This window comes from Streptomyces sp. Ru73 (genome assembly GCF_002920575.1).
Lineage (GTDB): Bacteria > Actinomycetota > Actinomycetes > Streptomycetales > Streptomycetaceae > Streptomyces.
In genome coordinates, this window is record NZ_PQSQ01000017.1 from 1 (window position 1) to 57,671 (window position 57,671).

Genomic DNA, 57,671 nt, shown 5'->3' on the forward strand with positions numbered 1-57,671 from the left:
GCCCCGCAGGACGCCGGCGGCGCCCCCGAGCCACCCGCCGAGGACGGGGCCGAGCTGATCGGCCGCGTCGCCAACTCCGTACGCTGCACCGCCGCCATCCTCGCCGGCCGGCGCGCCCGGCCCGCCACCCCGCACGCCGACCGCTTCCTGGAGGGCGAGCAGTCCCTGGTCCTGGGGCACCCGCTGCACCCCACTCCGAAGAGCCGCGAGGGCCTGTCGGAGGGGGAGCTGCACGCGTACTCCCCGGAGCTGCGCGGCTCCTTCCCGCTGCACTGGCTGGCCGTGCACCGCTCCGTACTGGCCATGGAATCCGCATGGACCGTCAGCGGCCGCTCGGTACCGGCGGACCGGCTGACCGCGCGGCTCGCGGGTGACGGCCTCACCCGCCCCGACGACACCGCGCTGCTGCCGCTGCACCCCTGGCAGGCCCGCGAGGTACGGCACCGCCCCGAGGTCGCTGTGCTCCTGGAGGCCGGGCTGCTGCACGACCTCGGCCCGCACGGCGCGCACTGGCACCCGACCTCCTCCGTACGCACCGTGCACTGCCCCGGCGCGGACGCCATGCTCAAGCTTTCCCTCGGGCTCCGGATCACCAACTCCCGCCGCGAGAACCTCCGCAAGGAGCTGCAGCGCGGCGTCGAGGTCCACCGCCTCCTCCGCAGCGGCCTCGCCGAGCAGTGGCGCGCCGCGCACCCGGGCTTCGACGTCGTACGCGACCCGGCCTGGCTCGCCGTCACCGGCACCGACGGCGAGCCCGTACGCGGCCTCGACGTCGTCCTCCGGCACAACCCCTTCGGCCCGGCCGACGACGCCGTGTGCGTCGCCGGACTGACCTCACCGCGGCCCTGGCCGGGCCAGGACGGCCTGCGCTCCCGCCTCGCCGACCTCATCGGCACGCTGACCGCGCGCACCGGGCGGCCCGCCGGGGCCGTCGCCGCCGAGTGGTTCCTGCGCTACCTGCACACCGTCGTACGCCCCGTCCTCTGGCTCGACGGCACGGCGGGCGTCGCCCTGGAGGCGCACCAGCAGAACACCCTCGTGCTGCTCGACACGGACGGCTGGCCGGTGGGCGGCCGGTACCGCGACAACCAGGGCTACTACTTCCGCGAGTCCCGGCGCGCCGAGCTGGACCGGCGGCTGCCCGGCCTCGGCGTCGAGAGCGACACGTTCGTCCCCGACGACGTCACCGACGAGCGTTTCGCCTACTACCTGGGCATCAACAACGTCCTGGGGCTGATCGGCGCGTTCGGCAGCCAGGGACTCGCGGACGAGGGCGTCCTCCTCGCGGCGTTCCGCCGGTTCCTCACCGGGGCCGCTGCCGAGCCGGCGGCACACCGCTCGCCCCTGGCCGCACACCTCCTCACCGCGCCGACCCTGCGGTGCAAGGCCAACCTCCTCACCCGGCTGCACGGCCTGGACGAACTCATCGGCCCGGTCGACACCCAGTCCGTCTACGTCACCCTCCCCAACCCCCTCGCCCCGTGATCCCCGAGGCCACCGAACCGCGCCCCCTTGAGGACACGAGAGGAGCACCCGCCGTGCGCCCCGACGAACCCCCCTCCGCCACCGCCACCGTCCCCCCGGCCGCCCCCGCCGCCGAGGAGCCCGGCCCCGACGGGACCGCCCCCGGGCCGGTCCCGGACGACGCGCTCGGCGACACCCTCGACCTGAAGCTGCCGCCCGAGGCGGCGGCACTCGGTGCCGAGGACACCGCGCCGCGGCTGCGGCCCGGCGACCCCGCGGCCGGCCCGCTCCTGGACGCACTCGCCGGCTGGGGCCCCGCCGCCACCCCGGCCGGGCCCTTCCAGCTCGTACCGGTCCGGCTGGAACGCGACCTCGCGCTCATCTCCGGCTGGATGAACGACCCGGCCGTGGCCGCCTTCTGGGAGCTCGCGGGCCCGCCCGGCACCACCGCGGCCCACCTGCGCGCCCAGCTCGACGGCGACGGCCGCAGCGTGCCCTGCCTCGGCGTACTCGCCGGCGTCCCCATGAGCTACTGGGAGATCTACCGGGCCGACCTCGACCCGCTCGCCCGCTACTACCCGGCCCGCCCGCACGACACCGGCATCCACCTCCTCATCGGCGGCGTCACCGACCGCGGCCGCGGCCTGGGCACGGCCCTCCTGCGCGCCACCGCCGACCTCGTCCTGGACCACCGCCCCCGGTGCGACCGGGTCGTCGCCGAACCCGACCTGCGCAACACCCCCTCCGTAGCCGCCTTCCTCGGCGCCGGCTTCCGCTTCGCCGCGGAGACCGACCTGCCCGACAAGCGCGCAGCCCTGATGATCCGCGACCGCGCCCTGCGCACCGTCCTGTGACCCGCCTCCGGCCCCGGACCCCGGCCGGCCCGGACCACGCCCGTCCCGTGTCCGCACCCTCCGTCAACGACCCGCTGCGAATCCCCTTATGCCGCTCACTCCGAGCACCGAGGAGCCAGCCTTGTCACCCTCCGTTCAGCCCGCCCATACGACCGGCCCCACCGACCCGGCGGGCGCCGCGGGCCCGGCGGGGAGCACCGCCCCGCCCGGCCCCGCCCGCCCGTCCGCGCCGGCCGGACCGGCCGCCCCCGCCTGGGAGCACGCCGCCCGCCGCCTCCTCGCCAAGACCCTCGCGGAACTGGCCTACGAGGAGGTCATCACCCCCGAACCGGACGGCACGGCGCCCTGCGGCACCCCGCGCTACCGCCTCCCCCTGACCCCCGACGTCACCTACCGCTTCCACGCCCGCCGCGGCGCGTACGGACACTGGCGCGTCGACCCGGACTCCGTCACGCCCACCGGCGACCCCCTGCATTTCCTCTTCCACGCCCACGACACCGTCCTGGGCCTGAGCGGTGACACCACCGGTCACCTCATCCGTGAACTGACCGCCACCCTTGCCGCCGACGTCCGTCTGGACGCCACCGCGCTGACCGCCGCCGAGCTGGCCGACCTCGACTACGCGGCCCTCGAGGGCCACCAGACGGGACACCCCTGGCTGATCGCCAACAAGGGCCGGCTCGGCTTCTCCGCCACCGACGCCGCACGCTGGGCCCCCGAGGCCCGCACCCCCTGCCGGCTGCCCTGGATCGCCGCCCACCGCGATCTCGCCCGCTACCGCGGCACCGGCCCGCCGGCCGACCCCGTCCGCCTGTACTCCGAAGAACTCACCCCCGAACTCCGCGACGCCTTCGCCCGCACCCTCACCGACCAGGGCCTCGACCCCGCCGACTACCTCTACCTCCCGGTCCACCCCTGGCAGTGGGACGAGACCATCGCCCCGCTCTACGCCCCTCAGATCGCCGGCAAATTCATCGTCCCACTCACCACTGACAACGACCTCCGGCTGCCGCAGCAGTCCATCCGGACCTTCCTCAACACCAGCCGCCCGGACGCCCGCACGGTCAAGCTCCCGCTGTCCGTCCTCAACACCTTGGTCTGGCGCGGCCTGCCCACCGAACGCACCCTCGCGGCCCCCGCCGTCACCGCCTGGGTCCAGGGCCTGCGCGACGCCGACCCGTTCCTCCGCGACGAGACCCGCGTGATCCTCCTCGGCGAGGTCGCGTCCGTCACCGTCGAGCACCCCCTGTACGACCGCATCCCCGGCGTGCCGTACCAGTACAAGGAGCTGCTCGGCTGCATCTGGCGCGAGCCGCTCAGCCCGCTGCTCGACCCCGGCGAGCGCGCCCGCACGCTCGCCTCGCTCCTGCAGACCGACCCGCAGGGCCGCGCCCTCACCGCCGAGCTGGTCCGGCGCTCCGGGCTCGCGCCGCGCACCTGGCTGCGCCACCTCTTCGCCGCGCTGCTGCCGCCGCTGCTGCACTTCCTCTACCAGTACGGCACCGTCTTCTCCCCGCACGGCGAGAACGCCATCGTCTGTTTCGACGCGCACGACGTCCCCACCCGCCTCGCGGTCAAGGACTTCGTGGACGACGTCAACACGACCGACGGCCCGCTGCCTGAGCTGGCCGCCATGCCCGCCGACGTACGCGAGACGCTGCTCACCGAACCGCCCGCCTTCCTCACCCAGTTCATCCACTCCGGGCTGTTCGTCGGCGTGTTCCGCTACCTGGCGCCGCTGTGCGAGGAACAACTGGGCGTGCCCGAGGGCGACTTCTGGTCACTCGTACGGGCCGAGATCCTCCGCCACCAGGAGCGGTTCCCGCACCTGAAGGAGCGGTACGCGATGTTCGACCTGCTCACCCCGGAGATCGAACGGCTCTGCCTGAACCGCAACCGTCTCCACCTGGACGGATACCGGGACCGCCCGAACCGCCCGCACGCCGCCGTGCACGGCATGATCCCCAATCCGCTGCACGCCCCCTGACACGACCGTGCGACCGGCCGCCGACCGGCCTGGGCCGGGCGGAGTGTCAGTGGGCCCGCGTAGGGTGGCAACGCTATGACGAAGCCCTCCCTCCCCGAACTGCTCCATGCCGCCGTCACCGCCGTCGGCGGCACCGAGCGCCCCGGCCAGGTCGCCATGGCCGAGGCGGTCGCCGCGGCCGTCGACGACGGCACCCACCTGCTCGCCCAGGCCGGCACCGGCACCGGAAAGTCGCTCGGCTACCTGGTCCCGGCGCTGGCCCACGGCGAGCGGGTGGTGATCGCCACGGCCACCCTGGCGCTCCAGCGCCAGCTGGTCGAGCGCGACCTGCCGCGCACGGTCGAGGCGCTGCATCCGCAGCTGCGCCGCCGGCCGCAGTTCGCCATGCTCAAGGGCCGGTCGAACTACCTCTGTCTCCACCGGCTCCACGAGGGCGTGCCGCAGGACGAGGAGGAGGGCCTGTTCGACCCCTTCGAGCAGGCCACGGCGACCAGCAAGCTCGGCAAGGACCTGCTGCGGCTGCGGGACTGGGCGGACGAGACGGAGACCGGCGACCGGGACGCGCTCACCCCGGGCGTCTCCGACCGGGCCTGGGGCCAGGTCTCGGTGTCGTCCCGGGAGTGCCTGGGCGCATCGAAGTGCGCGTATGGCGCGGAGTGCTTCGCGGAAGCCGCCCGCGAGCGCGCCAAGCTCGCCGACGTGGTGGTCACGAACCACGCGCTGCTCGCGATCGACGCCATCGAGGGCGCGCCGGTCCTGCCGCAGCACGAGGTGCTGATCATCGACGAGGCCCATGAGCTGGTCTCCCGGGTCACCGGCGTCGCCACGGGGGAGCTCACGCCCGGCCAGGTGAACCGCGCGGTGCGGCGGGCCGCCAAGCTCGTCAACGAAAAGGCCGCCGACCAGCTGCAGACCGCCGCCGAGACGTTCGAGCGGCTGATGGAGCTGGCGCTGCCGGGCCGCCTGGAGGAGATCCCGGAGGACCTGGGGTACTGCCTGATGGCGCTGCGGGACGCCGCCCGCACGGTGATCTCCGCGCTGGGCTCGACCCGCGACAAGTCCGTCCAGGACGAGGACGCCGTGCGCAAGCAGGCGCTGGCCTCCGTGGAGAACGTGCACGCGGTCGCCGAGCGGATCGCGAACGGCTCCGAGTACGACGTGGTCTGGTACGAGCGGCACGACCGCTTCGGCGCCTCGCTGCGCGTTGCCCCGCTGTCGGTGTCCGGGCTGCTGCGCGAGAAGCTCTTCGAGGACCGCTCGGTGATCCTGACCTCCGCGACCCTCAAGCTGGGCGGCGACTTCAATGGCGTGGCGGCCTCGCTGGGGCTGGCCCCGGAGGGCACCCAGGGCGAGGACGCGCCGCCCTGGAAGGGCCTGGACGTCGGCTCCCCGTTCAATTACGCGAAGCAGGGCATCCTGTACGTCGCGAAGCATCTGAACCAGCCGGGGCGCGAGGGCACCCGTACGGACATGCTGGACGAGCTGGCGGAGCTGGTGGAGGCGGCCGGCGGGCGGACGCTCGGGCTGTTCTCCTCGATGCGCGCCGCGCAGGCCGCCGCGGAGGAGCTGCGCGGGCGCCTGGACGTGCCGATCCTGCTGCAGGGGGAGGAGACGCTCGGCGAGCTGATCAGGGCGTTCGCCGCTGATCCCCGTACGTGCCTGTTCGGGACGCTGTCGCTCTGGCAGGGCGTGGACGTGCCGGGGCCGAGCTGCCAGCTGGTGGTCATGGACCGGGTGCCGTTCCCGCGGCCCGACGATCCGCTGATGAGCGCGCGCCAGAAGGCGGTGGAGGAGGCCGGCGGCAATGGCTTCATGGCGGTCGCCGCGACGCACGCGGCGCTGCTGATGGCCCAGGGCGCTGGCCGCCTGATCCGCGCCTCGGGGGACCGCGGGGTGGTCGCCTGTCTGGACCCGCGGGTGGAGCGCGCGCGGTACGGCTCGTTCCTGCGCGCCTCCATGCCCGGCTTCTGGTACACCACCGACCGCAACCAGGTCCGCCGCTCCCTGGCCGCCATCGACGCGGCGGCCAAGGCGGCGGAGGAGACCGGCACGGCCACCGAGAAGGCGACCGAGAAGGCCGCTGGAACGGACGCGGAGGAGCCGGAGACGGCGGCGGCGCAGTAGGGGCTGCCCCGGGGCCCTGGAGCCTGCCCGGGCCCGTGCGGGGCCCTCCGAGGGCGCTCGGACGACGACGCTCGCGATCCGCACATGCTCAGCCGGCTGCCCGGCTGCCCGGCTGCCCGGCTGCCCGGCTGCCCGGTGCCCGGCATGCCCGCCGGGCCTCTGCCCGCAGAACAGCCGGCCGGTGCCGCCGGGACTGGCGCCCGGCCGGGTAGCCGGTGGCCCGGCCGGGCAGCCGGTGCCTCCGGGAAGAAACGCGGCCCCGTACACGAACGCGGGCCCCGCACACCGATCGGTATACGGGGCCCGTAGCGTTCACCGCGGTCGGGTCCGGGCGGAGCGGTCGGCTCCGAGGGGGCCCGCCGCGGGGGAGGCGCGGGGGTCAGACCCGGCGGAGTACCGCCACGACCTTGCCGAGGATCGTGGCCTCGTCGCCCGGAATGGGCTGGTACGCGGAGTTGTGCGGGAGCAGCCACACATGGCCGTCCTCGCGCTTGAAGCGCTTGACCGTGGCCTCGCCGTCGAGCATCGCGGCGACGATGTCGCCGTTCTCCGCGACCGGCTGGCGGCGCACCGTGACCCAGTCGCCGTCGCAGATCGCGGCCTCGACCATGGAGTCACCGACGACCTTCAGCACGAAGAGCTCACCGTCGCCCACCAGCTGCCGGGGGAGGGGGAAGACGTCCTCGACGGACTCCTCGGCGAGGATGGGGCCACCGGCGGCGATCCGGCCCACCAGCGGGACGTACGAAGCGGCGGGCTTGCCCGTGGTGTCGGCGGGGGCCGCTGCGGGCTGGTCGGAGCCGCGGACCTCGTACGCACGCGGCCGGTGCGGGTCGCGGCGCAGGAAGCCCTTGCGCTCCAGGGCCATCAGCTGGTGCGCCACCGACGACGTGCTCGACAGGCCCACCGCCTGGCCGATCTCGCGCATGGACGGCGGGTAGCCCCGGCGCTGGACGGAGTCGCGGATGACCTCGATCACCCGCCGCTGCCGGTCGGTGAGGCCCGAACTGTCCGCCCGGATTCCTGGAGGGCGCCCGGGCAGCGAGCGCGCCGGCTTCTGGCCCTCGGGGTGCACCGTGTCCTCGTCCATCGGTGATTTCTGGGTCGGCTCGAAACGGCCCTGGGAGTGGCTTTGTGCGGCGATGATGGCGCTGTCTGCGGTGGTGGTCACGTCGGCCCCTCTCGGAATGTTCTCCCTAGTTAGCCAACGGTAGTTGCTTTCGAAAGGTTGCGCCAAACACACGTTCGAGTGAAAATTCGCGGATTAGCTGACCTGATCAGGGGATCGGGTGTATAGCCGACAGGCCACCGAAAGGCGATAACGGGCATTACGGTACCGTTCCGGCCGGGAATTCCCGGCGGCGGGTCCCGTCCCGGCGGTGGCTCGCGGCGATCATCGGCGGCGACTCCGTTGTGGTCCCGGCGCGCGCCCGCCGTGACCTGCCCAAGTCTGTCATTGCCGCCCCTCCGCGGCGGTCACCGGGGTGCCTCACGTACGCTCGTGGCTGCCGCGCCGCCGCGACACGCGGTGTGTGCATTTTCTCGCCCGGCACCACATGTAGTGCTTGGATGGGCGGCAGCCACCAGACGTTGTGGTCCATGGTCTTCTTCGGCCTGCGGATCGCCTATGCTTGTGGTCGCTCCGGAGGCCCCCGTTCGGGCCCTGTCCGGGCTATCAGCCGTACGTCGGATTCAGTGGCGTACGTCCGTTTTCGAGGGTGAGGAGGGTGAAGCGATGCACTGCCCCTTCTGCAGGCACCCCGACAGCCGGGTCGTGGACAGCCGCACCACCGACGACGGCACCTCGATCCGGCGCCGCCGGCAGTGCCCCGACTGCTCCCGGCGGTTCACCACGATCGAGACGGCGTCACTGACGGTGATCAAGCGGAGCGGGGTCACCGAGCCCTTCAGCCGCGACAAGGTCATCGCCGGTGTGCGCAAGGCGTGCCAGGGCCGGCCGGTCACCGAGGACGCGCTCGCCAAGCTCGGCCAGCGGGTCGAGGAGGCGGTCCGCGCGACCGGCAGCGCCGAGCTGTCCACCCATGACGTCGGGCTCGCCATACTGGGCCCGCTCCAGGAGCTGGACCTCGTGGCGTACCTGCGCTTCGCGAGCGTGTACCGGGCGTTCGATTCGCTCGACGATTTCGAGGCGGCCATCGCGGAGCTGCGTGAGCAGCGGCCGCCCACGCATCAGTGCGGGAACTGCGGGGAGGCCGAGAATTCGGCGGTCCCCGCGCCCGCCCCTGCCGCCGACTGAGCTCGGCGCGCATCCGGACCACGCCGGGGTTGAGCAGGAGCCCCGGCGCAGCAAGACATACACCGTGCCACGGGAAGAAGTGTGCACATCAGGGCGTTTACGCCCGTACAGGGAGGCGGCATGACAGAGACGACGAGCGGCCCGGCGCGAGGCTCCCGCTCCAAGGGAAGCAAGGCGAGCAAGGGTCTGCGTATCGAGCGCATCCACACCACCCCGGGCGTGCACCCGTACGACGAGGTGGCGTGGGAGAGCCGAGACGTCGTCATGACCAACTGGCGCGACGGCTCGGTCAACTTCGAGCAGCGTGGCGTCGAGTTCCCCGACTTCTGGTCGGTGAACGCGGTCAACATCGTCACCAGCAAGTACTTCCGTGGCGCTGTCGGCTCCCCGGACCGGGAGAAGAGCCTCAAGCAGCTCATCGACCGGGTGGTGAAGACGTACCGGAAGTCCGGCGAGGAGAACGGTTACTTCGCCTCCCCGGCCGACGCCGAGATCTTTGAGCACGAGCTGGCCTACGCCCTGCTCCACCAGGTCTTCAGCTTCAACTCGCCGGTCTGGTTCAACGTCGGCACGAAGCAGCCGCAGCAGGTCAGCGCCTGCTTCATCCTCTCCGTCGACGACTCCATGGAGTCGATCCTCGACTGGTACAAGGAAGAGGGGATGATCTTCAAGGGCGGCTCGGGCGCCGGCCTGAACCTCTCCCGCATCCGCTCCTCCAAGGAGCTGCTCTCCTCCGGCGGCAACGCCTCCGGCCCGGTCTCCTTCATGCGCGGCGCCGACGCGTCCGCCGGAACGATCAAGTCGGGCGGCGCCACCCGCCGCGCCGCCAAGATGGTCGTCCTGGACGTGGACCACCCGGACGTCGAGGCCTTCATCGAGACCAAGGTGAAGGAGGAGGAGAAGATCCGCGCGCTGCGCGACGCGGGCTTCGACATGGACCTGGGCGGCGACGACATCACGTCCGTCCAGTACCAGAACGCCAACAACTCCGTCCGCGTGAACGACGAGTTCATGAAGGCCGTGGAGTCCGGCTCGAAGTTCGGCCTGCGCGGCCGGCTGAACGGCGAGGTCATCGAGGAGGTCGACGCCAAGGGCCTGTTCCGCAAGATGGCCGAGGCCGCCTGGGCCTGCGCCGACCCCGGCATCCAGTACGACGACACCATCAACCACTGGCACACCTCGCCGGAGTCGGGCCGGATCACCGCCTCGAACCCGTGCAGCGAGTACATGCACCTGGACAACTCCTCGTGCAACCTCGCCTCGCTCAACCTCATGAAGTTCCTCCGCGACGACGACAAGGGCAACCAGTCGTTCGACGCGGACCGCTTCGCCAAGGTCGTCGAGCTGGTCATCACCGCGATGGACATCTCCATCTGCTTCGCGGACTTCCCGACCGAGAAGATCGGTGAGACCACCCGCGCCTTCCGCCAGCTGGGCATCGGCTACGCCAACCTCGGCGCCCTGCTGATGGCCACCGGCCACGCGTACGACTCCGACGGCGGCCGCGCGCTCGCCGGTGCCATCACCTCCCTGATGACCGGTACCTCGTACAAGCGCTCCGCCGAGCTGGCCGCGGTCGTCGGCCCGTACGACGGTTACGCCCGCAACGCCGACGCCCACAAGCGCGTCATGAAGCAGCACGCGGACGCCAACGGTGCCGCCAAGCGCATGGACGACCTGGACACCCCGGTGTGGGCCGCGGCCACCGAGGCATGGCAGGACGTCATCCGCCTCGGCGAGAAGAACGGCTTCCGCAACGCGCAGGCCTCCGTGCTGGCCCCCACCGGCACCATCGGCCTGATGATGGACTGCGACACCACCGGCGTCGAGCCCGACCTGGCCCTGGTCAAGTTCAAGAAGCTCGTCGGCGGCGGCTCGATGCAGATCGTGAACAACACGGTCCCGAAGGCCCTGAAGCGCCTGGGCTACCAGCCCGAGCAGGTCGAGGCGATCGTCGCCCACATCGCCGAGCACGGCAACGTGATCGACGCGCCGGGCCTGAAGCCCGAGCACTACGAGGTCTTCGACTGCGCCATGGGCGAGCGCTCCATCTCCCCGATGGGCCACGTCCGCATGATGGCCGCCGCGCAGCCCTTCCTCTCCGGCGCGATCTCCAAGACGGTCAACGTCCCGGAGTCGGCCACCGTCGAGGAGATCGAGGACGTCTACTTCCAGGGCTGGAAGCTCGGCCTGAAGGCGCTCGCGATCTACCGCGACAACTGCAAGGTCGGCCAGCCGCTCTCCGCCAAGAAGAAGGAGGAGGAGAAGAAGGCCGAGGCCGAGCCCGCCGAGAAGAAGGTCGTGGAGTACCGCCCGGTCCGCAAGCGCCTCCCGAAGGGCCGCCCCGGCATCACCACCTCCTTCACCGTCGGCGGCGCCGAGGGTTACATGACGGCCAACTCCTACCCGGACGACGGCCTGGGCGAGGTCTTCCTGAAGATGTCCAAGCAGGGCTCGACCCTCGCGGGCATGATGGACGCCTTCTCCATCGCGGTCTCGGTGGGCCTCCAGTACGGCGTGCCGCTGGAAACCTACGTCTCGAAGTTCACCAACATGCGCTTCGAGCCGGCCGGCATGACCGACGACCCGGACGTGCGGATGGCGCAGTCGATCGTCGACTACATCTTCCGCCGCCTGGCGCTGGACTTCCTGCCCTTCGAGACCCGGTCGGCGCTCGGCATCCACTCCGTCGAGGAGCGGCAGCGCCACCTGGAGACCGGTTCGTACGAGCCGGCCGAGGACGAGGTCGACGTCGAGGCACTGGCGCAGTCCGCGCCGCTGACCCCGGCGACCCAGCAGTCCGCGCCGACGTCCACCCAGGAGGTCGTCGAGGAGACCGCTGCGCCCGCCCCGAAGCAGGCGCACACCAACGCGGAGCTGGTCGAGATGCAGCTGGGCATCAACGCCGACGCCCCGCTGTGCTTCTCCTGCGGCACGAAGATGCAGCGCGCCGGCAGCTGCTACCTCTGCGAGGGCTGCGGCTCCACCAGCGGGTGCAGCTGACGATGAGCCCCTCCGGGGCTTGAGGTGACCGCTCGGGGCGGTGGTGGCGAGGTCTCGCCGCCACCGCCCCGGCGTTTCTCCGCTGCGCCGGGCAGCGCCCCCGTCAGCCGGCGGCGGGGCGGCGCCCCATCCACGTGGCGAACTCGGCGGGATCGCCGTCGAACCCGCGGACCCCGGGCTCGAACCGCCACTCGCCGTCCTCGTCCCGCGCGAACTCCGCTACCACGGCGGCGGTGGAGCCGGCGAGCGCGCCGAAGTTCTCCTCCGCCAGCACGTCATAGCCCTCCAGGATGCGCACCAGGGTGTTCGGTATGTCGCCGAACGTCCGGCGCCCTTCCCGCTGCTGGATGGCGACGCCCACCACCACCCGGCCGTACCGCTCCGCCAGCCGCGAGAACTCCAGCGTCATCGCCTCGTCCACGCCGAGGCCCTGACCGGTCCTGCTGTCCCGGTTCAGGGTGATGGTCCCGTCGGGGGAGCGGCTGTCGAAGTGCACGAGGTAGTCGGGCTCGCCGCACACGGAGTCCTTGAGGTACGTCGCGGCGATGATGTCGAGGTCGTTGGCGGGCTGGCCCTGGGGACTGGGGTCCCATTTCAGCGTGACCTCGGCCTTGTCGATCCCCTTGTTGAGACTGCTCACCGGACTTCCCTTCCTCGGTCCCGGGGTGCCGTGGCCGGCGCTGCCCGCCTGCCGCCGGTGTCGCGGTGGAGATCCCTCCCGCGGCCAACCGCCCCCTGCTTCCCAGGACTTACCCAACCTGTTGCCTCACATGAATTCCCCATGCTGTCACGGCGGTACGACAGGCAGTGGGGTCATTTGCTCGGAGCGTAACGGCCACCACTGACAATCGCCGGACGCCCGGCGGAAATCCCGTGCGCCCGGAGTGAATTGCGCGCACATCGCAAGGGATGTGTGTTCTGTGACGCGCAGTAACGCGAGGGATACAAGGGGCCTTACGATGGCGCGGTGCTGGTCAAGTGGATTCGCTGCACCGTGGTCGACCGTCGGGCGTTCGAGCGGGGGCAGCGCAAATGGGCGGGGCTGCTCGGGGAGCCGGGCTTCCGGGGGGCAGGGCGGCGGCTGGAGCCGTACCCGGCCCGGCGTCGCGCATCTCGTGGCCTTCTGGGAGAGCCGCGCGTTCTACGACTCCTTCATGGCCAGATCGCACGACCGCCTGGCGGCTGCCCAGGTCGGTACGTTCAAGAACGGCCAGGTCCGGCTGTTCGAGCACGAGCTGGACGTGAAGGTCGGCTTCCGTCCCGTCTTCTCGGACGCCGACGTGCTGCGCCTCGCGTACTGCCAGGTCAGACCCGACCGGGTCGATCACTACAAGCTGATGCAGGAGAAGGTCTGGAACCCCGCGATGGCGGGCTCTCCCGGGATGCTGCGCGGCCTGCTCGGGCGCGCGCCGGGGGAGGAGTTCCTGGTCCTGTCGCTGTGGCAGTCGGCCGCCGAGCGCGGCAAGTACCGCCCCGAGCGCCTGGAGCGGCTGGCCCTGCGGGCCCAGATGGCGGCGGACATCGCGGGCGTCACGGGGGACGTGGTCGACCTGGAGCCGTCCTGGACGGTGTGAGGGGCGGTGGCGTACGCAGCCGGCGGGTGTCGTGCAACGCGCGCCCCGGTGGCCTTCAGTTGCTCCTCGTGAACGCCCCGGTGGCGTTCAGTTGCCTCTCGTGAACACCCCGGTGGACTTCCGCCGCTCCTCGTGAACACCCCAGTGGCCCTCAGCCGTCCCTCATGAACACCCCGGCACGCGCCGCTGCCAGGGTGACCGCCACGGCCTGTTCGACGGCCGTCGCGTCCAGGCCCTCGCGGGTGATGAACAGCCGGAAGAAGAGCGGCGCCGAGGCCGCGCGCACCAGTGCGCCGCCGTCCACGGCCTCCCGGGGGCCGGGCAGCTCACCCCGTACGACGGCCCGGTCCACGATCGCCTCGCAGCGGGCGAACCGTTCCGTGTAGTACGCGCGGAGCGCCTGCGCGGCCCGCTCGGACTGGAAGGCGGCGGCGATCACCGCCGAGCTGGGCGCGGCGGTCGCGGCGTCGTCGAAGGCGCGCAGCACCTCCATGGCCAGCGCGCGCAGGTCCCCTTCGAGGGAGCCGGTGTCGGGCGCCGCCCAGCTGTCCTCGCCGGCCAGGTCGAGCGTGTCGGCCACCAGCCCGTCGACCCCGCCCCAGCGCCGGTAGAGCGTCGTCTTGTGCACGCCCGAGTGCTCGGCGACGTACTCGACGGTCAGGCCGGGGTAGCCGTGCTCGGCGAGTCCGGCCAGTACGGCGTCGCGGACGGCCGCCCGGGTGCGTGCGGTGCGCCCGCCGGGCCGCCGGGTGCCGGGGAGGCCGGTACCGGCGTCGCCGCCGGCGCCGGCGCGCTCGTTGTCCACAGGCAAGTGCAACTCCAGTTGCGTTAGTCGTCGGGATGCGTCATCGTCATCAGCGTAACGCGACGGTGGTTGCGTTACGGTGTCGCCGTCGTACGGCTCCCTTCGACGTACGGCTCGTACGGGTTGCTCCGCCGTGCGGGTCCGCTCGCCGCACCCCTACCCGCGCGGGGGCGGGTCCTGGCCGGGAGCGGGGGGTGTGCAGCCGTCAGCGGCCGGGCGGCGGGCGGCGCTCCGGGCGTGTGCCGGCACCGCGTTTTAGGCTGGCGGCATGGCACGCCCCCGACGCATCGTCCTCATCAGGCACGGAGAGTCCGAGGGAAATATCGACGACACGGTGTACGAGCGGGAGCCTGATCATGCCCTGAGTCTGACCGAGCGCGGGTTCAAGCAGGCCGAAGAGGCCGGCGAGCGGCTGCGCGCCATGTTCGGGAACGAGCGAATATCCGCCTACGTCTCCCCCTACCGCCGCACGCACCAGACGTTCCAGGCGCTCGGCCTGGACAAGGACCTGGTCCGGGTGCGCGAGGAGCCGCGGCTGCGCGAGCAGGACTGGGGCAACTGGCAGGACCGGGACGACGTACGCCTCCAGAAGGCGTACCGCGACGCCTACGGCCACTTCTTCTACCGCTTCGCCCAGGGCGAGTCGGGAGCGGACGTCTACGACCGCGTCGGCGCGTTCCTGGAGAGCCTGTGGCGCAGCTTCGAGGCGCCCGACCACCCGCCGAACGTCCTGATCGTCACCCACGGACTGACCATGCGGCTGTTCTGCATGAGGTGGTTCCACTGGACCGTCGCCGAATTCGAGTCGCTGTCCAATCCGCACAACGCCGACCACCGCACCCTGCTGCTGGGCCCGGACGGGCGGTACCGCCTCGACCGGCCCTTCGAGAGCTGGTGTACGCCGCAGTCCTACGGCGTCACCGGTTAAAGTGCACTCGATGACCGCCGATCACCGTGACGCACAGCGCTTCGCGCGGGCCCTGCAGTGCCTGCGGGGTCTCGCCGTGGGCGACGCCCTGGGATCCCAGTTCTTCGTCCCCGCCAATTACCCCGCGCTCAAGCGCCGCGCGCTGCCGCCGGCCCCCTGGCGGTGGACCGACGACACCGAAATGGCGGCCTCCGTGCTGACCGTGCTGAGCGAGCACGGCCGCATCGACCAGGACGCGCTCGCCGTCTCCTTCGCCGAGCACCACGACGTGGACCGAGCCTATGGCCCCGCCGTGGACCGGCTGCTCCGGCAGGTCCGCGAGGGCAGGGACTGGCGCGAGCTGGCCTCGGCCCTCTTCAAGGGCCAGGGCTCCTGGGGCAACGGCGCCGCCATGCGCATCGCCCCGCTGGGCGCCTGGTACGCCGACGACCCCGAGCAGGCCACCCACCAGGCGGAGATCTCCGCGTACGTCACCCACCAGCACCGCGAGGCGGTCGTCGGGGCGATGGCGGTCGCGGCCGCCGCCGCGGTCGTCGCCGACCCGGACCGCTCCACCGGCCCCGAAGCGCTGCTGGACGCCGTCATGGAGCTCATCCCGCGCAGCGCCGTACAGGCGGGGCTGCGGCGCGCCCGCGACATGCTCGACTACGGCGACGCGAGCACCGTCGCCGCGGTCCTCGGCTGCGGCCGGCGGACGACGGCCCACGACACCGTGCCGTTCACCCTGTGGGCCGCCGCCCGGCACCTGAACAGCTACGAGCAGGCGTTCTGGACCACCGCGCAGGCGGGCGGCGACGTGGACACCACCTGCGCGATCGTCGGCGGAATCGTGGCAGCCGGCCCCGCGGGCGCCCCGCCGCAGGAATGGCTGGACCGGACGGAGGACCTGCCGTCCTGGATGGCGGCCTGCCCTTCCTGAGCTCTTCTGCGGCGTACCTTCCTTCTTGAGGTGCTCTGCGGCGTACCCTTGAAGTCCCGGGCCTGCCGGGACACCCCGGGTACCAGCCGATTCCCGGACGTTCCACTCGGTTCCGGGCGCGCCACCCGGCGTACCCGTCCCGGGGCCGCGAGGGCATCCAGGGCCCGGGTAGGTGTCGGGAGGCGGATGGCATCCGGTACCCGAGAGGCGTCCGGGCGGCGCCCGGTGCCGGAGGGCACCCGGGACCGGCGATCACGCCGGTGACAATGAGCAGAACCGGCGGCAGCGAGGCCCGTTCGACGACGGGCCCGGCGGCCGCCCACCGAAGGCCGAGAGCATGCGCAGCAAGTCCCAGGGGGCGCCGGAGGAAGGCGCCGAGCACCCCGTTCCGGACGGTGCGGACACCGGTCGTGCGGGACGAATCGCACGAGAGGCACCCGCGGTGCGAAGCGGCTGCGGGCGGGGGCGTACTCTGTCTGGCGCCATGCCCTACGAGCCCCCTACTCACACCGTCGAGCGATCGCTGCGCGCCACCACCGGCGCCAAGATCATCGCAGGAGTGGACGAGGTCGGGCGCGGTGCCTGGGCCGGCCCGGTGAGCGTATGCGCCGCCGTGACCGGACTGCGCCGCCCGCCCGCCGGACTCACCGACTCCAAGCTGCTGACCCCCAAGCGCCGCGACGAACTCGCCGCCGTGCTCAGCGACTGGGTCACCTGCCACGCCCTCGGCCACGCCAGTCCCGAGGAGATCGACGACCTGGGCATGACCGCCGCCCTGCGGCTGGCCGCCGTCCGCGCGCTGGAGGCCCTGCCGGTCCGGCCCGACGCGGTCATCCTCGACGGCAAGCACGACTACCTCGGTGCCCCTTGGAGGGTCCGTACGGTCATCAAGGGCGACCAGTCCTGCATCGCCGTCGCCGCAGCCTCCGTCATCGCCAAGGTGAAGCGCGACGCGATGATGGCCGAACTGGGCGCGGATCACGAGCACTTCGCCTTCGCGGACAACGCCGGCTACCCCTCGCCGGTGCACCGCGCGGCCCTGGAGGAGTGGGGCCCGACCCCGCACCACCGGGTGTCGTGGTCCTACATGGACGCCCTGCCCCGCTGGCAGCACCTGAAGAAGGTGCGTGTCAGCCCAGAATCATCCGCTCTGGAGGCCGGTGGCCAACTCGGCTTCGACTTCTGAGCGGTACGGATGTGAATCCGGTACCCCCTGACATGTCCCGTACCTACGTTTGATAGACATCACCTCATGCCTCTCATCCCCGAGGAGCCTCAGATTCACGAGAGTGTCCCGGGTCCCCGCGCAACTCCGGCCGCCGGCCGCACCGCGCCGACCCCCCGTCCCGTACCTGGTCCCGGCCCCCGTCCCGCGCCTCCGCGCGGCGCCCCCGCGGCCAGTGCCCGCCCCGGCAAGCCCGGCCCGTCCCGTGGAGCGGTCCCCGGCCCGCCCGGGCAGCGCACGGCTCCCAAGCCGGCCGCGCAGGGTGCCGCCGCCGCTGCCGAAGCGCAGCTGCAGCTGATCCCCGCGCCGGCCGACGGTGCCGTCGACGCCGCCGACGAGGCGGTCGACCTGCTGCTGGACTCCGGACGTGCCCCCAGCGAGGTGCTCGTCCTGACCACCGGCGACCCGCACCCCTGGGCCACGCACGAGCTGTCCTTCGGTGAGGCGTCCTACTGGGCGCAGCACGACGCCGCGGACGACGTCTTCTACGCGGATGCCGGCGCCACGCGCGCCAAGGGCCGCCCCGTGGTGGTCGTCGCGGTCAACGGCGGCTCGGACGAAACGGTTGCGCAGGCCCTGCCCGCCGCCATGGCCCGGGCCGGCGCCCTGCTGATCGTCTGCGGCGACCCGCAGCGCATCAACGCCCTCATCGGCGCGACGGCATAAACCCCCGGCCCGGAGCGACCCGGCCCGGTCACCATGACAGCCGGGGTCGCTCCGTGTGCCTGGCGTGCCGCGTGCGGTGCGCTGGGGGCTGGGCGGTGCCGGAGTGGTGCCCGCGGGCTCTGGACGTCCGGGCGATGCCCGGGTGTCTGAGATGTTCGGGTGTCTGGATGCCCGGGTGTCTGGGATGCCCAGATGTCTGGGATGTTCCGAGTGATGTTCGTTGGCTTGGGCGTGCCCGGGGCTTTGGAGCTTTGGATGTCCGGGCGGCGTCTGGAGACACCTGGGCGGTGCCGCAGGGCATTGGACGTTCGGGTACTTGGGTGGTGCCCGGTTGCCGGTTGCCCGGTTGCGCGGGTCTGGTTGCCCGGTTGCGTGGGTGCCTTGACGGTGCTCGGGTGCTCCGGCGGCGTGCGGATGTTCCGGGGAACTGGGCGGCGGGTGCCCCCTGTGCCCCGGTGCCGCGGTGTCCCGGTGCCGCGGTGTCCCGGTGCCGCGGTGTCCCGGTGCGCGGCCAAGTCCGAACGATGGCCGCGGGCCCGTGTGCCGTACCGGCCAGCGGACGGCGGCAGCGCCGTCCATGCAGTGCCGTCGAGGCCGCGCCGGTCCGCAGCCGCGCCATCGAGCAGTCGTGGTGCCTCATGGGCGCCGGCCCGCCTGACCCCAACGGACGGCGGTGCCGCCTCACCGGGCCGTAGTGCCCTCTCACCAGCCGATGGTCATGATCCACTGGCCCGGCGGGGCCCGCCCGGCGGCGCGGACTCAGCGCGCGGCAGTGCGCCGACGCGCCTCCACCGCCCCGCCCGCCGTACGCCGCGGCGTCCTCGCGGCCACATTGCCGTTGAACCGGCCCCGGGCCGCCCCCGACAGCTCGGGCCGGTCCGGCCGCGAGCCGAGGTACGGCCGTCGCCCGCCACGGCCTTCGCCCAGCACCTGCCAACCGTCACGCGTCAGCGTGATGTACGCGCCGCAGCGCAGCCCGTGCAACGTGCAGGCGTCGCGCAACCCCCACATCCAGGCGCCGTCCGTCTCCGTCCACGGCTGCTCGCCGTCGCGGCAATAGAGCAGCACAGCCGTACGGACCGGTACGCGCAGCCGCAGATCGTGCGGTATCACCCGGCGCAACTGCGCCAGCAGCGCGTTACGGAAGTCCCAGCCGTCAGGCGTGTCCGTGCGCAGCACGAAGGACGCGCTGGCCGTCACCCGCTCTTCCGCATCGAGCACTGCGACCACGGCGGTGGACGGGCCGGGCAGATGCCGGTCGTGGAGGCCGGTGACGATCTCACGAGGGTTGCTCAGCAGGGGAATTCCCGCCGAGGCCCACTCGGAGAGCTCCAGCATTCGGCCCAGCCTGGCGGCCGACGCGGCGGAGGAGGGCTGGGACGCGGTCAGGGGCGGAGTGATGGCGAAGGTCACGGTCCTCCCTTCGTCGACGCGGCGGCAGCCGGGGCGGCCGGGCGCACCGTCGCACCAGGACACACCCCTGTTGAGCCGCGGACGGCTGGAACGGGGAAGCACTACGATTCTCGCGGTCGCACACGCATGCGGCAATGAGGAATTCACCGCGGCGTTCCGGAATCGATGGATGCGCCATCCTCATCCTTCCCACCCAACCACCCACCGAAGCACACCCCACCGCACCAGCTCCGCCCGCACAACACACCCCCAAAGCAACGCTCGTTGACCGCACCGCAGACGACGACCGCTCCGACTGTCTCGACGACCTTGGCGAGCTGCCCGGCTTTGGTGGCCTCGACGGCCCTGGCGTCCTTGGCGGTCTGGACGACCCCGGCCGTCTCCACGGCTCCGGCGGCCTGGACGGCGTCGGTAGCTCGGGCGGCGTCGGTAGCTCGGAGGGCGTCGGTGTCGCGCCGACCGGCATCGCCCCCGTCCCCACCGTCAGCCGCGGCCACTCCCTCCGCCAGCCCCAACCGACCGCCCTCCGCCCCTCGGCCGACGCCGCGCCCCGGGCCAAGCCCCGCCGACCGAGGGCCTGGCCCCGTCAACCCACGGCCAGGCCCTCGTCAACGACGGTCAAGCCGCCGTTAACCAACGGCCTCACTCCGTCACCCCTGTACAGCGAGTACCAGCGGCAGCACACCCCCCGCCCCCGCCTGGCGCAGCAGTCGGGCGGCGACTGCCAGCGTCCAGCCGGTCTCGGTCGAGTCGTCCACGAGCAGTACCGGACCGTCCGCGGCGCGCAGCGCCTCTGCGAGCTGCGGCGGTACGGTCAGCGACCCGTTCAGCGCCCGCAGCCGCTGCGCGCTGTTCGACCGCGGCAGATGCAGGTCCTCGGCCCCCGCCGCGTACGCGATCGAGCCCAGCAGCGGCATCCGGCCGATCTCGGCGACCCGGGCACCGAGCGACTCGATCAACTGCGGCCTCGTGCGCGAGGCCATGGTGACGACCCCGACCGGCCGGGCCGGAGCGTCCGGATCGCCGCTCGCCCAGCCGCCCGGCCCCTTCGCCCAGTCGGCCAGCACCCCGACCACGGCATCCAGCACATCGGCGGGCACCGGCCCGTCCGCGGTCTGGGGCGTCAGGAGCGGCCGCAGCCGGTTGCCCCAGCCGATGTCCGACAGCCGGCCCAGCGCCCGCCCGGCCGCTGCCTGCTCACCAGCCGGAATACGGCCCTTGAGGTCCACGCCGATCGCGGGCAGCCCCGTCGGCCACATGCGCCGCGGCTCCACGACGACGCCCGCACGGCCCAGCTCACCGCGCGCCGCGTCCAGCGCGGCCCGGGAGACGTCAGCGGTGAAGCGCGGCCCCGCGCAGTTGTCACAGCGGCCGCACGGCGCCGCGCCCTCGTCGTCCAGCTGCCGCTGCAGGAACTCCATCCGGCACCCGTCGGTCGTGGCGTACTCGCGCATCGCCTGCTGCTCGGCCTGCCGCTGCCGCGCCACCCAGGCGTACCGCTCCGCGTCATACGTCCACGGCTGCCCCGTGGCGGTCCAGCCGCCCTTCACCCGCCGGACCGCGCCGTCCACGTCCAGGACCTTGAGCATCGTCTCCAGCCGGGAGCGGCGCAGCTCCACCAGCGGCTCCAGAGCGGGCAGCGACAGCGGCCTGTCGGCCTGCGCGAGCACGTCGATCGTCCGGCGCACGAGCTCCTCGGGCGGGAAGGCGATCGAGGCGAAGTACTCCCAGATCGCCTGGTCCTCCCGGCCCGGCAGCAGCAGCACCTCTGCGTGCTCCACGCCTCGGCCCGCCCGGCCCACCTGCTGGTAGTACGCGATGGGGGAGGACGGCGACCCGAGGTGGACCACGAAACCCAGGTCCGGCTTGTCGAAGCCCATCCCGAGCGCCGAGGTCGCGATCAGCGCCTTGACGCGATTGGCCAGCAGATCCTCCTCGGCCTGCTGCCGGTCCGCGTTCTCCGTCTTGCCCGTGTACGACGCGACCGTGTGCCCGCATTGCCGCAGGAACGCCGTCACCTCCTCCGCGGCGGCGACCGTCAGCGTGTAGATGATCCCGGAACCCGGCAGATCGTTCAGATGCTCGGCCAGCCACGCCATACGGTGCGCGGCATCCGGCAGGTGGAGCACGCCGAGGCTCAGGCTCTCGCGGTCCAGCGGGCCCCGCAGCACCAGGGCATCCGAGCCGCCGCCGGTACCCAGCTGCTCCGCCACGTCGGCCGTGACCCGGGCGTTCGCCGTCGCCGTCGTGGCCAGGACCGGGACGCCCGGCGGCAGGTCCGCGAGCATCGTGCGCAGCCGGCGGTAGTCGGGCCGGAAGTCATGGCCCCAGTCCGAGATGCAGTGCGCCTCGTCGACCACCAGCAGTCCCGTCGCCGCGGCGAGCTTGGGCAGCACCTGGTCCCGGAAGTCCGGATTGTTCAGCCGCTCCGGGCTCACCAGCAGTACGTCCACCTCACCGGCGGCCACCTCGGCCTGCACGGTGTCCCACTCCTCGGTGTTGGAGGAATTGATCGTGCGCGCGCGAATGCCCGCCCGCGCGGCCGCCTCGACCTGGTTCCGCATCAGCGCCAGCAGCGGCGAGACGATCACCGTCGGCCCGCTCCCGCGCTGCCGCAGCAGCGCGGTCGCGACGAAGTACACCGCCGACTTGCCCCAGCCCGTGCGCTGCACCACCAGCGCGCGGCGATGGTCGGCGACCAGCGCCTCGATCGCCCGCCACTGATCCTCGCGCAGCCGGGCCGTACCGCCCGGATCCCCGACGAGACGGGAGAGGACGGCATCGGCCGAGGCACGCAGCTGTTCGTTGCTCATGACTCCATGCAACCCGATGCCACTGACACCGCGCGACCGGCCACCGCAACCTGTGGATAACTCCCGGTACGCGCGCGACCGGCAGCAGTGACCTGTGGACAACGTCCGTCACCCGTGAGTTATCCACAGGGGTCGCGGCGGTGTCGCACGCCGCGGGATCTTCGACCCATGACTCACCACATCGAGCCGGCAAACCCGGCAGACCCCCGCCCCACCACTTCTCGCAACAGCGCGGAAGCGCAGGTCACCCTGCGCGGCCCCGCCGAACTCGCGGACGCCCTGCCGTACTTGCTCGGCTTCTACCCCGACGACAGCATCGTCCTGGTCGCCCTCCACGGCGAACGCGGACGGTTCGGCGGCCGCGTCAGGCTCGGCATCCCCACCGACACCACCCAGTGGCCCTACATCGCCGACCAGCTCGCCGACTGCCTGATCACCTCCGGCCGGGAGCGCGGCACACCACCCAGCGGCATCATCGCCTTCCTCTGCCAGGAACCGACGACCACCGAGACCGGCCGGGACGTACGCGACCGCCTCCAGCCCCTCGCCCAGCGACTGCGCACCGCCTGCGGCAGCCGGGACGTCCCCGTCTACGAAGCCCTGTGCATCTCCAACGGCCACTTCTGGTCCTACGTCTGCCCCGACGAGCGCTGCTGCCCCGCCGCCGGCACACCCCTCGCCATGCCCGGCACGTCCGTCATGGCAGCGGCCGCCGCCTACTCCGGCGTCCAGGTCCGCGGATCACTCAAGGACATGGAAGCCCGCCTCGCCCCGTTCACCGGCACCCGCGCCGGCGACCAGATCAAAGCACTCGACGCCGCCGCGGCCGCGCTCATCCCGCGCATGCTGTCGGGCCAGGACCCCCAGACCGTACGAGAAGAGACCGTCACCCTTCTCGCACGCGCCCTCCGCACCTTCCGCGACGACCCGCCCTCCGGCAGCCACCGCGCCAAGGACGCCTGCGACGACGCCCTCCTCAGCAACGGTGAAGCCGCCGAAATGATCCTCGGCCTCCAGGACCGCCTCACCCGCGACCGCGTCGCCGCCTGGATGGAAGGCCCGGACGCCGCACCGGCCCTGCGACTGTGGCGCGCACTCGCCCGCCGCTGCCCCGACGCCTACCAGAGCCACGCCGCTGCCCCGCTCACCCTGGCCGGCTGGGTCTCCTGGGCAACCGGAGACACAGCCTCCGCCCGGGTGGCCCTGTGTCGCGCCCTCACCCTCGACCCCGACTACCTCTTCGCCCAGCTCCTCCACCGCGGCCTCAACGAAGGAATCGACCCCGAGAAGCTCCGCAGCTGTCTGCGCGCCACACTCCGCCCTGCCGTGGACACGACGCCCATCAACAAGACGCCTGCCGACACGACGCCCATGGAAAAAACGTCCGCCGACAGGACACCCACCGACTGGAGGTCTGCCGTCACCGACGCGATGGACACCAGCCCGATCGACACCGACCGGGCCGGCACCGACCCGGCCAAGATTGTCCCGGCCGACACTGTCCCGGAACCGGACCAGACGTCCGACCACACCCCGGACACCCCCGACCACCTGCCCACATCGACCACCGACGAGCAGCCGGACACAGACACGACCGGCCCCCGCACCACCCGCGCACGGTCCCGCCGTCCGCGTGCCGACCGTCCCGCCGGACCCCGCGCACGCACCCGCCCCGAGGCACGTCCGCGCACCGGTCGCCCCCACCCGCGTACCGGCCCCACCGGGGGCCGCCGGGACGACCGGAGCCCACGATGAGCCCGCCCCAGTCACCATTCCGGCGTGACCTGCGCATCGGCCGCGGCGTTCCTCTGTGTGGCGCAGACCGTACGGAATCCCCACCAGCACAGGGAGCACCCCACATGGCAGGCATGTTCCCCACCACGCCACAAACACCCCCGACCCCCGCACGGCAACGCGCCGCGCCCCCGCCCCGGCCACCCGAGCCCCAACCCGTCCACACCACCCTGATCTGCGCGGCACTGCCCGCGCTCGCCATCTCCTCCGCCGACCACGGCCAGCTCACCGGCAGCGGCATGGAAGGGTTCTACCGCTCAGGCCGACGCACCCTCGCCCGTTGCGTACTGCGCGTGGCCGGTTCCCAGCCGCTCCACGTACAGGCCAGGAGCGTCGGGGCCGACCGCGCCCGGTTCACCGGCACCCTCCGCACGTCCCACGACCCCGGCCCCGATCCCGGCCTCCTCGTCGAGCGCTTGCGGAACGCCGACGGCACCGAACGCATCACCCTGCACAACCACACCCCCCGAGCCCTGCGCCTGCCACTGGAGGTCAACCTCGCCACCGACCTTGCCGAACTGAGCGCCGTCGCCCTCGGGTTCGCGGGGCCCGACCTGCCCGCGTCCGTCCACGACGCCGGGCTCCGCTGGGCCACCGACACCGCGCACGCCACCGTCACCGCGGACCCGCCGCCGGAGGACGCACTCGCCGCGGCCGGACTCCTCCGCTGGAGCCTCGACCTGCCACCCGGCGCCCACCGCACCATCGAACTGCACATTTGTCTGCACACCCGCAGCGGCAGCACCGGATCGGCATACTCGGCAGCCGGACGCGGCACCCCCGGTGCGAGTACAGCCCGCCCGCCCCGCCCTTGGTCCGCCGCACGCCTCCAGAGCGACGACCCCCGAGCCGGCACCCTGCTCACCACCGCCCTGGACGACCTCAACGGCCTCCTGATCCGCGACCCTGCCGTCCCCGCGGACACCGGCCTCGCGGCCGGCATCCCCTGGCGGTGCACCCTGGCGCCGGCCGAGGCCCTCGCCGCGGCCCGCATGCTCCTCCCGCTGGGCACCAGACTCGCCGCGAGCACCCTCCGCACCCTCGCCCGCAGCCAACACGCCGAGACCGGACCGGATTTCGGCCGAATCCCCGGTCCCCTGCGCGACGCGGGCCCCCACTCACCACCGAGCTGCACCGGCATCGAGGCCACCCTGCTGTTCCCGGCAGTCCTCGCCGAAGCCCGCCGATGGGGGCTGCCCGCCCCCGAGGTCGAACGCCTACTGCCGGCCGCCGAACGATGCCTCACCTGGCTGCACAGAACGACCGAGGCCACCGCCGACGCCTCGGCAGGCGCAGGTTACGTACCCGACCCGGCACCCTCCGGCCCGTATCGCTGCGAGACCCAGGCGCACGCGCACCGCGCGGCACTGCTCGGCGCCGACCTCCTCGACGCCTGCAACCGTCCCGGAGCCGACGCGCTCCGCGACTGGGCCGCTGCCCTGCGCCGTCGCTTCCGCGACGGCTTCTGGATCGACGACCCCGGCGGCGGCCGCCCCGCGGCACTGTGCGCCCCCGACGGCCGGCCGCTCACGCGCCTCGTCTCCGGTGCCGCCCACCTCCTGGACACCGGTCTCCTCGGCAGCGGCGCGCTCGCCCCCGGCCTGCTCGACGGCGTCCGCACCGAACAGCTCGCGAAGCTGCTGAACAGCCCGGCTCTCGACACCAGCTGGGGCCTGCGCGGCCTCGGCCACAAGGAGGACGGCTACAACCCCTTCGGTCACCGCAGCGGAGCGGTCCGCGTTCACGAGACGGCCGTCGCCGCATCGGGGCTGGCCGCCGCGGGCCGCGAAGCAGAAGCTACGTCCCTGATCAGAGGACTGCTGGACGCCTCGGAGAGCTTCGGATACCGCCTCCCGGAGATGTACGCGGGACACCAGCGCACCGGCGACGGCGCCCCCGTACCGCACCCCACGGCGTGCCGGCCGGCCGCGGTGGCGGCTGCCGGCGCGATCCACGCGCTCCTCACCCTGGTGGGCATCCGGCCGGACGTCCCCGGCGGGACGCTCTCCCTGCGGCCACTCACCGGCACGCCTCTCGGCGCCATGCAGGTGACCGGTCTCACCGTCGCCGAGCAGCCCTTCTCCGTACATGTCAGCGGCCGTGGCCTGGGAATGGTGGAGGAGGCGGCAGATGGCCTGCAACTGGGGGCGTGAAGAGGTGGACGGCCTGTTTATCGTCAGGCGGACGACTATGATCGCGACATGCCTCCCTACGACCCGTCGGCCTTCCCCCCGTTCGCCGTCACCGTCGACCTGGTCGTGCTCACCGTGCGCAAACACGCGTTGTGCGCGTTGGCCGTGCGCCGCGGTGAGCCACCGTTCCAGGGGCGGTGGGCCCTCCCCGGTGGTTTCGTACGCGCCGATGAGGACCTGGAGACCGCGGCGGCCAGGGAACTCGCCGAGGAGACGGGGCTGCACGCCCACGGCCCGGCGGGCCCCCAGCTGGTCCCCGGTGCCCACCTCGAACAGCTCGCGACGTACGGGGACCCCAAGCGCGACCCGCGCATGCGGGTGGTCAGCGTCGCCCACCTGGTGCTCGCCCCCGACCTGCCCGCCCCGCGCGCCGGCGGCGATGCGTACAGCGCCCGCTGGGCGCCCGTCGAGACACTGCTGGAGCATGAGAACGGCCTCGCCAGGGATGGCGAACAGGCCGCTCCCTTGGCCTTCGACCACGCCCGCATCCTCGGCGACGGCGTCGAGCGCGCCCGCTCCAAGATCGAGTACTCCTCGCTCGCCACCGCGTTCTGCCCGCAGGAGTTCACGGTCGGAGAGCTGCGCCGGGTGTACGAAGCGGTCTGGGGCGTGGCCCTGGACCCGCGCAACTTCCACCGCAAGGTCACCGGCACGCCGGGCTTCCTCGTCCCGACCGGGGGGACGACGACCCGTCAGGGCGGTCGCCCGGCCCAGCTGTTCAGGGCAGGCGGTGCCACGCTCCTGAATCCACCGATGCTGCGACCCGAGGTCTGAGCGGGGAGGCGCGAGCCGCCAGGTGCGAGGTGGCCGTGTGAGGTGAGGGCGTGAGCTGTGGTGTGTGAGTTGCGAGATGTGAGCTGAGAGCGGCGGGAGGGGGAGGGGGAGGGGCGGGGGGGGAGCCCCCCGGGGTAGCGAGTCCCCGTAGCCCTCGAAAGCCCGCCCCCTTCGAAGCCCCCCAAATCCCGCCCCCCCCCTCAAGCCTCAAGCCCCACCCCAAGCCTCAAGCCCCACCCCCAAGCCTCGCCCCCATGCCCCGCGCCCCTCGAGTCTCGCCCCCTGAACTTCCCTTCGAAGTCCCGTCCGCCTCAAAGCCCACCCGTCCATCCCGAGCCTGCCTGCCCTCCCCGTCCCAAGGACACGACGGCACCCCGGGCTCGACATTGCGGGCAAAAAGGACATTGCGCGTTAACGTGGCGGGGTGAGTCCTTCAGTCCCCGCAGCGCTCGCATCGTCCGCATCGGTCCCGCCGTCCGCCCGAGCCTTCTCGACCTCCGGTCCCACGCCGAGCTCCGGCCCCGCGCCGGCTTCCGGCCTCACGCCGGCTTCCGGTCCCGCGTGGCTTTCCGGTCCGGCGTCGGTTTCCGGGCCCGTGTCGGTCTGTGCAGGCGACGGGCGGCCGAGTGTCGAGCGGGGCGCGCGATGATCCAGGCTGTCGGACTGACCAGCGAGGCCCGCCGCGGCCTGCCGCCCGCCGTCGACGACCTGACCTTCGAGGCGCCGGCCGGCAAGGTCACCGCCCTCCTCGGTACCCGAGGCGCGGGCAAGACGACGGCTCTGCGGCTGATGCTCCGCATGGAGCGCGGACGGGGCATCACGCTCTTCCGCGGCCACCCCCTGCACCGGCTGCCGAACCCGGCGCGCGAGGTGGGGGTGCTGCTCGGCGACGTACCCGGCCACCCCGCCCGCACTGCCCGGTCGCATCTGCGGATGCTCACCGCGGCGGCGGGGGTCCCGCCGGAGCGCGCCGAAGACGTACTTGAGGTCGTCGGCCTCAGCGGCCTGGCGGACCAGCGGCTGGGCGAGTTCTCCCGCGGCATGGACCGCCGGCTCGGCATGGCGGCCGCCCTGCTCGGCGACCCGCACACGCTGCTCCTCGACGAACCCTCCGACGGGGTGCCACCGCGCGAGGCGGCATGGCTGCACGGGCTGTTGCGGGGCTTCGCGGCGCAGGGTGGGAGCGTGCTGGTCACGGCATCGGACGCCAAGGCGGCCACCCGGCTGGCCGACCGGATCGTCACCATCGAGGACGGCCGGCTGGTCGCCGACCAGGATGCCGAGGACTTCGCGCACACCCGGCTGCGGCCGCGCGTCAGCGTGCGGTCGCCGCACGCCGACCGGCTGGCGGCGATCCTCATCGACGAGTGGCAGCGCGCGGACCCGGCCGTCGATCCGCGCGCCGAACAGGCGCTGGAGGTCGTACGGGAGAGCGGCAATCGCATCGCCGTGTACGGGAGCAGCTGTGCGTTGGTGGGCGATGCGGCGTTTCGGCACGGGATTCTGGTGCACCAGCTCGCGGACGAGGTGGGGGACGCCAGGCCGGTCATCCCGCTGAACCGGGCGGACGGCCGGACGGCCGCCCGGCTGACGACGGGGCATGCGGCAGTGGTGCCGGCGGAGGCCGGGAAGGAAGAGGGGGAGTACGAGAAGAGCGACGCACGGTACGCCGGGACGGCGGGCGAGGATGACGCGTACGAGCCGTACCCGGCCGCGTACGAGCCCTACTCAGACAAGCACGAGCACGAGTACGAGCACGAGTACGAGCACAAGTACGAGCACGAGTACGGGGACGACCAGGCGGAGAACGCCAACGTTCAGAGGGACGTTCAAAGCGGCGTCCAGAGGGACGTTCAGAGCGTCGAGAACGCCGAGAGCGTAGAGGCGTACGCAGGGGCGCAGTTTGACGTCGGCGAGCCTGCCGAAGCTGTCGGGGCACGCGCTCACGTCGAGCCCTCTGCCGATACAGGTGTCGACACCGACACCGACACCGAAGCCGAAACCGAGCCGTGGAAGGCGAAGCGGGAACGCAGGCACGCCGGTGAGCTGGTGCGCAAGGACGCCGGCGGGCACTGTGCTCTCATCTCGGATTCCACGGGTACGGAAGGCGTGGCGCGAGTCGGTGGTCTTCAGGGCGGGGGCAGGGGCGTTACCGCGTCCGGGCGTGTTCTCTCGGTGGCGGAGCGGGGCAGCGAACTCACCACGACCCTCGAACTTCCGGTCGTATCGGCCGACGACAGCATCGGCACCCCGCCCGCAAAGCCGACCGCGAGGCCGCCCCGCAAGCCGAACGAACGCCGTCGCGGCGAAGCGACCGTCGGCCCGACCGCTGCCTCGGCCGACGAACAGCCCGCCTCCCCAACCGGCCCCCCGCCCCACGACACCTCCCCCCACGACACCCCGCCCCACGGCACAGCGGTCCCCCTCGCATCCCCCCGTGCACCGCGCCCCTCCGCGAGCGCGCGCGGCAAGGTGCAGGCCACGCGGCTGCTGCTGCCGCGGTTGCCGGCTCCCGGGCCCGTGTGGCCGGTGCGTTACGAGGTGCGGCGAGCGGCCAGTGACCGTACGGCCATGGGCGTCGGGCTGCTCGTACTGGTGGTGTCGCTCGCCCTGGCATGGGTGCTCGCGCGCGGCGGCGACGTGTCGGCGGCACGCGCGCTGGCGGGCTGGCCGAACCGGCTGCCGTTCCCGCCCGCGGCGGTGGGGGCCGGGCTGATCGGGGCGCTCGCCTTCGGGCAGGAGTTCCGTTACCCGGCGCTCGCTCCCGAACAGGGTTCCGTACCCCGCCGGTTGCGGCTGCTCGGCGCCAAGCTCCTGGTCAGCGGGGTGATCGCGCTCGTGCTGGCCGCTCTTACGGCCTCCCTCGACGGGCTCACCGTCGGCTACGTCTTTGGTGTGCAGGCGTTGCCGGCGGTCGCCGACTGGCCGGTGCTGGTGCTCGGTTGGTGTGCGCTGCTCGTGGGGTCGGCGTGGGCGGGCCTCCTCGCGGCGGGAATCTTCCGCTCTACGGCCATGGGGCTGGCTTGCGTACTTGCCGTACCCGTCGCCGTGGTTCCGCTCCTGCAGGGATTGTTGAGCGATCCGACGACCCGCTCGATGGTCGGGTTCCCGGCCAGGGTGCAGTCGACGGCAGCCGTGCGGTGGCCGTCCGGGGCCGAGGAGCTGACGGACGCCACCTGGCGCCTCGCGGCACAGCCGGTGGTCGGCGCGATGGCGCTTTCGCTCGCCGCTCTGCTGTGCGCATATGCCCTGACTGCCTTGCGCCGGAGCGGACGTTGAGAGTGAGGGAAAGCAGCGCCCGCAGGAAAGAACGCAGACAGCGGAAAGGCCACGAACAGCAAGACCCCGAAGGTGCTCGAGAAGGTCCGGACACGTCTCCGGCGGGCTCAAGTCCTCAGACGCGCTCAAGTTCCCGGCGCATTCAAGGACCGAGGCCCCCCAACTGGCCAAGACCACAGCAAAAGGCGAGGTGAACGGCACGATCGGACCGTCGCAGAACGGGTGAAGCACAGGTGAGGGATCAGCACTTCTCACGTCGTGTGCCGCGCGAACTGTCCACCGCGCCGCGCAAAGCGTCTGGTTCCTTCCGATAAAGCGTCAATTGTAGGGTGATGGGCGATCACCCTTTCGTGTGCTTTTCACCAAAGACCTCAAGGCGCTCCGGCACGTCGCCGACAAAGGATGCGTGAGTACCCTTGCGCACACCATGATGACCGCGACTCGCCCCGCCGACTCCGGCCTCACCGGCCCGGGCGAGCTCGACCGCTACCCCTACGCCGACGCCGTCGGCAGCGAGCGCACCGAACGCGTGGCTCCCGCGTGGGACGGCCACGAAAGCGAGCTGGGCCGGGTCGGCCGCCGTGCCGCCGGCAGCCGCGGCCGTGGCCTGCACGGCCAACTGGTCCAGCAGCTCGGCCAGATGATCGTCTCCGGCGATCTCGGGGCCGACCGTCCGCTCGTACCCGAAGAGATCGGCCAGCGCTTCGAGGTCTCCCGCACCGTCGTCCGCGAGTCGCTGCGCGTCCTGGAGGCCAAGGGCCTCGTCAGCGCGCGCCCGAACGTCGGCACCCGCGTCCGCCCGGTCAGCGACTGGAACCTCCTCGACCCCGACATCATCGAGTGGCGGGCGTACGGCCCCCAGCGCGACGACCAGCGCCGCGAGCTGTGCGAGCTGCGCTGGACGATCGAGCCCCTCGCCGCGCGGCTGGCCGCGGGCCACGGCCGTGAGGACGTGCAGCAGCGCCTCGCCGACATGGTCGAGATCATGGGCCACTCGGCGGCCCAGGGCGACTCCCTGACCTTCGCCCGCGCGGACGCCGAGTTCCACTCGCTGCTCCTCCAGCTCACCGGCAACCGCATGCTGGAGCACCTCTCCGGCATCGTCGCCGCCGCCCTCCAGGTCTCCGGCGGCTCGGCCCTCGGGTGCGAGCACCCCGTCGAGACGTCCGTCGGCCAGCACATGAAGATCGTCGACGCGATCGGCGCGGGCGACGCGGCCGGCGCGGAGGTCGCGATGCGGCAGCTGCTCGCGACGGACGGCGAGGCGGGCGCGCCCGGCGCCGGCGCGGTGGACCACGTGGTGCCCGGACCGCGCGAGCACTGAAGAGGCCCTGCGCGAGGCGGCTCCGAAGGCCGCGCCGCCACCCTCGCTTCGCGGTCACGCCTCCGTATGGCCCGCGGTCACGCTCCCGTACGGTCCGCGGTCACGTCCCCGTACGCCCCGGGCCCGTCTCCGGAACCCCGGGGTCCACATCCAGCAGAAACCGTACGCCGTGACCACGCCCGACCGGCCGTCCTCGGCGGAGGCAGCCCGCCTCCGCGATGAGGGCCGTCAGGCGCCCGGTCACCGGCCGCCCGGCCACGAGGGCGTCCGACCGCGGGACCGGGACGCCGCGCCATCGCCACCCTGCGGGCCCCGCCATGCGCCGCACGCAAGACGAACAAAGAAGTGCAAAGAAGAGCACAGAAGAAGCGAACAGCGAAGCAGAGAGAAGAAGGATGGCCGCGTACGTGGCCGGTGTCCGTACGTGGCCAGGGCCCCTGTGGAGCGCCCAGGGTCCGCACGAGCCCGGGGCCCGTACACCCAAGGGCTCGTCCGACCCACTGGGGCGGTCGCCCAAGCCGTACGTCACCCGTACGTCTCCGCGCGGGGCGGCCGCCTGTCCGGCCGTGCCGCCTGCGCGGCCGTCGGCGTGGCGAAACGTACCGGCACCGGACGGCCGTCCGGTGCTCCCCTCGCTCCTCCCGGGGCCCGCAGGGCAGCCGAGGCTCCGTCTCTCGCCCCCTTCCCGCCAGTACGCCCCCAGATCGCGCAAAATGCGGCGTTATGGGGTGTGACTCGGGCCACGCGGATTGGGCGTAACGCTCTGCGGGGAAGCGCGATGACTTAAGAGGTGATAGCCGAGGAGGGAATACGGCGACCGTTCGCGGCGCTGTCCAACTCCCTGGTTGCCCTTGCGCCGTCGGCCCACCCCCGTCGACGGTCGTCGGCTCCGGTCCACAGTGGACGGGGTCGGAAGCCGTTTCCATCGTTCCGAGAGGTTGTTCGTGTCGGCCAGCACATCCCGTACGCTCCCGCCGGAGATCGCCGAGTCCGAGTCTGTGATGGCGCTCATCGAGCGGGGAAAGGCTGATGGGCAGATCGCCGGCGATGACGTGCGTCGGGCCTTCGAGGCTGACCAGATTCCGCCAACCCAGTGGAAGAACGTTCTGCGCAGCCTCAACCAGATCCTCGACGAGGAGGGTGTGACGCTGATGGTCAGTGCCGCAGAGGCGCCCAAGCGCACCCGCAAGAGCGTCGCAGCGAAGAGTCCGGCAAAGCGCACCGCCACCAAGACCGTCGCGGCCAAGACGGCCGCGGTGAAGAAGACCACCGCGGCAGCCCCGGCCATGCCCCTGGCCGCGGCAGCGGCTGCGGACGGCCCCGGGGCCGAGGCCGATCCCGCCCCGGCGAAGAAGGCGGCGGCCAAGAAGGCCACCGCGAAGAAGGCCACGGCCAAGAAGACGGCCGCGAAGAAGACCACGGCGAAGAAGGCAGCCAAGAAGGACGCCGTCGACGAGCTCCTCGAAGAGGACACCGTCGAGGAGACCCCCGCGGCGCCGGGCAAGGGCGACGCGCCCGAGCCGGCCGAGGGTGCCGAGGCCGCGGGCTTCGTCCTCTCGGACGAGGACGAGGACGACGCCCCCGCGCAGCAGGTCGCGGCGGCCGGTGCCACCGCCGACCCGGTCAAGGACTACCTCAAGCAGATCGGTAAGGTCCCGCTGCTCAACGCCGAGCAGGAGGTCGAGCTCGCCAAGCGCATCGAGGCCGGTCTGTTCGCCGAGGACAAGCTGGCCAACTCCGACAAGCTCGCGCCGAAGCTGAAGCGCGAGCTGGAGATCATCGCCGAGGACGGCCGCCGCGCCAAGAACCACCTGCTGGAGGCCAACCTCCGCCTCGTGGTCTCGCTGGCCAAGCGCTACACCGGCCGCGGCATGCTCTTCCTGGACCTGATCCAGGAGGGCAACCTCGGTCTGATCCGCGCCGTCGAGAAGTTCGACTACACCAAGGGCTACAAGTTCTCCACGTACGCGACGTGGTGGATCCGCCAGGCGATCACCCGCGCCATGGCCGACCAGGCGCGTACGATCCGTATCCCTGTCCACATGGTCGAGGTCATCAACAAGCTCGCCCGTGTGCAGCGCCAGATGCTCCAGGACCTGGGCCGCGAGCCCACTCCGGAGGAGCTGGCCAAGGAGCTGGACATGACCCCGGAGAAGGTCATCGAGGTCCAGAAGTACGGCCGCGAGCCCATCTCGCTGCACACGCCGCTGGGCGAGGACGGTGACAGCGAGTTCGGTGACCTCATCGAGGACTCCGAGGCCGTGGTGCCGGCCGACGCGGTCAGCTTCACTCTTCTGCAGGAACAGCTCCACTCGGTCCTTGACACGCTCTCGGAGCGTGAGGCGGGCGTCGTTTCGATGCGCTTCGGCCTCACCGACGGCCAGCCCAAGACGCTGGACGAGATCGGCAAGGTCTACGGCGTCACGCGTGAGCGTATCCGGCAGATCGAATCCAAGACGATGTCGAAGCTGCGGCACCCCTCGCGTTCGCAGGTGCTGCGCGACTACCTCGACTGACGTCGCAGGTCAGACGGCATGAGGGCCCGGTCGCTCCGGTGGTGGAGCGGCCGGGCCCCCGGCGTGTCCGGGGTGCGGCGAACGGCGCACTGGCTCACTCTGGGTGTACGAAAGCTCCCCCAGAGTCAGGAGTCGGTATGCGCATCCGCACCCGCGCTGTCATCACGGTTCTCGCCGCCATCGCGCCGGCCGCGCTCGGCGTGCCGGGACCAGCGGCCGCCGACAGCGTCATCGTCGGGGGACGGCAGGTGCAGGCTTCGTCCAGCCCGTGGGTCGTGGCGCTGGCGAGCCGTGACCGCTTCGGGGACGAGCGCTCCGGGCAGTTCTGCGGCGGCGTGCTGGTGGGTCCTTCGACGGTGCTCACGGCGGCGCACTGCATGGGCAGGGACGTTCTCGGCGCGTCGCCGGACGCGGTGAAGGACCTGCGGGTGATCGTCGGGCGTACGGACCTGCGCGGCCGTACGGGCCGGGAGATGGCGACCCGCAAGGTCTGGATCAATCCCGGGTACGACGCGACGACGAATGCCGGTGACTTCGCCGTGGTGAAGCTGCGCGGGACGGCTCCCGGGCAGGCGCTGTCGATGGCGGGCACGTACGACCCGTCGTATCGGCCGGGCACGCCGGCGACGGTCTACGGCTGGGGGGACACGACCGGCAACGGTACGTACTCGTCGGTGCTGCGCGCGGCGCAGGTGCAGGTCATGCGGGACTCGTCCTGTCGGCGGGCGTACCCGAAGAGCGTGGACGGTACGTACGACCCGGCGTCGATGCTGTGCGCGGGGACGGAGCAGGGCGGGCACGACGCGTGCCAGGGGGACAGCGGCGGTCCGCTCGTGGCGAACGGCCGGCTGGTGGGTCTGGTGTCGTGGGGCACCGGCTGTGGTGAGCCGGGCAAGCCGGGTGTCTACACGCGGGTGTCGGCCGCGAAGCAGGCGGTGCTGGCCCACGGAGGATGAGGGCGGCCTTCTGGGCCGCGGGGCGGGAGCGGGCCGGGGGAGCGGCTGGAGGGCCGCGTGCGGGCCCGTGAGGCCCTTGGTGGGGAAAGGGGCCGGGTGGGCGGCGCGGCCTCCTGAGGGGGCCGCGGACGCCGGAAAGCGGCGGAGCCGGCGGGAGCGAGTACGAGTGCGGGCGGTCTCCCGGTGAGGACCGGGGGAACCGCCCGCGCACGGCTCGTGGCCGTTACTCGCTCGTCGTCGGTGCGATGTGTCAGCGTTCCTCTTCGGACGCGGACGCCGGAGAGGCGGTCAGCCGCTCCGTCTCGTCCTGTATCTCCGCGGCGATCTTCTTGAGTTCTGGCTCGAACTTGCGACCGTGGTGGGCGCAGAAGAGCAGTTCGCCGCCGGACATCAGGACGACGCGCAGGTATGCCTGTGCGCCGCAGCGGTCGCAGCGGTCAGCGGCCGTCAGCGGGCTCGCGGGGGTCAGAACAGTAGTCACGTCGCCTCTTCTCTAGCTCGACGAGCTGTCGTACCAGGGTCAACATCCAACCAGGCCGAAAACGTTCCCGCTCGTGGCTTTTCCTCGAAAATTTTTTTCCGAGGTGGCCGGGTGCTGCCGGGTGGCGGCGAATGAGCCGTATTGCGTGGTGGTCTGATTCACGGTGTCGGTCGGGCTGTGTCCTCGCCGACCGGCTGCCGGCGCGGGCCTTCGTCCTCGCCGACTGGTTGCCGGCTGTTGATGAGGACGTGCCCGGAGCCTAAATGGTTCATGCCTCGAAGGGAACGTGATGTTCACGTCACCCACACGGGGAATAGAACGTACGAGCGAAAATCGACTAGCATGGGCCCGCTTACGGGTGGCGTCACACCGGCTCTACCGGGCCTCGGTACCCTCTGACCGGCGACACTGCCACACCAGGGTCCGCGGAACGCGGGCCACCAGAAATTCAGCGAGGAGCGAACCGCGTGACCGCCGAGATGTCCGTGCCGTCCACCGCCGTGCTGACCGGGGCAGACCGGGACGGATCCAACTACACCGCGCGGCATCTCCTCGTCCTGGAGGGCCTGGAGGCCGTCCGCAAGCGCCCCGGCATGTACATCGGCTCCACCGACAGCCGTGGCCTGATGCACTGCCTGTGGGAAATCATCGACAACTCCGTCGACGAGGCGCTGGGCGGCTACTGCGACCGCATCGAGGTGGTCCTGCACGACGACGGCTCCGTCGAGGTCAAGGACAACGGGCGCGGCATCCCCGTCGATGTCGAGCCCAAAACCGGCCTCAGCGGCGTTGAGGTCGTCATGACCAAGCTGCACGCGGGCGGCAAGTTCGGTGGCGGCTCCTACGCCGCCTCCGGCGGTCTGCACGGCGTCGGCGCCTCCGTGGTCAACGCCCTCTCCGCCCGCCTGGACGTCGAGGTCGACCGCAACAGCAAGACCCACTCCATCAGCTTCCGGCGCGGCGTCCCCGGCATCTTCACCGAGTCGGGCCCCGATGCCCCGTTCGACCCCACCGGCGGCCTCATCAAGGGCAAGCGCATCCCGAAGACCCGTACGGGCACCCGCGTGCGCTACTGGGCCGACCGCCAGATCTTCCTCAAGGACGCCCGGCTCTCCCTGGAGACGCTGCACGCCCGCGCCCGCCAGACCGCCTTCCTCGTGCCCGGCCTCACCCTTGTCGTACGGGACGAGCGCGGCCTCGACGGCGAGGGGCCGACCGAGGAGACCTTCCACTACGACGGCGGCATCAGCGAGTTCTGCGAGTACCTCGCCCAGGACAAGGCCGTCTGCGACGTGCTGCGCCTCTCGGGGCAGGGCACCTTCAAGGAGACGGTGCCCGTCCTGGACGACCGCGGCCACATGACGCCCACCGAGGTCACGCGTGAGCTCGGCGTGGACATCGCGCTGCGCTGGGGCACCGGGTACGACACGACCATCAAGTCGTTCGTGAACATCATCGCCACCCCGAAGGGCGGCACCCACGTCACCGGCTTCGAACGCTCCGTGACCAAGACGGTCAATGAGGCGCTGCGCTCCGCCAAGCTGCTGCGCGTCGCCGAGGACGACATCGTCAAGGACGACGCCCTCGAAGGGCTCACGGCGGTCGTCACCGTACGGCTGGCCGAGCCGCAGTTCGAGGGCCAGACCAAGGAGGTGCTCGGCACCTCGGCCGCCAACCGCATCGTCGCCAACGTGGTCGCCAAGGAGCTCAAGGCGTTCCTGACCTCCACCAAGCGCGACGCGAAGGCGCAGGCCCGCGCGGTCCTGGAGAAGGCCGTCGCGGCCGCCCGTACGCGCATCGCGGCCCGGCAGCACAAGGAGGCGCAGCGCAGGAAGACCGCGCTGGAGTCCTCCTCGCTCCCCGCCAAGCTGGCCGACTGCCGCAGCGACGACGTGGACCGCAGCGAGCTGTTCATCGTCGAGGGGGACTCCGCGCTCGGTACCGCCAAGCTCGCCCGCAATTCCGAGTTCCAGGCGCTGCTGCCCATCCGCGGCAAGATCCTCAACGTCCAGAAGTCCTCGGTCTCGGACATGCTGAAGAACGCCGAGTGCGGCGCGATCATCCAGGTGATAGGAGCCGGCTCGGGCCGCACCTTCGACATCGACGCGGCCCGCTACGGCAAGGTCATTTTCCTCGCCGACGCCGATGTCGACGGCGCCCACATCCGTACCCTGCTGCTCACGCTCTTCCAGCGGTACATGCGCCCGATGATCGAACAGGGCCGGGTCTTCTCCGCCGTGCCGCCGCTGCACCGCGTGGAGCTGATCAACCCCAAGAAGGGCCAGGACAAGTACATCTACACGTACTCGGACAACGAGCTGCGGCAGACCCTGCTGGAACTCCAGCGCAAGAACATCCGTTTCAAGGACAGCATCCAGCGCTACAAGGGCCTGGGCGAGATGGACGCCGACCAGCTCGCCGAGACCACGATGGACCCCCGCCACCGCACCCTGCGCCGGATCAACATCAGCGACCTGGAGGCCGCCGAAAAGGCCTTCGACCTGCTCATGGGCAACGAGGTCGCGCCGCGCAAGGAGTTCATCAGCAGCTCCGCCGCGTCCCTGGACCTCTCGCGCATCGACACCTGATCCCGACTGCCGCGCGCGGGCCGTCCACCCACGGGTGGACGGCCCGCGCCGCATCTCCACCCGGGTCCCACCCGCGGGCCGATCCGCACGCCGCCACGCGTTCCTAGCGTGGAAAGCGTCGAAATCGTCCCCCGAAACGGAGGCCCCAGCCATGGGCGGCGTGCCCGAAATCCTCGTCATCGCGGCGGTCGCCGCCCTCGTCGTCGTCCGGCAGTTCGGCGCCCGGAAGGTCAGCAGCGACCGCAGGTGGTGGGTGCTGCCCGCCGTCCTGGGCTACGTCGCCATCAGCCGGTCCGACGGCGCGCTCCTGGACCCCGCGCACCAGGCCGTCTCCGCGGTCCTCCTCGGCGCAGGCATCGCCGCCGGCCTCGTCACGGGCGCCGGCACCGCCTGGACCATGCGCCTGTGGACCGGCCCGGACGGCACGGTCTGGGCCAAGGGACGCGGCGTCACGGCCGCCGTCTGGGCCACGGGCATCGCCGTACGCCTCGCCCTCCTCGGCATCGGCACCCTCCTGGGCGTCCACCTGAACGCCCAGGCCACCACCCTCACCGTCGCGGCCCTGCTGCTCGCCCAGACCGGCGCCCTGGCCTGGCGGGCCGGGACGCTCAGCCCGTCGTACGGTGTTGCTGCCCCCAGGTGAGCCCCCACGAGGAACAGGAGCGCCCATCCGTGCCGCTGCCCACGTCGCCGCGCTCCTGGACGCGCTGGCCGCTGCGCGAAGCCCTCTCCCACGCGGGCGTCAGCCCCATGCGCCGCCGGCTCGGCCGGCTCATCCGCCTCGTCGTGCTGGGCGCGCTGCTGTGGAGCGCGGCCACCGACCGCGACCTGCACGGCTGGGTCGTGCCCGCCGGCGCGGCCGGCGTCCTCGTCGCCGGCGCCGCCTTCTGGGCCTTCTTCCGGGCCACCCTCCGGCACCTGCTGTGGCCCTCCGTGGCCCTGCTGCTCTTCATGGAGGCCACGGCCTTCGGCTTCCACGAGGCGGGGCTGACCGTCCCCGCCGTCGTCCTGTGGTGCGCCTGCGCCGTCACCGCGCTCGAACGCCTCCCGCTGGCCGCGGCGGTCCCCTGCACCGCCGTGGCCCTCGCCGCGTTCGCCCTGCTCAACGGCGACGGACTGTGGGCCACGGCGCTCGCCACCGGCGGGCTGGCCCTCGCCGGCTACACGCTCCGGCTGGACGCCGAGGCGCGCGGCGGCGCCCAGCGCCTCCTGGCCCAGGAGCGTGCGGCGCGCGCCGCCGAGGCCGAGGCCCGGGCCGCCGAGGCCGAATCGGCGGCGCTGGCCGAGCGCGGCCGGATCGCCCGCGAGATCCACGACGTACTCGCGCACAGCCTCAGCGCCCAGCTCGTGCACCTGGAAGCCGCCCGTCTGCTCATCGAACGCAGCCCCGACCTGGAGGGTTCCCGTACACAGCTGCTCGAACGGGTGACGGCGGCCCGCAAGATGGCCCGCGAGGGCCTGGACGGCACCCGGGAGGCCCTGTCCGCGCTGCGCGGCGACATGGCACCCGTGGAGGCGTTCCTGCGCGAGCTGGCCGCCACGGAGGGCGCCCGGCTGGACGTGGTGGGGGAGAGCCGCACGCTGCCCCCGGAGGCCGGCCTCGCGGTGCGCAGGGTCGCCCAGGAGGCGCTGACCAACGTCCGCAAGCACGCCCCCGGGGCGCGCGTGGAGCTGCGCCTGGAGTACGCGGCGGACGAGGTGGGGCTGCGGGTGCGCGACCACGGGGGCCGCGGCGTGCCCGGTGAACTGGCGGCCAGCGGCTCCGGATACGGTCTGCGGGGGATGCGGGAGCGCGCCGAACTGCTCGGCGGGACGCTGGAGTCCGGTCCCGACGAGGGAGGTTTCCTGGTGTGGCTGCGAGTACCGGTGTGAGTGCGCGCGTCGTGGTCGCCGACGACCAGACCGTGGTGCGCGAGGGCATCGTGATGCTGCTCGGGCTGCTGCCCGGCATCGAGGTCGTCGGCTCGGCGGCCGACGGTGACGAGGCGGTCCGGCTGACCGCCGAACTGTCCCCGGACGTCGTCCTGATGGACCTGCGGATGCCGCGCTGCGACGGCGTGGAGGCGACGCGCCGCATCAGGGAGCAGCACCCCGCCACCCAGGTCGTCGTGCTCACCACGTACGCCGACGACGAGTCGCTCTTCCCCGCCCTTCAGGCCGGTGCCCGCGGGTACCTCACGAAGGACGCCGACGGTGACGAGATCGTGCGGGCCGTCGAGGACGTCATGTCGGGGCACGCGGGGCTCTCGCCCCAGGTGCAGCGACGGCTGCTGGAACGGTTCGCCGGGAGCCCCGTACCGCCGCCCGCCCCGGAGGTCGCGCCGGAGCCGCCCGACGGGCTCACCGCCCGCGAGACCGAAGTGCTCACGCTGGTCGCCGAGGGGCTCTCCAACCCCGAGATCGCCCGCCGGCTGCACGTCTCCACCGCCACGGTGAAGACCCACATCAACAACCTCTTCGCCAAGGCGGGGCTCCGCGACCGGGCACAGGCGATCCACTACGCCTACCGGCACGGCATCGCGCAGCCCCCGAGGTGACCCGCAAGCCTGTCGCGGGCCCGTATAAGTGCTCAACACGGCTGTGAAACATCCCAGTTGGTCCGTCACCTGATGGGGTGAAGGATTCGCAATGGATGTCCGGGAACCACCGAGTCTGTCCATCCTTGGGCCCACGGCCAGACAGGCCGCGGATCAAGGAGATGCCCGGTGGAGAAGCACGACGGCCGCCCGGCCGGAGCCGTACGGCTCGACGACCCCTGGTACGACGCCCCCGCCTCCGTACGGGGCACCCAGGGAGCGGCCGGACCGGAGGACACGGAGGAGACGCAGCCGCAGGAGCCGGCCGCGGACACGCACACGGGCGGCACGGAGCCGGTGACGGACGACGCCCCCGAGCTCGCCTGGCCCGGCCTTCCGGCGCAGCGCAACGGCGCCCCTCAGGCGCCCGGCGCCCCCACCGACGCCGACGTCTACCTCGCCGTCCAGCGCAGCGCCGCCTTCCAGGAAGTACGCCGCCGCTACCGCAGCTTCGTCGTCCCCGCCAGCCTCCTGTTCCTCACCTGGTACCTGGCCTACGTCATCGCCGCCGTCACCGCACCCGGGCTGATGGCGCGCCAGGTGCTGGGCCCACTCAATGTCGCCATGCTCGCCGGGCTCGGACAGTTCGTCACGACCTTCCTGCTCACCTGGGCCTACGCCCGGCACGCCCGGCTGCGCCGGGACCGCGCCGCGCTCGACCTGCGCTGGGAGACCCAGGAGATGACGAGGGGAAACGTCCGTTGATCAGCCGCTCGACCGTCCTCGCCGCTCCCGCGGCGACCGAGGACCACCACCTCCTGGCCATGGTCCTCTTCAGCGTCTTCGTCGCCGTGACCCTCGCGGTCACGGCGTGGGCCGGCCGCCGCAGACACGGCTCGGCAGAGGAGTTCTACGCGGGCGGGAGGCTGTTCTCCCCCATGGAGAACGGTTTCGCCATCGCCGGTGACTACATGTCGGCCGCCTCCTTCCTCGGCATCTCCGGCCTGATCGCCCTCTTCGGGTACGACGGCCTGCTCTACTCCGTCGGCTTCCTCGTCGCCTGGCTCCTGGTCCTCTTCCTGGTCGCCGAACTGGTCCGCAACTGCGGCCGCTACACCCTCGCCGACGTCGTCGCCTCCCGTATGCGCCGCCGCCCCGTACGCATCGCCGCCGGCGCCTCCTCCGTCACCGTCTCCCTGCTCTACCTCGTCGCCCAGATGGTCGGCGCCGGCAGCCTCGTCGCCCTCCTGCTCGGCGGCACCGGGCACACGGCCCGCACCTGGACCGTCATCGGCGTCGGCGCCCTCATGGTCATTTACGTGATCTTCGGCGGCATGCGGGCCACCACCTGGATCCAGATCATCAAGGCCGTGCTCCTCATGGGCGGCGCCATCGCCCTCACCGCACTCGTGCTGACCCGCTTCCACGGAAACCTCGGCACGCTGCTCACGACGGCCGCGCAGCGCAGCGGCCACGGCACCGACTTCCTCGCACCGGGCCTCAAGTACGGCGGCAGCTGGGCCGCCCGGCTGGACTTCCTCAGCCTCGGTCTCGCCCTCGTCCTCGGGACAGCAGGGCTGCCGCACATCCTGTCCCGCTTCTACACCGTGCCCACGGCCCGCGCCGCCCGCCGGTCCGTCGTCTGGTCGATCGGCCTGATCGGCAGCTTCTACCTGATGACCATCGTGCTCGGCTTCGGCGCCGCCGCCGTCCTCGGGACCGGCGCCGTACGGGCCGCCAACCCGGCCGGCAACACCGCCGTGCCGCTCCTCGCGCTCGACCTGGGCGGCGGCCCCGACTCCACCGGTGGAACGATCCTCTTCGCCGTCGTCGCGGCCATCGCCTTCGCCACCATCCTCGCCGTCGTCGCCGGCATCACCCTGGCCTCGTCCGCCTCGGTCGCCCACGACCTGTACGGCGCCCTGCGGCGCAACCGTCGCGCCGGACGCCCAGCGGTACCCCCGGAGCCCGGCACGGCCTCTCACGGCCGGACAGGCGGCTTCCGCGAGGTCGCCGTCGCCCGGCTCGCCGCCGCCCTGGTCGGAGCGGGCGCCATCGCCCTCGCCCTCCTCGCCCAGAACCTCAACGTGGCCTTCCTCGTCGGCCTCGCCTTCGCCGTCGCCGCCTCGGCCAACCTCCCCGTACTCCTCTACGCCCTCTTCTGGCGCCGCTTCACCACCAGGGGAGCCGTCTGGTCCGTCTACGGAGGGCTGCTGCCCGCACTCGCCCTCGTGGCGCTCTCCCCGGTCGTCTCGGGAAACCCCGCGGCGATCTTCCCCCACCTGGACTTCCAGCTCTTCCCCCTGGAGAACCCGGGCATCGTCTCCATCCCCCTGGGCTTCCTCTCCGGCTGGCTCGGCACGGTCACCTCAGCGCAGGCCCCGGACGCCGCGGCCCGCCACGCGGAAACCGAGGTGCGGGCGCTCACGGGGGCGGGGGCGGCCTGAGGGGGCTTGATCGAGGTGGATGCTTGAGGGGGCTTGCTTGAGGGGCGGCGGGGCCCGGCCCCCTCAAGGAGCTCGGGGCTCGGCCTCTCGAGGGGCTCCGGGCCGGGGCCCTGAGGGCGCTGCGTGACTCGGCCCCCGAGGGCGGCCCGCCGTCCGGGCCTCGGGGCCCGCTCCTCTGCAGGTCGACGACCGGCCGCCTCAGACCCAGTCGTACCGATGCTCCGGGCGGCCCGTCTCGCCGTACCGGAGCGTCAGCCGGACCCGCCCGGCACGCTCCAGCAGCTTCAGATACCGCTGCGCGGTCTGCCGGCTGAGCCCCGCCTGCCGGGCCACCTCCTGGGCGGACAGCGCACTGTCGGCGGACCGCAGCACGGACCGCACCCGGTCCGCCGTCGCCGTCGAATGCCCCTTGGGCAGCTCGGCCGGCCCGGCGTTGGCACCGCCCAGCGCCCCGAAGATCCGGTCCACCTCGGACTGCTCGGCCTGCCCGCCGTCCTCGAAGGTACGGCGCAACGCGGCGTACCCCTCGAGCTTCGACCGCAGCCCCGCGAACGTGAACGGCTTCACCAGATACTGCAGCGCCCCGTGCCGCATCGCGGCCCGCACCGTGGCGACGTCACGCGCCGCCGTCACCATGATCACGTCCGTGTGCAGGCCGCGCTGCCGCAGCCGCGCCACCAGCTGCAGCCCCGTCTCGTCGGGAAGGTAGTGATCCAGCAGGACCAGATCGACGGGCGTGCCCTCCAGCACCGCCAGCGCCTCCGCCGCACTGTGCGCCTGCGCCACGACCCGGAAACCGGCGATCTTCGTGACGTACGCGGCATTGATCCCGGCCACCCGGACGTCGTCGTCGACGACGAGCACGTCGATCATCGTGCGCCTCCCAAGGGGTCCGGCAGGGATTCCCCGTCCGCGTCGGAGCCATGCGTCTCCGACAGGGCGTCCGCGAGCGCGTCGGGGAGCGTGACCGTGAACCGCGCCCCGCCGCCCGGACGCTCGTCCACCTCGGCACCGCCCCCGTAACGCTCGGCCAGCCGCCGCACGAGGACCAGCCCGATGCCCCGCTGCCCGTGCGCCGGCGGCTCCTTCGTCGTCCAGCCCTCCGTGAAGATCTCCTGACGCCGCTCCCGCGGCACACCCGGACCGTTGTCACTCACCCGCACGATCGCCGTGCGGCCCTCGGCCCGCACCTCCACCTCGACCTGCCCGTCCCGCTCACCGGCCGCCGCGTCCAGCGCGTTGTCGACCAGATTGCCGACCACCGTCACCAGACCGTGCGGATCCACCACCCGGTCCGGCAACCGCGTCGTCGGCGCGATGCTCAGCGAAACCCCGCGCTCGGTCGCCACCGTCGCCTTGCCCACCAGCAACGCCGCCAGCAGCGGATCGTGCACCCGCTCCGTGACCTGCTCCGCCGTGGCCCGGTGCACGCCGACCGCCTGCGTCACGAACTCCACCGCCTCCTCGTACAGCCCCAGTTCGAGCAACCCGAGGAGCGTGTGCAGCCGGTTCGCGTGCTCATGGTCCTGCGCGCGCAACGCGTCGATCAGCCCCCGCGTACCGTCCAGCTCACGCCCCAGCCGCTCCAGCTCCGTACGGTCCCGCAACGTGACCACGGCGCCACCGTCACCCGTCGGCATCCGGTTCGCCACGAGGACCCGCTGCCCACTGACCGTGAGCAGATCGGCCCCCGAAGCCCGGCCGACCAGCACATCCGTCGTACGCCCCGGCGGCAGCACCGACTCCAGGGGGCGCCCGGTGTCCTCCGCACGCAGGTCCAGCAGCCGCTGCGCCTCGTCGTTCATCAGCCGGATGCGCCCGTGCCCGTCCAGCGCGACGAATCCCTCACGGATGCCGTGCAGCATCGCCTCCCGCTCGGCCAGCAGCGCGGAGATGTCGGAAAACGCCAGGTCATGGGTGCGACGCTGCAGCCTGCGCGCGACGAGGTACGCGGCCAGCGCGCCCACCGCGAGCGCCCCGCCCGCGTACGCCAGCAGATCCGGCACGGTCGACAGCAGCCGCTGCTGCACACTCTCGTACGCGATGCCGACGGACACGGCGCCCACGATGCGGCCATGATCGTCCCGCAGCGGGACCTTGCCGCGTGCCGAGCGGCCGAGCGTGCCCTCGTCGATCTGCATGACCTCCCGCCCGGAGAGGGCGGCACTCGGGTCGGTCGAGACGTGCCGGCCGATCTCCCGCGGGTCCGTGTGCGACCAGCGCACGCCGTGCTCATCCATGACCACGACGTACTCGGCACCGGTCGCCCGCCGAATCCGCTCGGCCACCGACTGCACCGGGCCGCCGGGGGACGGGCGCGAGGCCGCCAGAGCCTCGTCCAGCTGCGGCTGCGCGGCAGTGGTCTGGGCAATGGCCAGGGCCCGGCGCATGGCCTGGTCGTCCAGCTGCGCGCTGAGCGGAGCGAGGAAGAGACCGGTCGCCAGCGCGGTGACGCCCGCGGCGATGGCCAGCTGCACCAGCAGCACCTGCGCGAAGACCCGGCGGGGCCAGCGCAGCCGCAACCGCGCCCGGCCGCCGCTCCGCGGCTCACCGGCCGTGGCGGGCACGCCCGCTCTCTCGTCGCCTCTGTCGCCCATATGAACGAACAGTAAGCCGGGCGACGGGAGCCGGGTAATTGCGGGGGCCGGGCCGCGCCGCCGACCGCGCCGGACACCCGGCGGCGAGGCCCCCGCGAAAGTTATCCACAGGCCCACCACGCCCGGGCGGAAACGCCCTAACCTTCAGTTGTCGTCACAGCGAGTGATCGAGCAAGTAGCTCGGCACGCGCAGGGCACTTCCCAGCACCCGGCTGGGCAGTCGCCGCCGGCGTGTGGCTCAGCGCGCACGGGCGGCAGGGCCGGTGACGGGACCGAGAGCAGGACCAGGAGCGGAACCAGCAGCAGGACCAGCGCCGGGAGAAGGACCAGCAGCAGGGGCAGGACCAAGAGCAGGACCGACAACGGGGGTGAGGACAGTGAGGTCAGCGATGTCCGTGACGGACATGTACGTCGGCGGAGCCAGGGCGGCTCCACAGCTGGCCGGGGTGGCGGCGTCCCCGGCGCACTGGTCGACGGTGACCCGCCACGAGCGGCCGTCGCTGTGCGTCACCGTGACGGCCCAGGAAGGGGAAGCGTCTCCCGCGACCGGGAGGGCTTCCGTGCCGGCGACGTCGAGCGCGTCGGCGCGCTCCTCGCCGATGAGCTCGCGGACCGCCAGATCCGCGGCCTGCGCCGGACGGTCCCAGGTCGAGCGCCCGCGGCAGTGGTCGACGACCACACGGCCCTCGCGCGCGGCCACGACCGCATCCTTCACGAGCGGCGCCTCCGCCCGGCCGTACGCGTATCCGTACGGCAGCACGAAGAGCGTCGGCGAGAAGCGGTGGCCGCCGATATGCGTGACCTCCCACGCCTCCATACCGTCCGCCGCCAGGTCAGCGGCGAGCGGCCGGCCGAGCACAGCACAGCAACGGTCACGCTTGCCGTTGGTGCACACGAGGACCGGCGGCCGGCCCGCGTGCGCCTCCCAGAGCCCACCGTGCTCGCCCGCGCCCAGCGCCGCGAAGTCCAGGTCGAGGAGCGCGGCGGGGTCGGCGATGAGCGTGGTGCGGATCCAGGAGCGGCCGGGCGCGGTGTGGGCGAGGAAGATGCGGCGCGGGGCGCCGGCCCGATGGTCGGCGTGCCGGCCGGGTCGGCGAATCAGGGCGACACGTACGCCGGTGTCGGCGGAGGCGGCTTCCAGGGCGCGGCCGACGGCCGGATCGAGATGGCTGTCGGTGAGTGCCTGGGCGCCCCAGGGGCCGCTCTGCTCGACGAGCAGCCAGGTACGGGCGGTGGCCGCCGTACCGGCCAGGGGTTCGGCCGCCATACGAGAGGCGGTTGCGCAGGTACTCACATAGGTGACCCTAACCTGAGTACCGCATCCCCGAAGCACGCCGGGACGGCAATGGCCGATGCCCGCCGCCGGAACCACAGTTGTCGAGCCTGGAGGCCGATTCGCGACGCCGGATGACTGCGTACCGCCGTATGGGTGATGGGTGATGGGTGGGGTGGGGGTGATGGGGCGGCGGGGAGGGGGAGGGACGGAGCGGGTGGGGTGGGGTGGGGTGGGGGGGAGGGCCCCCGGAGGAGGGGGTGAGACATCGGGGCGCCTTGAGCGGAATTGGGGGAGCAGCGAGAGGCGGCCGCGGGGCCAATATCCTGGGCGGGTGACGGGCTCGCAGGACGCGCTCGCAGGACCAGCCCTTGGCAGGTTCGGAGGTCGTTCTGGCCGGGCGGGCTGCGGTGCGCTCGGCCGGTGATTGGCCGTCGACCGGTTCGGGCCCGCCATGGTCGGTCTGCGTACGTCTCGCCGGCGTGCGTGTTGGTCGGCGTGCGTGTCGGTCGGCGTGTGTCTTGGCCGGCGTACGTCTCGGTCGGCGTACGGCTTGGTCGGCGTGCGGCTTGGTCGGCGTGCGGCTTGGTCGGCGTGCGGCTTGGTCAGGGTGCGGCTTGGTCAGGGTGCGGCTTGGTCGGCGTTCGTCTTGGGGGCGAGTCCGGCAGGCCGTGACGGTGGCCTCGTCGGGTACGGCGGACCGAGCGCGTGCAGCGGACACCGGACCCACTTCACCCACCTCACCCCCTGATCTTCTGGAGGCGCCCCCTTGACCAGTAGCAGTACGCAGCCCCCGGCCGTTCCGGGCGCGGAACACACCACGGCCCCCGTCGTCGGGGAGCCCGTGGCGCCGCAGATTCCGGTCGTTGTGCTTGCCGGGTTTCTGGGGTCCGGGAAGACGACCCTGCTCAACCACCTGCTGAGCCGGAGCGGGGGCACCCGGATCGGGGCGGTCGTCAACGACTTCGGCGCCATCGAGATCGACGCGATGCTGGTCGCGGGCCAGGTCGACTCGATGGTCTCGCTGGGGAACGGGTGCCTCTGCTGCGCGGTCGACACCAGTGAGCTGGATGAGTACCTGGAGCGGTTGGCGCGGCCGTCGTCCCGTATCGACGTCATCGTCATCGAAGCCAGCGGTCTCGCCGAGCCGCAGGAGCTGATCCGGATGATCCTGGCCAGCGAGAGCGACCGGATCGTGTACGGCGGGCTGGTCGAGGTGGTCGACGGGGCGGAGTTCGAGAACACCCGGGCCCGCCACCCGGAGCTGGACCGGCACCTCGGCATCGCGGACCTGGTCGTTCTGAACAAGGCCGACCGGATCGATGACGAGCGGCGCACGGAGCTGTTGGGGACGCTGGGCGAGTTGGCGCCCGGTACGCCCGTGGTGCCCGCCGCGTACGGGCGGGTTGATCCGGGGCTGCTCTTCGAGCGGCGGCCTCGGGAGGGAGTGTCCGAGGGGCAGCTCTCCTTCGAGGACCTGCTGCGGGAGGAAGTCGAGTACGAGGAGTGCGCCGCGGAGGAAGCCGCCGGTACCGGCGACGCAGCCGAAGCCCGACCCGGAGCCCTCGGCGGCGCTGCCGCGACCGGCCACAGCAGCGAACGCTGCAACGAGCACGAGCACGAGCACGAGCACGAGCAGGACCACCGGCACCAGCACCGGCACCACATGCACTCCGCCTACGAAACCGTCGAGTTCACCTCGGCCGAGCCGATGCATCCGCGGCGGCTGATGGAGTTCCTGGACGCGCGGCCCGCGGGGCTGTACCGCATCAAGGGGTTCGTGCATTTCGGGGTGGCGGGCAGTGGACAGAAGTTCACGGTGCACGCGGTGGGCGGGTTCCTGCGGTTCTACCCCGGTGAGTGGGAGCCGGGGGAGGAGCGGCTGACGCAGCTGGTGCTCATCGGGTCGGGGATCGATGCGCCGGCGCTGCGCAAGGAACTGGACGGCTGCCGGGACACCACGCCCGAGGAGACCGACCCGCACTCGATGTGGGGCGTGCTGAGGTACGTACCGTCCACCGCCTCCAACGAGGAACCGGAAGAGATCGAGGAACCGGAGGCGGCCGAGGAACCGGAGGAGCCCGAGGAACCGGACGGGACTGGGGTCTGAAGCGGACGGGCAGTAGCCCGGCACAGGCGCACCCCCGCACCGAGACCACCACCCGGCCCCTGAAGCCCTGGCGTCGTACGACGCCAGGGCACGTCCCCCGACCGTTCTGACGGGGTCCTACAGGTCCTACGACGGCCCCACAACGGTCCTACGACGTCCTACACCGGCCCCGCCACTGCCGCCACGCTCTTCTTCAGCGGTACGCCGGAGCCGTCGCGGCGCGGGTCCGGTTCGGGCAGGGGTACCGGGCTGCCCTTGGCGTCGGCGGCGCGGGGCGGCGCGGCGCCGGCCCAGGCCAGTGCGAGATGGTCCTCGCCCTTCAGGAAGCGCTGGCAGCGGACGCCGCCGGTCGCCCGGCCCTTGCGCGGGTACTGGTCGAACGGGGTGAGCTTGGCGGTGCTGACCCCGTCGTCGAGGGTGCCGTGCGAGCCGGAGACGGTGAAGACCACGGCGTCGGCGGCCGGGTCGACCGCGGTGAAGGAGATGACCTTCGCGTCGGGGCCGAGCTTGATGCCGGTCATGCCGCCGGCGGCGCGGCCCTGGGGGCGTACTTGTGCGGCGGGGTAGCGCAGCAGCTGGGCCTCGTCGGTGATGAAGACCAGGTCTTCCTCGCCGGTGCGCAGCTCGACGGCGCCGACGATGCGGTCGCCGTCCCTGAGGGTGATGACCTCCAGCTCTTCCTTGTTGGCCGGATAGTCGGGGACGACTCTCTTGACCACGCCGTGTTCGGTGCCGAGGGCGAGGCCGGGTGAGGATTCGTCGAGGGTGGTGAGGCAGACCAGTTCCTCGCCGTCCTCCAGCGTCAGGAATTCGGAGATCTTCGCGCCGCCGGAGAGGCTCGGCGCGGAGGCCGTCTCGGGGAGCTGGGGCAGGTCGATCACCGAGAGCCGCAGCAGGCGTCCTGCGGAGGTCACGGCGCCGACTTCCGCGCGGGCCGTGGCGGGCACGGCGGAGACGATGACGTCGTGCTTGGCGCGCTTGGCGTCGGTGTCGAAGGTGCCTTCGCCGCCGGCCGTGCGGGCCAGCAGGCCGGTGGAGGACAGCAGGACGCGGCACGGGTCGTCGGCGACCTCCAGCGGCACCGCTGCGGCGGTCGCGCCGGAGGACTCCAGCAGGACGGTGCGGCGGTCGCTGCCGTACTTCTTGGCGACCGCGGCCAGTTCCGAGGAGACCAGCTTGCGCAGCTCGGCGTCGGATTCGAGGATCTTGGTCAGCTTCTCGATGTCGGCGCGGAGGGTGTCGCGCTCGGACTCCAGCTCGATGCGGTCGAACTTGGTGAGGCGGCGCAGCGGGGTGTCGAGGATGTACTGCGTCTGGATGTCGCTGAGGCCGAAGCGCTCGATGAGGCGCTGCTTGGCCTCGGCGCTGTTCTCGCTGGAGCGGATGAGGCGGATGACCTCGTCGATGTCGACGAGGGCGGTGAGCAGGCCCTCGACGAGGTGGAGGCGGTCGCGCTTCTTGGTGCGGCGGAATTCGCTGCGCCGGCGCACCACGGTGAAGCGGTGGTCGACGTAGACCTCCAGGAGCTCCTTCAGGCCCAGCGTCAGCGGCTGGCCGTCGACCAGCGCGACGTTGTTGATGCCGAAGGACTCCTCCATGGGCGTGAGCTTGTAGAGGGATTCGAGGACGGCTTCGGGGTTGAAGCCGTTCTTGATCTCGATGACCAGGCGGAGGCCGTGCTCGCGGTCGGTGAGGTCCTTGACGTCGGCGATGCCCTGCAGCTTCTTGGCGCCGACCAGGTCCTTGATCTTGGAGATGACCTTCTCGGGGCCGACCGTGAAGGGCAGTTCGGTGACGATCAGGCCCTTGCGGCGGGGGGTGACGTTCTCCACGGTGGCGGTGGCGCGCATCTTGAAGGAGCCGCGGCCCTTGGCGTACGCGTCGCGGATGCCGGAGAGGCCGACGATGCGGCCGCCGGTGGGCAGGTCGGGACCCGGGACGTACTTCATGAGCGTCTCGAGGTCGGCGTTGGGGTGCTTGATGAGGTGCCGGGCCGCGGCGATGACCTCGCCGAGGTTGTGCGGCGGCATGTTGGTCGCCATGCCGACGGCGATGCCGGAGGCGCCGTTGACGAGGAGGTTGGGGTAGGCCGCGGGGAGGGCGACCGGCTCCTGCTCCTGGCCGTCGTAGTTGGGCTGGAAGTCGACGGTGTCCTCTTCGATGGACTCCGTCATCAGGGAGGTCGCGGAGTCCATGCGGCATTCGGTGTACCGCATGGCGGCGGGCGGGTCGTCGTTGCCCAGCGAGCCGAAGTTGCCGTGGCCGTCGACCAGCGGCAGCCGCATGGAGAAGGGCTGCGCCATGCGCACGAGCGCGTCGTAGATGGACGCGTCGCCGTGCGGGTGGAGCTTACCCATGACCTCGCCGACGACGCGGGCGCACTTCACGTAGCCGCGGTCGGGGCGGAGGCCCATTTCGTTCATCTGGTACAGGATGCGGCGGTGTACGGGCTTGAGGCCGTCGCGTGCGTCGGGCAGGGCGCGCGAGTAGATGACCGAATACGCGTACTCAAGGAAGGAACCCTGCATCTCATCGACGACGTCGATGTCGAGGATCCGCTCCTCGAAGTCCTGGGGCTCCGGGGTGCCCCCTGAGGGTCGGGTCTTCGTGCTGCGGCGGGCCATCGCGGCTGCGGCTCCTTCGCTCGAATTCGGCTTCGCTTACGGCTACGGCGTCTGCTGGCCGGCGGGCCGGTACGGGTGTCGTCCGTCCTGCCGGCCAGGCTCAGCGGCCGGCGCTGGATGCTCAACGGCTGAGCCTGTCGCGGTCCATTGTGGCCCGCGGGTCTGACAACGCCGACCGCGACCCGTCCGTACGCCCGTCCGAGCGGGATGTGCGGCGGGCCTCGTTCCGGGGAATCTCCTTGCGGCGGGGTGCCGGGCGGGAACTTCGCCAGATGTCGGCGCGCTTGCATACAGTGACAGAACTTCCTCGCAAGCGGATCGAAGGGACGTACATGCCCATGGGTCACACGGCCACAGAACAAGCCGGGTCCGGCGGCCTGACAGCGACCGAGCACCGGCTGGCCAATGGCCTGCGCGTGGTGCTCTCCGAGGACCACCTGACCCCCGTCGCGGCGGTCTGCCTGTGGTACGACGTCGGCTCCCGCCACGAGGTGAAGGGCCGTACGGGCCTGGCGCACCTCTTCGAGCACCTGATGTTCCAGGGTTCGGCGCAGGTGAAGGGCAACGGTCACTTCGAGCTGGTGCAGGGCGCCGGCGGTTCGCTCAACGGCACCACGAGTTTCGAGCGGACGAACTACTTCGAGACCATGCCGGCCCATCAGCTGGAGCTCGCCCTGTGGCTGGAGGCGGACCGGATGGGTTCGCTGCTGGCCGCGCTGGACGAGGAGTCGCTGGAGAACCAGCGCGACGTGGTGAAGAACGAGCGGCGCCAGCGGTACGACAACGTGCCTTACGGGACGGCGTTCGAGAAGCTGACGGCGATGGCCTACCCGGAGGGCCACCCGTACCACCACACGCCCATCGGGTCGATGGCCGACCTGGACGCGGCGTCCCTGGAGGACGCGCGGAACTTCTTCCGTACGTACTACGCGCCGAACAACGCGGTGCTGTCCATCGTGGGCGACATCGACCCCGAGCAGACGCTGGCGTGGGTGGAGAAGTACTTCGGCTCCATCCCGGGCCACGACGGCAAGCAGCCGCCGCGGGACGGCTCGCTGCCCGAGATCATGGGCAAGGAGCTGCGCGAGGTCGTGCACGAGGAGGTGCCCTCGCGGGCCCTGATGGCGGCGTACCGGCTGCCGCACGACGGCACTCGTGAGGCTGATGCCGCGGACGTGGCGTTGACGATCCTGGGCGGCGGCGAGTCGTCGCGGCTGTACAACCGCCTGGTGCGCCGGGACCGCAGCGCCGTCGCGGCCGGTTTCGGGCTGCTGCGCCTGGCGGGCGCGCCGTCCCTCGGCTGGCTGGACGTGAAGACGTCGGCGGGCGTGGAGGTGCCGGCCATCGAGCGGGCCGTGGACGAGGAGCTGAAGCGCTTCGCGGAGGAGGGCCCGACCGCGGAGGAGATGGAGCGCGCGCAGGCCCAGTTGGAGCGCGAGTGGCTGGACCGTCTGGAGACGGTCGCGGGGCGCGCGGACGAACTGTGCCGTTACGCGGTGCTGTTCGGCGACCCGCAGCTGGCGCTGAGCGCCGTGCAGCGCGTTCTGGAGGTCACTCCGGAGGAGGTTCAGGCGGTGGCCGCGGCGCGGCTGCGTCCGGACAACCGCGCGGTGCTGGTGTACGAGCCGACCGGGCCCGCCGAGGCCGCCGCCGCGGAGGCGACCGAGGCCGACGCGACCGCCGCCCAGCACGAGACCGAGACCGAGGAGGCGGCCCAGTGAGCGACGCCGTGACCCCCACCATGACCTTCCACCCGCAGCCGCAGGCCGGACAGCCGAAGCCGTGGGCGTTCCCGGCCCCGGTGCGCGGCGCGCTCGGCAACGGCCTGACGGTGCTGCGCGCCGACCGGCCGGGCCAGCAGCTGGTCGCCGTCGAGATCAACCTGGTGGCGCCGCTGGAGGCCGAGCCCGAGGGCCTGGACGGCGTCGCCACGATCATGGCGCGGGCGCTCTCCGAGGGCACCGACAAGCACGACGCGGAGGAGTTCGCGGCGGAGCTGGAGCGGTGCGGCGCCACGCTGGACGCGCACGCCGACCACCCGGGTGTCCGGGTGTCCCTTGAGGTGCCGGCCTCGCGCCTCACGAAGGGGCTGGGGCTGCTCGCCGACGCCCTGCGCGCCCCGGCGTTCCCGGACAGCGAGGTGGAGCGCCTGGTGCGCAACCGCCTGGACGAGATCCCGCACGAGCTGGCCAACCCGGCCCGCCGGGCCGCGATGGCGCTGTCCAGGGAGCTGTTCCCGGCCGCGTCCCGGATGTCCCGGCCGCGCCAGGGCACGGAGGAGACGGTGGCGCGCATCGACGCGGCCGCCGTTCGCGCCTTCTACGAGGCGCACGTGCGCCCCGCCACGGCCACCGCGGTGGTCGTGGGGGACTTCGAGGGGGTGGACCTGGACGCGGCGCTGGAGGAGACGCTGGGCGCGTGGACGGGCTCCGCCGCCGAGCCGGTCGCGGCCTCGCCGATCGTCGCGGACGACACGGGCCGCGTGGTCATCGTGGACCGGCCCGGTGCCGTGCAGACGCAGCTGCTGATCGGCCGGATCGGCGCCGACCGGCACGACCGCGTCTGGCCCGCCCAGGTGCTGGGCACGTACTGCCTGGGCGGCACGCTCACCTCGCGGCTGGACCGGGTGCTGCGCGAGGAGAAGGGCTACACGTACGGCGTGCGGGCCTTCGGCCAGGTGCTGCGCTCCTCCGCGGACGGCACGGGTGCGGCGATGCTGGCCATAAGCGGTTCGGTGGACACCGCCTCCACGGGGCCCGCGCTGGAGGACCTCTGGAAGGTGCTGCGGACGCTGGCCTCCGAGGGGCTGACCGACGCCGAGCGGGACGTGGCGGTGCAGAACCTCGTCGGTGTGGCGCCGCTGAAGTACGAGACGGCGGCGGCCGTGGCGGGGACGCTGGCCGACCAGGTCGAGCAGGAGCTGCCGGACGACTTCCAGGCGGAGCTGTACCGGCGGCTGGCCGAGACGGGCACGGTCGAGGCGACGGCCGCGGCGGTCAGCGCGTTCCCGGTGGACCGGCTGGTCACGGTCCTGGTGGGCGATGCCGCGCAGATCGCGGAGCCGGTGCGGAAGCTGGGCATCGGTGAGGTGTCGGTCGTCAAGGGCTGAAGCGGAGCGGCCGGCGGCGGGCATCGACCGGCGCCGGCCGGTGCGGTAGCGGGTGTGAATTCGCCCGCGCCGTACGGCATGCGGGCGGCCCGGAACGCGCCGTACCGGTGCCGTCACAGGGTGGCGTGAATCGTATCAACGCCGCGTACATATCAGGACATAGCAGATCCCGGGTCGCCAAAGCGGCCCGGGATCTGGGTGTTTGTCCGGAATGCAGTAGGTGGTTGCGCGTACCGCGTGTGGCGTCCGGCACAAACCCCCGATTCTGTTTGCTGATCGCGAGATGTCCCGTTTAGCGTCGGCTCGGCTGTTCGTCAGAAGTGCGCCGCGCCCGCGGCCGCCGGACAGTCATCGCCGAGTCCCCGTACGGCGCGAGCCAGGGGAGCCGGGGACCCAGTCCCCTGGGGTGAATCGGGCGACTCCCCGGAGCCGCCCGTAGGAGACCTTCCTGCTCCGAACCCGTCAGCTAACCCGGTAGGCGAGAAGGAAGGAAAGGAGTGCGCCGGTCATGGCGTTCACCCGTGCCACCGGCAAGCACCGCCGCCCCGGCCGTGCTGCCCGGACCACCCGCAACATCGCCGGTATAGCCGCGGCGACCGGCGTCGCCGTCTCCATCGCCTCCCCGGCCCTGGCCGCCGGTGAGGGCCAGAACGTCACCGACACCGGCCTGACCCGCGCCATCGCCGACACCGGCGACCGGGTCGCCGACAACATCGTCGCCCAGGCCGACGCGCAGGAGGAGGCCGCCGAGGTCACCGCCGCGCGCACGAAGGTCGAGGACGCCGCGGTCAAGAACGCCGAGGCCGCCAAGAAGAAGGCCCAGGAGGCGCAGCGCAAGGCCGCCGCCGAGGCCGCGAAGAAGAAGGCCGCGGCCAAGAAGAAGACCGAGGCGCGCGCCTCGCGCTCCGAGGCCCGCACCACCCTCAGCCCCTCCGGCTTCGTCGCGCCGATCGCCGGCAGCTACGTCTCCACCGGCTACAAGGCCTCCAGCGGGCTGTGGTCCTCCGGCAGCCACACCGGCATCGACTTCCACGCCGCCTCCGGCACCCCCGTCCACGCCGTCGGTGCGGGCACCGTCGTCGAGGCCGGCTGGGGCGGCGCCTACGGCAACAACATCGTCCTCAAGATGGAGGACGGCACCTACACCCAGTACGGCCACCTGTCGTCCATCGGCGTCTCGGTCGGCCAGAAGGTCTCCGCGAACCAGCAGATCGCGCTGTCCGGCAACACCGGCAACACCACCGGCCCGCACCTGCACTTCGAGGCGCGCACCGGCCCGGACTACGGCTCGGACATCGACCCGATCGCGTACCTGCGCTCGCACGGCGTCAACGTCTGACGGCCCCGGCGCCGGCGCCCGGCGGACTCCGTTCCGTACGGCGCGCCCCGCGTACCACCCGAAGCCCCGGCCCTCCCGGCCGGGGCTTCGGCCTTTCCGTATGCGCGCACGCCCCCGCTTCCCCGGAAAACCCGCGCACCGGCCAAAAATCAGCCATGAATGCGTCACGGCCATCGGAAATTCCGGTCCGGTGCCTTAGAGTCACGGAAAAGGCGCCGCCCGGCGGCGTTTCCAGAGGATTCCGGCGGAGGCACGGACGATGCGAGGAAACATTTCGGCGCATGCGGTCTGCACGGCGATTCGTGACGACATCGTCTCCGGAACGCTCCCGCCCGGCTCCCGGCTGATCGAGGAACTGCTCGCCTCCCGGTACGGCGTCTCCCGCGTCCCCGTACGCGAAGCGCTGCGCACCCTGGAGTCCGAGGGGTTCGTCACCACCCGGCCGCACGCGGGCGCGTGCGTCGCCGAGCCGACCGCGCAGGAGGCCGCCGACCTCCTGGACATCCGCCTCCTCCTGGAGCCCCTGGGCGCCGCCCGCGCGGCCGCCCGCCGCTCCGCGGCGCACCTGAAGGTGCTGCGCGGCCTGGTCCGCCTCGGGCGCGCCAGAGCCCGCCACGACAACGCCGCCGACCTGCGGCAACTGGACGGCTGGTTCCACGAGACGCTGGCCCAGGCGACCGGCAGCGCCAGCATGGCGGCGCTGCTCACCCAGCTCCGCCGGAAGATCGACTGGGTGTATGCGGTCGACCTGGACCGGTCGGCGCCCGGCGACGTGGACCGGTACTGGCAGGAGCACGGCGCCATCGTGGACGCGGTCGCGCGCGGCGATGCGGAGCGCGCCCGCGCACTGACCGCCGCACACGTGGAGCGCGCGCTGCCCGCCCACCGGCTGCGCTATCCGGCACCGGCGGTGAGGGAAGCGAAACCGTCCGTAAACATGGCGCGCGCCCGGAATTAACACCGCTGCCGTATACAACTCGTGGGGAATTCCGTACCCCTTGTTCGGCGTGTCCGAATATCCCTGACGCCTGAGCCGATAAAGGAAATTCCCGAGCGCTGTCGAACCTGTCCGCCGGCGAGCGGTGGGGGAATTGTTCCGGTGCCGGTAATGCCCGTGCGGCCGCCGGAATGCGAAACGGCCCCGCCCGCGACCCGTACGAGGGTCGGCATGGCGGGGCCGTGAGGGGCCGTACGGCGGCGTGCGGGCCGCCGGGGCACCCGAAGGTCAGACCGTCTCCGGAAGCTCCTCCAGGCCCTCGGAGACGAGCTTCGCCAGGCGGTCCAGCGCGGCGTCGGCGCCCTCGGCGTCCGAGGCCAGCACGATCTCCTCGCCGCCCTGGGCGCCCAGGCCCAGGACCGCGAGCATGGAGGCGGCGTTGACGGGGTTGCCGTCGCCCTTGGCGATCGTGACCGGCACGCCGGAAGCGGTGGCCGCACGGACGAAGATCGAGGCGGGGCGGGCGTGCAGACCCTCGGCCCATCCGACATTGACGCGGCGCTCAGCCATTGTGTTGCCCTTCGGGTCGGAAAAGTTGTCTAGACCAGTCTCTCACGCGGGCACCGGTGGTCCGGTGTGCCCAGCCCGCGCGAGCGCTCGGATCCTAGAAGTCCAAGCGTGCGGCACGCCCCCGCTGTACGCATGCTGAGACCCGGTCGCACGCACCGTCCCGCCGCTGCCCACGTACGGTCGCGTCCGTGGCCCCTCCGGATGCTTCGGCCG

At 72.2% G+C, this 57,671-nt stretch carries 39 protein-coding genes, 1 pseudogene and 1 riboswitch; of the genes and pseudogenes, 29 read left to right on the top strand and 11 right to left on the bottom strand.

All coding sequences use genetic code 11. From position 1 onward, the window contains the following. The 4 genes from C3486_RS10665 to C3486_RS10680 all read left to right on the top strand — a co-directional run. On the top strand, positions 1–1,485 hold a 1,485-nt coding region (locus C3486_RS10665; RefSeq protein ID WP_103832382.1), incomplete at its 5' end, for an IucA/IucC family siderophore biosynthesis protein. Between the two features lie 53 nt (positions 1,486–1,538). Then, a complete protein-coding gene (locus C3486_RS10670) occupies positions 1,539–2,318 on the top strand; it encodes a GNAT family N-acetyltransferase (protein ID WP_103832383.1) in 780 nt (259 codons plus the stop codon). Between the two features lie 88 nt (positions 2,319–2,406). Continuing rightward, on the top strand, positions 2,407–4,305 hold the full coding sequence (locus C3486_RS10675; RefSeq protein WP_103832384.1) for an IucA/IucC family siderophore biosynthesis protein: 1,899 nt from the start codon (positions 2,407–2,409) through the stop codon (positions 4,303–4,305). A gap of 75 nt (positions 4,306–4,380) precedes the next feature. After that, the gene (locus tag C3486_RS10680) at positions 4,381–6,429 is read left to right on the top strand and encodes an ATP-dependent DNA helicase (RefSeq protein WP_103832385.1); all 2,049 of its coding nucleotides are present in this window, start codon (positions 4,381–4,383) and stop codon (positions 6,427–6,429) included. A 379-nt stretch (positions 6,430–6,808) separates the two neighbouring features. Here the strand turns inward: C3486_RS10680 and lexA are convergent, their stop codons facing one another. Beyond that, positions 6,809–7,600, bottom strand: coding sequence for a transcriptional repressor LexA (gene lexA, locus C3486_RS10685; protein ID WP_103832386.1), 792 nt, complete (start codon positions 7,598–7,600; stop codon positions 6,809–6,811). A 564-nt stretch (positions 7,601–8,164) separates the two neighbouring features. On the opposite strand from lexA, the gene nrdR reads away from it, so the two are divergent. Both nrdR and C3486_RS10695 read left to right on the top strand, forming a co-directional pair. Beyond that, positions 8,165–8,686 (top strand): transcriptional regulator NrdR, encoded by a 522-nt coding sequence (gene nrdR, locus C3486_RS10690; protein WP_103832387.1) that lies wholly within the window; start codon positions 8,165–8,167, stop codon positions 8,684–8,686. A 120-nt stretch (positions 8,687–8,806) separates the two neighbouring features. Beyond that, entirely contained in the window at positions 8,807–11,689 is a 2,883-nt protein-coding gene (locus C3486_RS10695) for a vitamin B12-dependent ribonucleotide reductase (protein ID WP_103832388.1), read from the top strand. A 103-nt stretch (positions 11,690–11,792) separates the two neighbouring features. Here the strand turns inward: C3486_RS10695 and C3486_RS10700 are convergent, their stop codons facing one another. Continuing rightward, positions 11,793–12,329: a TerD family protein gene (locus C3486_RS10700; RefSeq protein ID WP_103832389.1), complete on the bottom strand. Its 537-nt coding sequence runs from the start codon at positions 12,327–12,329 to the stop codon at positions 11,793–11,795. A 327-nt stretch (positions 12,330–12,656) separates the two neighbouring features. Between C3486_RS10700 and C3486_RS10705 the strand changes: the two are divergent. Then, positions 12,657–13,263 (top strand): annotated as a pseudogene (locus tag C3486_RS10705) (YdbC family protein). A gap of 151 nt (positions 13,264–13,414) precedes the next feature. Here C3486_RS10705 and C3486_RS10710 read toward each other — a convergent pair. Then, positions 13,415–14,074 carry a TetR/AcrR family transcriptional regulator gene (locus C3486_RS10710; RefSeq protein ID WP_103832390.1) on the bottom strand — a complete coding sequence of 220 codons (660 nt, stop codon included), beginning with the start codon at positions 14,072–14,074 and terminating at the stop codon, positions 13,415–13,417. Positions 14,075–14,336: 262 nt separating this feature from the next. Here C3486_RS10710 and C3486_RS10715 point away from each other — a divergent pair, with 262 nt between their 5' ends. The 4 genes from C3486_RS10715 to C3486_RS10730 all read left to right on the top strand — a co-directional run bounded on the left by C3486_RS10715 (position 14,337) and on the right by C3486_RS10730 (position 17,806). Next, positions 14,337–14,996, top strand: coding sequence for a histidine phosphatase family protein (locus C3486_RS10715; protein ID WP_103832391.1), 660 nt, complete (start codon positions 14,337–14,339; stop codon positions 14,994–14,996). 10 nt (positions 14,997–15,006) lie between these two features. After that, a complete protein-coding gene (locus tag C3486_RS10720; protein ID WP_103832452.1) occupies positions 15,007–15,915 on the top strand; it encodes an ADP-ribosylglycohydrolase family protein in 909 nt (302 codons plus the stop codon). Between the two features lie 484 nt (positions 15,916–16,399). Then, entirely contained in the window at positions 16,400–17,101 is a 702-nt protein-coding gene (locus C3486_RS10725; RefSeq protein WP_103832392.1) for a ribonuclease HII, read from the top strand. Between the two features lie 66 nt (positions 17,102–17,167). Further along, positions 17,168–17,806, top strand: a complete 639-nt coding sequence (locus tag C3486_RS10730) for a hypothetical protein (RefSeq protein WP_103832393.1) — start codon at positions 17,168–17,170, stop codon at positions 17,804–17,806. Between the two features lie 759 nt (positions 17,807–18,565). Here the strand turns inward: C3486_RS10730 and C3486_RS10735 are convergent. Together C3486_RS10735 and C3486_RS10745 are read right to left on the bottom strand one after the other, a co-directional pair. After that, the gene (locus C3486_RS10735) at positions 18,566–19,219 is read right to left on the bottom strand and encodes a hypothetical protein (protein WP_103832394.1); all 654 of its coding nucleotides are present in this window, start codon (positions 19,217–19,219) and stop codon (positions 18,566–18,568) included. A gap of 650 nt (positions 19,220–19,869) precedes the next feature. Then, positions 19,870–22,032: a RecQ family ATP-dependent DNA helicase gene (locus C3486_RS10745; RefSeq protein WP_103832396.1), complete on the bottom strand. Its 2,163-nt coding sequence runs from the start codon at positions 22,030–22,032 to the stop codon at positions 19,870–19,872. 168 nt (positions 22,033–22,200) lie between these two features. Between C3486_RS10745 and C3486_RS10750 the strand changes: the two genes are divergently transcribed. The 7 genes from C3486_RS10750 (at position 22,201) to C3486_RS10780 (ending at position 34,867) form a co-directional block, all read left to right on the top strand. After that, complete coding sequence (locus C3486_RS10750) at positions 22,201–23,787, top strand: DUF4192 domain-containing protein (RefSeq protein ID WP_103832397.1); 1,587 nt, start codon at positions 22,201–22,203, stop codon at positions 23,785–23,787. Positions 23,788–23,891: 104 nt separating this feature from the next. Next, complete coding sequence (locus tag C3486_RS10755; protein ID WP_374936849.1) at positions 23,892–25,979, top strand: glycogen debranching N-terminal domain-containing protein; 2,088 nt, start codon at positions 23,892–23,894, stop codon at positions 25,977–25,979. A gap of 48 nt (positions 25,980–26,027) precedes the next feature. Continuing rightward, the gene (locus C3486_RS10760) at positions 26,028–26,792 is read left to right on the top strand and encodes an NUDIX domain-containing protein (protein WP_103832398.1); all 765 of its coding nucleotides are present in this window, start codon (positions 26,028–26,030) and stop codon (positions 26,790–26,792) included. 645 nt (positions 26,793–27,437) lie between these two features. Beyond that, a complete protein-coding gene (locus C3486_RS10765; protein ID WP_103832399.1) occupies positions 27,438–30,071 on the top strand; it encodes an ATP-binding cassette domain-containing protein in 2,634 nt (877 codons plus the stop codon). Positions 30,072–30,423: 352 nt separating this feature from the next. Beyond that, positions 30,424–31,395: a FadR/GntR family transcriptional regulator gene (locus C3486_RS10770; protein WP_103832400.1), complete on the top strand. Its 972-nt coding sequence runs from the start codon at positions 30,424–30,426 to the stop codon at positions 31,393–31,395. A 938-nt stretch (positions 31,396–32,333) separates the two neighbouring features. Next, a complete protein-coding gene (locus C3486_RS10775) occupies positions 32,334–33,911 on the top strand; it encodes an RNA polymerase sigma factor (protein WP_103832401.1) in 1,578 nt (525 codons plus the stop codon). A 137-nt stretch (positions 33,912–34,048) separates the two neighbouring features. Then, positions 34,049–34,867 carry a serine protease gene (locus tag C3486_RS10780; RefSeq protein WP_103832402.1) on the top strand — a complete coding sequence of 273 codons (819 nt, stop codon included), beginning with the start codon at positions 34,049–34,051 and terminating at the stop codon, positions 34,865–34,867. Between the two features lie 250 nt (positions 34,868–35,117). Here the strand turns inward: C3486_RS10780 and C3486_RS10785 are convergent, their stop codons facing one another. Beyond that, positions 35,118–35,348, bottom strand: coding sequence for a hypothetical protein (locus C3486_RS10785; RefSeq protein ID WP_006602664.1), 231 nt, complete (start codon positions 35,346–35,348; stop codon positions 35,118–35,120). A 467-nt stretch (positions 35,349–35,815) separates the two neighbouring features. On the opposite strand from C3486_RS10785, the gene C3486_RS10790 reads away from it, so the two are divergent. From C3486_RS10790 to C3486_RS10815, 6 genes are all read left to right on the top strand, one after another. Beyond that, positions 35,816–37,936: a type IIA DNA topoisomerase subunit B gene (locus C3486_RS10790; RefSeq protein WP_103832403.1), complete on the top strand. Its 2,121-nt coding sequence runs from the start codon at positions 35,816–35,818 to the stop codon at positions 37,934–37,936. A gap of 151 nt (positions 37,937–38,087) precedes the next feature. Next, on the top strand, positions 38,088–38,579 hold the full coding sequence (locus C3486_RS10795) for a DUF1453 domain-containing protein (protein WP_103832404.1): 492 nt from the start codon (positions 38,088–38,090) through the stop codon (positions 38,577–38,579). A gap of 107 nt (positions 38,580–38,686) precedes the next feature. After that, positions 38,687–39,808: a sensor histidine kinase gene (locus C3486_RS10800; protein WP_103832454.1), complete on the top strand. Its 1,122-nt coding sequence runs from the start codon at positions 38,687–38,689 to the stop codon at positions 39,806–39,808. Then, the gene (locus C3486_RS10805) at positions 39,787–40,473 is read left to right on the top strand and encodes a response regulator transcription factor (protein ID WP_258052701.1); all 687 of its coding nucleotides are present in this window, start codon (positions 39,787–39,789) and stop codon (positions 40,471–40,473) included. The genes C3486_RS10800 and C3486_RS10805 overlap by 22 nt, the downstream gene beginning before the upstream one ends. Positions 40,474–40,641: 168 nt before the next feature. Beyond that, complete coding sequence (locus tag C3486_RS10810) at positions 40,642–41,217, top strand: DUF485 domain-containing protein (protein WP_103832406.1); 576 nt, start codon at positions 40,642–40,644, stop codon at positions 41,215–41,217. A gap of 59 nt (positions 41,218–41,276) precedes the next feature. Next, positions 41,277–42,899 carry a cation acetate symporter gene (locus C3486_RS10815; protein ID WP_103832455.1) on the top strand — a complete coding sequence of 541 codons (1,623 nt, stop codon included), beginning with the start codon at positions 41,277–41,279 and terminating at the stop codon, positions 42,897–42,899. Positions 42,900–43,097: 198 nt separating this feature from the next. Here C3486_RS10815 and C3486_RS10820 read toward each other — a convergent pair whose 3' ends face one another. The 3 genes from C3486_RS10820 to C3486_RS10830 all read right to left on the bottom strand — a co-directional run bounded on the left by C3486_RS10820 (position 43,098) and on the right by C3486_RS10830 (position 46,790). Then, a complete protein-coding gene (locus C3486_RS10820; RefSeq protein ID WP_103832407.1) occupies positions 43,098–43,772 on the bottom strand; it encodes a response regulator in 675 nt (224 codons plus the stop codon). Next, on the bottom strand, positions 43,769–45,496 hold the full coding sequence (locus tag C3486_RS10825; protein WP_103832408.1) for a sensor histidine kinase: 1,728 nt from the start codon (positions 45,494–45,496) through the stop codon (positions 43,769–43,771). Before C3486_RS10825 ends, C3486_RS10820 begins: the two co-directional genes overlap by 4 nt. A gap of 238 nt (positions 45,497–45,734) precedes the next feature. Then, positions 45,735–46,790, bottom strand: coding sequence for a sucrase ferredoxin (locus tag C3486_RS10830; protein ID WP_103832409.1), 1,056 nt, complete (start codon positions 46,788–46,790; stop codon positions 45,735–45,737). Positions 46,791–47,613: 823 nt separating this feature from the next. On the opposite strand from C3486_RS10830, the gene C3486_RS10835 reads away from it, so the two are divergent. Next, positions 47,614–48,879, top strand: coding sequence for a GTP-binding protein (locus C3486_RS10835; RefSeq protein ID WP_103832410.1), 1,266 nt, complete (start codon positions 47,614–47,616; stop codon positions 48,877–48,879). Between the two features lie 158 nt (positions 48,880–49,037). Here the strand turns inward: C3486_RS10835 and C3486_RS10840 are convergent, their stop codons facing one another. After that, positions 49,038–51,503 (bottom strand): DNA topoisomerase (ATP-hydrolyzing) subunit A, encoded by a 2,466-nt coding sequence (locus tag C3486_RS10840; protein WP_103832411.1) that lies wholly within the window; start codon positions 51,501–51,503, stop codon positions 49,038–49,040. 338 nt (positions 51,504–51,841) lie between these two features. Here C3486_RS10840 and C3486_RS10845 point away from each other — a divergent pair, with 338 nt between their 5' ends. The 4 genes from C3486_RS10845 (at position 51,842) to C3486_RS10860 (ending at position 56,909) form a co-directional block, all read left to right on the top strand. Then, the gene (locus tag C3486_RS10845; protein ID WP_103832412.1) at positions 51,842–53,224 is read left to right on the top strand and encodes a pitrilysin family protein; all 1,383 of its coding nucleotides are present in this window, start codon (positions 51,842–51,844) and stop codon (positions 53,222–53,224) included. Positions 53,225–53,244: 20 nt separating this feature from the next. Further along, complete coding sequence (locus C3486_RS10850; RefSeq protein ID WP_103832456.1) at positions 53,245–54,612, top strand: pitrilysin family protein; 1,368 nt, start codon at positions 53,245–53,247, stop codon at positions 54,610–54,612. 342 nt (positions 54,613–54,954) lie between these two features. After that, a riboswitch (cyclic di-AMP (ydaO/yuaA leader) is annotated at positions 54,955–55,108 on the top strand. Between the two features lie 12 nt (positions 55,109–55,120). Continuing rightward, entirely contained in the window at positions 55,121–55,951 is an 831-nt protein-coding gene (locus tag C3486_RS10855; protein WP_103832413.1) for a M23 family metallopeptidase, read from the top strand. A 259-nt stretch (positions 55,952–56,210) separates the two neighbouring features. Then, a complete protein-coding gene (locus C3486_RS10860) occupies positions 56,211–56,909 on the top strand; it encodes a GntR family transcriptional regulator (protein WP_103832414.1) in 699 nt (232 codons plus the stop codon). Between the two features lie 267 nt (positions 56,910–57,176). On the opposite strand, the gene C3486_RS10865 is transcribed toward C3486_RS10860, so the two are convergent. After that, complete coding sequence (locus tag C3486_RS10865) at positions 57,177–57,458, bottom strand: HPr family phosphocarrier protein (protein WP_030618643.1); 282 nt, start codon at positions 57,456–57,458, stop codon at positions 57,177–57,179. Positions 57,459–57,671: the final 213 nt, after the last annotated feature.

Bases quoted from the DNA above. Each gene is read 5' to 3' on its own strand.
- C3486_RS10675 (WP_103832384.1), top strand. From the start codon at position 2,407: ATGCCGCTCACTCCGAGCACCGAGGAGCCAGCCTTGTCACCCTCCGTT.
- C3486_RS10680 (WP_103832385.1), top strand. From the start codon at position 4,381: ATGACGAAGCCCTCCCTCCCCGAACTGCTCCATGCCGCCGTCACCGCC.
- nrdR (WP_103832387.1), top strand. From the start codon at position 8,165: ATGCACTGCCCCTTCTGCAGGCACCCCGACAGCCGGGTCGTGGACAGC.
- C3486_RS10695 (WP_103832388.1), top strand. From the start codon at position 8,807: ATGACAGAGACGACGAGCGGCCCGGCGCGAGGCTCCCGCTCCAAGGGA.
- C3486_RS10715 (WP_103832391.1), top strand. From the start codon at position 14,337: ATGGCACGCCCCCGACGCATCGTCCTCATCAGGCACGGAGAGTCCGAG.
- C3486_RS10720 (WP_103832452.1), top strand. From the start codon at position 15,007: ATGACCGCCGATCACCGTGACGCACAGCGCTTCGCGCGGGCCCTGCAG.
- C3486_RS10725 (WP_103832392.1), top strand. From the start codon at position 16,400: ATGCCCTACGAGCCCCCTACTCACACCGTCGAGCGATCGCTGCGCGCC.
- C3486_RS10730 (WP_103832393.1), top strand. From the start codon at position 17,168: ATGCCTCTCATCCCCGAGGAGCCTCAGATTCACGAGAGTGTCCCGGGT.
- C3486_RS10745 (WP_103832396.1), bottom strand. From the start codon at position 22,032: ATGAGCAACGAACAGCTGCGTGCCTCGGCCGATGCCGTCCTCTCCCGT.
- C3486_RS10750 (WP_103832397.1), top strand. From the start codon at position 22,201: ATGACTCACCACATCGAGCCGGCAAACCCGGCAGACCCCCGCCCCACC.
- C3486_RS10755 (WP_374936849.1), top strand. From the start codon at position 23,892: ATGGCAGGCATGTTCCCCACCACGCCACAAACACCCCCGACCCCCGCA.
- C3486_RS10760 (WP_103832398.1), top strand. From the start codon at position 26,028: ATGCCTCCCTACGACCCGTCGGCCTTCCCCCCGTTCGCCGTCACCGTC.
- C3486_RS10765 (WP_103832399.1), top strand. From the start codon at position 27,438: ATGATCCAGGCTGTCGGACTGACCAGCGAGGCCCGCCGCGGCCTGCCG.
- C3486_RS10780 (WP_103832402.1), top strand. From the start codon at position 34,049: ATGCGCATCCGCACCCGCGCTGTCATCACGGTTCTCGCCGCCATCGCG.
- C3486_RS10795 (WP_103832404.1), top strand. From the start codon at position 38,088: ATGGGCGGCGTGCCCGAAATCCTCGTCATCGCGGCGGTCGCCGCCCTC.
- C3486_RS10800 (WP_103832454.1), top strand. From the start codon at position 38,687: ATGCGCCGCCGGCTCGGCCGGCTCATCCGCCTCGTCGTGCTGGGCGCG.
- C3486_RS10815 (WP_103832455.1), top strand. From the start codon at position 41,277: ATGGTCCTCTTCAGCGTCTTCGTCGCCGTGACCCTCGCGGTCACGGCG.
- C3486_RS10820 (WP_103832407.1), bottom strand. From the start codon at position 43,772: ATGATCGACGTGCTCGTCGTCGACGACGACGTCCGGGTGGCCGGGATC.
- C3486_RS10825 (WP_103832408.1), bottom strand. From the start codon at position 45,496: ATGGGCGACAGAGGCGACGAGAGAGCGGGCGTGCCCGCCACGGCCGGT.
- C3486_RS10840 (WP_103832411.1), bottom strand. From the start codon at position 51,503: ATGGCCCGCCGCAGCACGAAGACCCGACCCTCAGGGGGCACCCCGGAG.
- C3486_RS10845 (WP_103832412.1), top strand. From the start codon at position 51,842: ATGGGTCACACGGCCACAGAACAAGCCGGGTCCGGCGGCCTGACAGCG.
- C3486_RS10850 (WP_103832456.1), top strand. From the start codon at position 53,245: ATGACCTTCCACCCGCAGCCGCAGGCCGGACAGCCGAAGCCGTGGGCG.
- C3486_RS10855 (WP_103832413.1), top strand. From the start codon at position 55,121: ATGGCGTTCACCCGTGCCACCGGCAAGCACCGCCGCCCCGGCCGTGCT.
- C3486_RS10860 (WP_103832414.1), top strand. From the start codon at position 56,211: ATGCGAGGAAACATTTCGGCGCATGCGGTCTGCACGGCGATTCGTGAC.
- C3486_RS10865 (WP_030618643.1), bottom strand. From the start codon at position 57,458: ATGGCTGAGCGCCGCGTCAATGTCGGATGGGCCGAGGGTCTGCACGCC.